Consider the following 49,789-nt stretch of genomic DNA (forward strand, 5'->3'; position numbering starts at 1 on the left):
TGGCGTGGTGGAAGATCACGTTGGGAATGTTCGCCGGATAGCCGATGGTGACGGTGGGCACCGTCCACATGACGTCGCCGATATCGTCCGATCCGCCGAAACTGGCATCGCCGCGCATCTCCGGTGTGGAAAGCGGCATGACCTTGTCCGATAGCGGTGCCACTTTAAGGTGGTTCTTCACCTGCACCGCCTTGGCAAAGGCCTGGTCGGCGGCGGACCACTGCGGCACGCCCACCGCCTCGATATTGGCGTAGAGCGCCTCGGCCAGCGGCTTGTTGCCGTAGTTCGGCGCGGCAAAACCCAGCACCTTGCGGCTGACCGTCGTGCCGGTGGCCAGTGCCGAAGCTTCCGAAATCTGGTTGCCGACTTCGTAGAGATTGCGCAGCGAGGCGAAGTCCTTGTCGCGGAAGTAGTACCAGCTGCTCGCCCGGTCCGGTACGACATTGGGCTGGCCGCCGCCGTTGGTGATGACGTCGTGCGAACGCTGCGTGAGCGGCAGGTGCTCGCGCCGGAAGTTCCACATGACATCCATCAATTCCACGCCGTCGAGCGCGCTTCGGCCCTCCCACGGCATCCCGGCGGAGTGCGCGGTCTTGCCCTTCCACTCATACTCGACCGAGATCATGCCGGTCAGGCCGAGGTCGCCCCAGCCGGTGCCGAAACCGGTGTTGACGTGCGCGAAGATCGAGGCATCGACATCCTTGAACATCCCTGCGCGCACGTAATAGGCCTTGGTCGCCAGCAGTTCCTCGGCAACGCCGGGCCAGAGCATCAGGCGGCCCTGGATACCGTGCTTCGTCATCACCTGCTTGGCGGCGAGCGCGGCGGCGACCATCAGCGGCATGCCGGAATTATGCCCCTCGCCGTGGCCGGGCGCGCCTTCGGTCAGCGGCTTCACATCGGCGACACCGGGCACCTGCGACACCCCGAGCAGTCCGTCGATATCGCTACCGAGCGCGATCTTCGGGCCGCCGCTGCCCCAGGTGGCGGTGAAGGCGGTCGGCACGCCGGCCACGCCGCGCTCCACCTTGAAGCCGTTCTTCTCCAGAATTCCTGCCAGGTATTCGCTGGTCTTCACTTCCTGGAAGCCCGGTTCGGCGAACGAGTAGATCTCGTCCACCATGATCTGGATCTGCTTGCGCTGCGCCTCGACGGCGGCGGCGACTTCCTGTTTCAGGGCGGGGTCGGCGGCGGCCTGCGCAGTGCCGGGAATCAGCGAGGCGGCAGCGAGTGCCGCGGCGATCAGAGTACGCTTGCTCATCGCGCTCACTCCGCCGGCTTCGTCAGCGTGGGGTACTTGACGCCCAGCTGGTCGAGGTAAGTCGGGTACTTGGCCGGGTTGTAGTAGTACTTCTCCATCATCGGCCGGTAGAGTTGCATGTTGCGCTCGTTGAGCCAGATCGCGGGCACATCCTTGTCGGTCAGGACCGGAGCGTAAGTATCGGTCTTCAACTGGACGTCGGTGAAGTAGGCCTTGGCGTCAGTGACCAGTTGCGGCGTCGTCACGATATCGAGCACAGTCATGGCCACGGCCTTGGCGCCCGCTTCCACGCCCTTGTGCGCAATCGGCGTCGCCATCGCGAAAGCAGAGGTGGAGTTGTGGCCGATCATGTTCGGGATGTTGGACGGGAAGCGGATGGTGATCGTCGGCACCGCCCACATGATGTCGCCGATATCGTCGGAACCGCCGCCGGTGGAGGGCTTGCGGTTCTCCGGCGTCGAGAGTTCGGTGACTTCCGACTTCAGCGGCTCGATCTTGCGGTCGTTGTAGGTCTGCGCGGCCTTGGCGAACGCCTGGTCGTCGGCGCTCCACTTGGGCATGCCGACGGCCTGGATATTGGCATAGGCAGCCTCGGCCAGCGGCTTGTTGCCGAAGTTGGGCGCGGCATAGCCCAGCGTCTGCTGCGTCATCGTGGTGCCGGTGGCGAGTGCTGCGGCCTTGGCGATGTCGTTACCGGTTTCGTAGAGCTTGCGGATATCGGCGAAAGTGCGCTCGCGGAAGAAGTACCAGATGCTGGCCTTGTCCGGCACGACGTTGGGCTGGCCGCCGCCGTTGGTGATGATCATGTGCGAGCGCTGGGTGAGCGGCAGGTGCTCGCGCCGGAAGTTCCACGCGACGTCCATGATCTCCACTGCGTCGAGCGCGCTGCGGCCCTCCCAGGGCATCCCCGCCGAATGCGCGGTCTTGCCCTTGAAGCTGTACTCTACCGAGACCATGCCGTTGTTGCCCATCTCGCCGTAGCCGGTCGAGAAGTCGGAACTGACGTGGGTGAAGATCGAGGCGTCGACGTCCTTGAACATCCCGGCGCGCACGTAATAGGCCTTGGTCGCCAGCAGTTCCTCGGCCACGCCCGGCCAGAGCATCAGGCGCCCTTCCAGCCCGTGCTTGGTCATCACCTTCTTCACCGCGATAGCGGCGGCGACCATCAGCGGCATGCCGGAGTTGTGTCCCTCGCCATGCCCCGGCGCGCCTTCCACCAGCGGCTTCAAGTACGGTAGGCCGGGCGTCTGCGAGACGCCGAGCACGTCGTCGATATCGCTGCCCAGCGCGACTTTCGGGCCGCCCTTGCCCCAGGTGGCGGTGAAGGCGGTGGGAATGCCCGCAACCCCGCGCGTCACCGTGAAGCCGTTCTTCTCGAGGATGCCGGTGAGGTATTCGCTGGTCTTCACTTCCTGGAAGCCGGGTTCGGCAAAGCTGAAGATCTGGTCGACCATGACCTGGATCTGCTTGCGCTGCGCCTCCACTTCAGCGGAAACTTCGTCCTTGAGCGCCTGGGGAGCGGCGGCCTCGGCGGGAGCGCCCGCCAATACCGTAGTGGCGAGAGCGGCAGCGAGCGCGGCGCGCTTGAAGGTCTTCATGATGCGATTATCCTCTCTTAGAACTCGACCCGCGCCGAAACGCGGAAAGTGCGCCCGATCACGTCGTAGCGGCTGCGGTTGGTCTGGGCATAGGCAGGCACGTTGTTGCCGTCGGGACCGTTGCCGACGAGCACCGGGTCCTTGTTCAGCACGTTGTTGACGATGAAAGTCAGGTGGCCGATGCCATTGTTCATAGCCGGGAACTTGAAGTCCACCGACGTGTCGAAATAGACCGCACCCTTGATCGCGTTGTCGTTGATCGTGCGGTACTGCGCGGTGCTGGTCGGACAATTGCCGTCGCACGCGATCCAGTCGTTGCCGTAGACCCCGTTGCTGAAGCCGCGCGCGACCACGTTGAAAGTGACGGGATCGATGTCGTAAAACGCGCTCAGGCGATAGACCCAGCTGGGCGAGGCATAAGTGCCGCTGCTCAGCACGCCCGCATAGTCGATCGGGAAGCTGATGCCGTCATCGACCACGTTCTCGATATAGTGGGTGGTCTGGCCGTGAAGGCGCAGATTGCCCGGGCCGACCTGGGTGGAATAGCTCGCCTCGATATCGAAGCCCTTGGTCTTCTGGCGGGCGAAGTTGATCGGGGTGAGATCGATCGTGCTGAGTTGCCCATCCACGAACCTGATGTTCGGGCAGTACGAACTGATGCCCTGCTCGTAGCACAAGTCCACCGTCTGCTGCGCGGTGATCGATCCGATCGCGTCCTTGATCTTGATCTGGTAGTAATCGAACGAAAGCGAGAAGCCCGGCAGGAACGTCGGTTCGAACACCGCGCCCAAAGTCCAGCTGTCGGCCACTTCGGGCTTGAGATTGCGATTACCGAAGGCGTTCTGCACGAATTGCAGCGATCCGGTCTGCGGCGCATTGGCCCCGGTGGGGATGATCACCGAGTTGGTGCGCGCCGTACCCGCCGCGAACAGTTCGTCGAGATTGGGCGCGCGGATGTCGTGGCTCAATGTGCCGCGCAGGCGCAGGCTGTCGATCGCCTGCCAGTTGGCGCCGACCTTCCAGGTGCCGACCCAGCCGGACGTCGAGTAGTGCGTCCCGCGCGCGGCGGCATTGACGTTCATGCCGTCGAAGATCGGCACGTCGAGTTCGAGGAAGCCCTCGTAGACGTCGTACTTGCCCTGGTTGACGCGGAAGTTGCCGTAGAGCCAGCCGGAGTTGTACTGCGGATCGACCGAGCCGTTGATCTGCTCGCGCCGCCACTCGACGCCGGTCGCGAAGGCGAGATCGCCCGCAGGCAGTGCGAAGGCCTTGCCGGAGATCGTCGCGGCGGCAACGTCCTGCTTGATGGTCTGGTAGCGCAGCGGCTGGTTTCCGTCGTTGAAGACGTAGTTCAGCGCCTCCTGCGAAGGCCCGTTGGTGCCGAGCCGGTCGATCGGCACGCAGCCATTGCCCGGATTGCTCAGCGTCGATCGGCACACGATGTTGCCGGAAGCGTCGAACACCGCATCCTGCGCCAGCGCCATGCGGGAATTGATCCAGCTGTTGGTCAGCGCCTCGCGGGCCTTGGTGACGCCCTTCTGGTAGTAGACGTCCCAGCTCATCGGCTTTTCGAACACGTCGAGCGTGCCCTTGGCCCCGATCACGCCGCGATAGACCTGGCGCTTGATGTCGCTGCCGGGGATCGGGAAGCCCGCATTGGAGGTGCCCACGGTGATCGAGGACAGCCCCTGCGCAGCCATCGCGGCGGCGACGGCAGGATACTGGCTGAGCAGATAGGCGTTGTCCGCCGCAATGCTCACGCCGGTGCTGGGCGTCTGCTGGTAGGAACTGGCGCTGATCGAACTGTTGTAGGAAAACTGGCCGAAGATCTCGATGGCGGGCGTGATCTCGAAGCCGAGCCGCTGGAACACGCTCAGGCGCTTGTCGAGCGGGACCAGCGTATTGGTGCCGAGATGGCCGTCGAGCGTGGTCTGCCAATCTCCACCGATCATCCACGGATTGCTGGCGCTGGTGGTGCCGTAGGTGAGCTGCCCGGTCTGCCCCTCTCCCAGGAAATAGGTGCCGCGCAGTGGTCCGCTGGTGATGAGGCCGCCCGCCGTGTAGCCCGATGGCCCGATCCCGCTGCCGACCAGCCGCTGCGGCTCGCCATTGGTGGCGGTGTAGGCGGGATTGTTGATCTGGAAGTAGCCGCTGTCGTTCCAGCCGCGCCGGATGCCTTCCTCGCGATCCTGCTTGAAGTAGGAGACGTTGGTGAGCAGGTGCAAACGGTCGTCCAGCAGCGAGAAGCCCGCTGTGCCGGAAAAGCGGTAATTGAAGGCATCGCCATACGTCGAGATGCCGGTATCGGCACCCAGCTTGAAGCCCTTGTAGCCGGTGTCGAGGATGAAGTTGACGACACCGCCCACCGCGTCCGAGCCGTAAGCCGCAGAGGCGCCGCCGGTGATGACTTCGACCCGCTTCACCAGGTCCTGCGGGATCGTGTTGATGTCCACTGTGCCGCCCACGGTCGATGCCACCGAGCGCTGGCCGTCGACCAGCACCAGCGTGCGTCCGACACCGAGGCCGCGCAGGCCGATCGAGTTGATGCCCGCACCGGCGTTGGACAGGCCGCCCGAGGAGTTGCCCGAGGTGCCGCTGCCGGCGATCGCGGGAAGCTGGTTCACGAAGTCGGAGATGTTCGCCGGGGCCTGCGCTGCGATATCGGCCTCGCCCAGCACAGCCACGGGCGTCGGCGCGCTGTAGCCGTCGCCAACGATGCGCGAACCGGTGACGACGATGTCCCTCAGCGGCTCTTCCTCTGCGGATGCTGCCTCCTGCGCCAGAACCGGCGCGGCAAGGAACAACGGAAAGGTCGCGCCCGCCAGAAGCAGGGTGCGAAGCGAACGCGCCGAAAAGGTTTCCATCGTCCCCGGCGCTGTCGAGGTCTGGACTGCATTGCGCATTGCGAAAACTCCCTGTGACTGAACCCTCTTCGCCACAGACGCCCTCATCCCGATGGATGGAGAAAAGGCGCACTCGTCCCCGGCGCACGAATGCACCCACCGTCATTGCGGTGCCGCTTGCAGGCGGACTGGCGAGAAACCCCTAACTCTCCGCTCCCGCACCCTCCTGCGGGAAGCCCATCGTCCGGCAGTGCCCGTCTTGTATCGGCCCCTTCGCGTATCGATGGGTTCCGATCCGAACTTCTGCCTGACGCTGTCGATACTATCCGGAAGGGTGCGTTCGATCCCAAGAAAGTTGGGCCGAATTTGGCAGGACTGTGATGGATTTCATCATGAAGTTCAGATTTCACGCAAGATTGGTGCACGCCGCCAGCCAGCAAGCGCACTTTCCGGAACGTCACACCATCGTGATTCGCGGAATGCAGTGCAGCATCCCGGCAAAGGCTTTCAAGTCTTGCGACCCTTCCTGCTCCTGCGCAGGATTTTCACGGAGATAACGGACCTCACGCAGGAATCCATCAAGAGCATGACATTCGCGCCCGATAAGTTCGGGGAAGCTGCGCCGGGTTTGCGCTAGGCTTTGCTGCATCGGCGAAATGAGGGTCCAGAGTCCCGCCGAAAGCTTGCCAAGGGGAACTATTTCGATGCCGTTCATCGCCCGCATGAAGCCCAATCTCGCCGCCGGTTCCGCCCTGATCGCCTGCATGGCCGCCCTGACCCCGGCTGCATGGGCAGCTCCGGTCGCGGCGACCACCTCTGCGGACGGGGCATTGCTGCCGGTGCAGGTCGATGCAGCGAAAGGCAAAGTGCTGCTCACCCTGCCCGCCCCGGATGCCGAGGGCGTGTCCGGCCGCTATCTCTTCACGCAGTCGATCAAGACCGCGCTCGGCTCCTCGGCGATCCGCATCGACCGGGGCATGCAGGGCGACACCAAGATCCTCGCCTTCCGTCAGATCGGCGGGAAAGTCGCGGTCGTCTTCGAGAATCCGCGCTATCGCGCCAGCGGCGATGCGGGCGTGGCGAAGGGCGCGCGCGCCAGCTTCCCGTTCAGCACCGTAGCGATGCTGGAGGTGGTCGGAGAGGCCGGGCGCGGCGGCTCCTTGACCGTCGATCTCACGCCCCTGCTGATGAGCGACACCATGGACCTGTCCGGCGCCATCGCCGAAAGCGCCAAGGGCTACAAGCTCTCGGAAAAGCTGAGCGCGGTCGACACCGCCTCGGTCAAGGTCTTCCCGAAGAACATCGAACTGGAAACGGTGCAGACCTTCACGGCCGAGAGTGCAGGCCGCGAACTCGACATCCTGGCGCCGGACGGGCGGGCTGTCAGCCTGACCGTCCACTCCTCCCTCGTCGCGCTGCCCGAACCGGGCTTCGTGCCGCGCAAGTTCGACATCCGCTCCGGCAGCCACGCCACCCAGGCCTACGATTTCGGCAGCCCGCTCGGCCAGCCGATGCTGGTGGAATACGCCAACCGTTTCCGGCTGGAGAAGACCGATCCCTCGGCGGCCCGTTCCCCGGTGAAGAAGCCGATCGTCTTCTACATCGACAGCGCCGCGCCGGAGCCGATCCGCTCGGCCCTGGCGACCGGCGTGCGCTGGTGGGCGGACGCCTTCGACGCGGCCGGCTTCATCGATGCCTTCCGGGTCGAGACGCTGCCCCCCGGCGCCGACCCGCAGGACGTGCGCTACAACGTGGTCAACTGGGTCCATCGCCAGAACCGCAGCTGGTCCTATGGCGGCGGCGTGATCGATCCGCGCACCGGCGAGATCGTCAAGGGCAACGTGGTACTGGAATCGCTGCGACTGCGGCAGGACATCACCATCTTCGAAGGCCTCGTCGGCACCGCGCAGAACGACAGCGGCGGCCCCAACGACCCGGTCCGCGCCGCCCTTGCCCGCATCAGCCAACTCGGCGCGCACGAAGTGGGCCATGCCATCGGCTTCGTGCACAACTTCAAGGCAAGCCTGCAGGACCGCGCCTCGGTGATGGATTATCCCGGTCCGAAAGTGGACATCGCCGACGGCAAGCTCGACCTTGGCGATGCTTATGCGAGTGGCATCGGCAAGTGGGACAAGTTCACGGTGGACTGGCTCTACGGTGAACCCGCGCCCGGCGTCGATGGCGACGCGGACGCCGCCGCCAAGGCCGACGCTATTCACAAGGCGGGCCTGATCTTCGGCACCGACGTCGACGGCCGCGCGCCCGATCTCGCCGTGCCCGGCGTCAACATGTGGACCGAGGGACAGGATACCCCCGCCGATCTCGCCCATACGCTGGAGGTGCGCCGCATCGCCTTGGCGGGGTTCGGCCCCGGCGTGCTGCACTCCGGCGAACCCTTGTCCAATCTGCGCCGCAAGTTCGTGCCGATCTGGCTGTTCCATCGCTATTCGATCGACGCCACCGGCAAGCTGGTGGGCGGCGTGAACTACGAATATGCGGTAGTCGGCGACGGACGCGCAGCGCCCTCGCCGGTGCCCGCTGCCCAGCAGATCGAGGCGATCGACGCCCTCGTCGGCACGCTCTCGCCGCGCGAACTGACGGTGCCCGCTGCCCTGTCCATGGCGCTGTCGAGCGGCACCAGCGCCCGCCCCGACGTGGAAGCGGCGCCGGAAGTGCTGCGCGGCGCGGGATCGGCCGTGTTCGACCCGCTCGTTGCGGCACAAGTTGCGGCGCAGATGACGCTCGACAGCCTGCTCGCTCCGGCCCGTCTTACCCGCCTGCACATCCAGCACGGCTACGATGCCGCCCAGCCCGGCGTCGGCACGCTGCTGGGCAAGCTCTCGCCGGTGATCGCCGCGCATGGCGATGCCGTGTCGCGCCGGATCGCGCAGACGACCCTGCTCGCCATAGCCGCCGCCCGCCGCGACCCGGAAACGCCCGCCGACGTCGCCGCGCTGCTCGACGGCTATCTCAAGGACAGCGCCCGCACGTTCGCCAAGGCCCGCGGCGGCAGCGAGGATGCCTTGTGGCAGGTCTCGATGGCCGCATTGCTCGGCGATCCCCAGCGCCTCGAAGCCGAGATCGGCAAGCAGAGCCGCCCCCGCCCACCGATCCCCGCCGGAATGCCGATCGGCGGCGACACTGGATGGTTCGACAACATTCTGTCCGAATAATTCCCCTCCCCACGCCCTTTTGTTTGAAATCGAGCGGATACCCGGCAATATGGTTTCGAAAATCAAAAAAGGGGGTCACAACAAGATGGACATGCAGTCCGGCAAACTGCACTGGCTCGATGCTGCGCGCGGCAGGCCCGCGCAGCACGAATTGGACGATACCGATCTGCGCCTGATGCGTGCACTCGTCTCGGACGGGCGCGCTTCGGACGTCTGTCTGGGCGAAAAGGTCCATCTTTCGAGCACGGCGGTTGCCCGCCGTCGCAAGATCCTCGAAGAATCCGGCTATATCACGCACTATTCGGCCAACCTCAACGTCCGCTCGCTGGGCTACGGGGCGCTGGTGATGGTCTCGATCGAACTGGTTTCCCAGGCCGAATCCGTGCTTCAGGATTTCGAGACGGCCGTGCTCGACAGCCCGTCGATGCAGTTCTGCGCCTTCGTCACCGGCGATACCGACTTCCTGATGATCCTCAATGTCCAGTCGCTCGAAGACTATGACATGATCTACCGCAAGGAACTCTCGGTCCTGCCGCATGTCCGGCGCATCCGCAGCAGCTTCGTGCTGCGCGAAGTGGCCAGCCGCCAGATCGCGCCGGTCATTCTTCAGAAGCCCCTGCAAACGGTGAAATAGCGGCACGCGTCCGATCGCGGGCGCGCCGCCGAACGATCTCCGGTGCCTGTCGAGGCCGGGCCGCAATGCGGCCCGGCCTCGCTGCATGGAGGCATGTCTTCACCTCTCGGCTCGTTCAGGAAGAGCGATTCTCCTGCCTCCAAACCCCGCTCCATCACCCCTTTCAGCAACGGTTCGTCGCAAGACCCGCTCGAATTACCCGCACTATGAACGGGGACGGCGGGGTCGTTCATGTGCCCGCAAGGTTAATCTGAACACCCAGGAAGTCCAAGGTGTCCCGATGCAGCAATCGCTGCTCATCTTATGAAGTTTAGAAAGCGAGCCAGAAGAGGTTCCGACCGCCGGATACATCATCTCATCGATGATGAAAACGAGCGATAATCGGACGAGAAGCTGCTATTAAGCAGGCCGTACTGCTCGATTTTGGAGGAGTAGCGCTATGAATATCATTTCAAAGACCCCCAAAGCTCTTGTAATGCTTGCATTACTTTCCGGCGTAGCTTCTGTTGGAGTCTCCGCGCAGACCCAGGAAACGCCCGATGCGGATGTTTCCGCGAGCTACAACGCCCCGGCTCCGGCAGCCGAAGCCACCGAAGGTCCCGAGCTCAAGGGCATCATCTCGGCCCGCAGCGGCGACAAGGTGCAGGTGACCACCGAAGACGGTACCAACAGCGTCGTGACCGTCAACGATGCCACGAAGATCCGCGCCAGCAAGGGCTTCCTGGGCCTTGGCAAGGGCAAGCTGGCGGCGACCTCGCTGCTCAACGGCCTGCCCGTGACCGTCAAGACCCTGCAGTCGGGCGGTGAACTGGTGGCGAGCCAGATCAATCTCCAGAACAAGGACCTGCGCACCGCGTCGATGATCCGCAGCGGTACCGCGCAAGGCTTCGCCGAGCAGACCGCAGCAACCGAAGCCCTGCGCGGCCGCATGGCCGACATCGACAAGTACAACGTCAAGGGCACGACCAACGTGAACTTCGACACCGGCAAGGCCGTGCTCTCGCCGGAAGCCAAGGCCGAACTCTGCACGGCCGCGAACAACGCCGAAGGCATGGACAACGCCCTGCTGCTCGTGGTCGGTTACACCGACTCCACCGGCAGCGAGGAAATTAACCAGGAACTCAGCGAAAAGCGCGCCAGCCGCGTGGTGAACTACCTGCAGCAGGCCTGCCACTGGAAGCCCTATCGCATGCTGACCCCCACCGGCATGTCGGAAGCCGATCCGCTGGCGGACAACAGCACGCCGGAAGGCAAGGCGCAGAACCGCCGCGTTGCAGTGAACATCCTCGTCAGCAAGGGCCTGGATGGTCTTTGAGGCCATCGGTCCTCAAGACACCCGAATGCGTTGCACGGGAGCGGCCTTGGCCGCTCCCGTTTTCGTTTGCAGCCCGTCAGCCCTGCGGCGTCGCGCGGTCGTCCAGCACGAGTTGCAGGAAGGCGAGGTCCAGCCAGCGCCCGAACTTCATGCCGACTTGCGGCAGCAGCCCGACCTGCTCGAAACCGAGCTTTTCGTGCAGCGCGATCGACCCCCGGTTCCCAGCCTCGATCCCGGCGACCATGACATGCTTGCCGATCGCCCGCGCGCGCTCGATCAGTTCCTTCAGCAGAATCCGGCCGAGCCCCCTGCCGCGCATATCGGCGCGGACATAGACCGAATGCTCCACGGTATGGCGATAGCCGTCGAAAGCGCGCCAGTCACCGAACGAGGCATAGCCGAGCACCGAGCCGTCCTCCTCGACGGCCACGAGCACCGGATAGCCCGCGCGTTCGCGATCGGCCAGCCAGGCCCGGCGATTGGCGATATCGACCGCGACTTCGTTCCAGATCGCCGTCGTATTGAGCACCGCGTCGTTGTAGATCGCCGTCACGCCCTCCAGATCGCCGTCGCGCGCGTCCCGAACCTGCATTTCCTGTCTCCTTGCCGCATCGCGCGGGGCCACGCGGCTACTATAGCGAACCGATCGAAGGCAAGTCGCTGGAACCCTCCGGGCGATCCGCCTGTTCTCCCCCAGCATCCATAAGGAGCCTTGCGATGACCATCACCATCTCGGCTTTCGCGCAGTCGCCCGATCGCGGGCAAGGCCTCGCGCGGGACATGGGCGTGCGCTGGGCGCTGGAAGAAGCAGGCCTGCCTTACGAAGTGCGCCTCGTCTCCTTTGCGGCCATGAAGGAGGCCCCGCATCTCGCCCACCAGCCCTTCGGCCAGATCCCAAGCTACGAGGAGGACGGCCTCGTCCTCTTCGAATCCGGCGCGATCGTGCTTCATATAGCGGAGCGTGGCCCCGGCCTGCTGCCGGACGAGCCTCACGCGCGGGCCCGGTCCATCGCCTGGATTTTCGCAGCGCTGAGCACCCTGGAGCCGCCGGTCATCGAATTCACGATGGCCGCGCTCTTCGAGCGGGACCGGCCCTGGTACGAGGCCCGCCAACCCCTGCTCGAAACGCGGGTCCGCGCCCGTCTGGGTCAGTTGGACAGCCGGCTCGGAAACAACGACTGGCTGGAAGGCACCTTCAGCGCCGGAGACCTCATGACGATCACCGTGCTGCGCCGCCTCGGCAGTTCAGGCCTGTTCGCGGACTATCCCCGCCTCGCCGCCTATATCGCGCGCGGCGAGGCGCGTCCCGCCTTCCAGCGGGCTTTCGCCGATCAACTCGCCGTCTTCACCCGGTCGCAGACCGCATCCGGGTGACGCCGACAGGTCAGGCGACTTCGGCCGCCCTCTGACCGGCGCTTTCGAAGTAGCCCGGCACATCGTCGGCCTCGATCGGGCGGCTGTAGTAATAGCCCTGCAAATGCGTGCATCCCGCGCTCTTGGTAGCGCCGATCAGGTGCGCGTCGCTGATGCCCTCAGCCACCACTTCGGCCCCGACATGGCGCGCCATCGTGACGGCCGCCTCCAGAACCGCCACCGAGGCCGGATCCTGCCCGAGATCCATGACGAGGCTGCGGTCGAGCTTCATGCGGTCGAACTTGAAGCTCTTCACCATCGACAGCGACGAATAGCCCGTGCCGAAATCGTCGAGCGCGATGCGGAAGCCCATGTGCCGCAGGAGGTTCAGAGTCAGCAGTGCGCGCGTGTTGCGCTCGATCGACAGCGATTCCGTCACTTCCAGGAACAGGCGCGAAGGTGCGATGCCGTAGCGCGTGCAGCAGTCGAGCAGGAAGGCGCTGAACCCGTCGTGCTGCAACTGCAGCGGCGAGAGGTTGATGCTCATGTGCAGGTCCGGCCACATGGCGAAGTCCCGCAGCGCCCGCTGGATGATCCATTCGCCGAGCCGAACCATCAGCCCGCTCCGCTCGGCCGCCGGAATGAACGTGGAAGGCGGCACTTCGCCCAGTTCCGGATGCTTCCAGCGCACCAGCGCCTCGACTTCGCGCGTGTCGTCGCGCACCGCATGGATCGGCTGGTAGACCATGCGCAGCTGCTGTTTCTCGAACGCGGTTTCGAGGTCCTTTTCCAGCGCACGATCGACGGCGCGTTCCTCCGCCATCGAGGAGACGAAGGCGGTCGCGCAGTTGCGGCCCGCCTTCTTGGAGGCATAGAGCGCCATGTCGGCATTGCGCAGGGTGTCGTCGATATCGAGATCACCCGTGCCCCGGGTCTCGACGAAACCGAGCGAGGCGGTGACCGCCACGGAATATTCGCCCAGACTGAAAGGCGCGCGAACGGTGTCCACCAGCCGGTCGGCCAGCTCGCTGCCGACACCAATGGCGGAATCGGGACCCGCAACAACAGGCATGCAGAGGGCGAATTCGTCGCCGCCGACACGCGCGATGACACCGTCCGGACCGAGCATCGAGCGCATGCGCTCCCCGATCAGGCGCACGAGTTCGTCGCCCGCCGCGTGGCCGTAGTCGTCGTTGACATGCTTGAAGCGGTCGATGTCGATCAGCATGAACACGAAGTCTTCGTCGCGCCCCGATGCCAGCTGCTTGCCGACATCTTCCTGAAAGGCGCGGCGGTTGGGCAGCCCGGTGGCCGCATCGCTGAAGGCGAGGTTCTTCACCGCCTTCGCGTTCCGGCGGAAGGTTTCGAGCGGGCCCGACAGCGCCTTGAGTTCCTTCAGGCGGAACGTCCCGATCTCAAGGTCGAGGTCGCCTTCGGCCAGTCCTTGCAGATAACCGTGCATGCGGCGGATCGCCGGCAGGATGTTGCGCAGGATATCGAAGAGCACGAGCAGAACCACCAGCATCGTCACGGCTCCGGTGACGAGGACCAGCAGTTGCCAGCGCTCGATGGACGCGATCAGCCGCTTCTGCTCGGCTTCCCGGTTGGCCCGTGCCCGCGCGACGATTTCGTCGGCGAAAGTGGCCATCGCGGCATTGCGCTTCTCGATCCGCTCGACCAGCGACTTCCCCGCCACCCCGCCGGCCTGGACTTCGAGAATCGCCGTCACATGGCGGTCGAGATCGGCGAAGGGATTGGCCCTTTCGGGAAGGTCGTAGAGCGCCACGCCGCTGCCGCGCAACTTGCCCAGTCTGTCGTCGATGGCGATGGCGGCATCGGTGAGTTCGTCGCTCGTGCTCGTCCGGTTGCTGGCCACCAGCCCGCGATTGGTCGCCATCCGCAGCTTGCCCACCGCTTCGGCGAACTGGTCCGCGTTCTCGGCGATCGCCGAGGTCCTGATCAACGCATTGCTCTGCTCGCGCAGGCCGAACGCCTCACGCTGGGTGACGACCTGCAACAGCACGCCGAGTACGGCGATCAGGCAAAGCGCGCCCACCAGCCGCGTTTCGAGAGACGCGAAAAATCGCCCCCATCCGGAATTCGTATCTGACATCTTGCACCCGAGTTTTCGCATGCCGGGATTTTCCCCTCCCCGGCTTTCGATGTGCGAGCGCTAGGAGAGATTCTCTAATAATTCCTATTCTTTTTAATTATTTAATAGCACATCTTGTCATCAAGGCGTCACAATATGCAGCCCGCACATCGCGCGCGTCGAAAAATCGCCGGACCGCCGCCGGAACCGGCCGTTTTCCCTCTATAATAAGCTCATAAAACGATTTCATTCCGGTCGGTTGCATACCGAACAGGAGATTAGAGTGACTGTAAAGACCGTCGAGGAACGGCTGGATTTCCTCGAGTTCGACGCCGCGCAGCGCCGTGTCCTCACCGCCGCGCAGCCCCTGCTTCGCAAGTGCATTCCCCCTGCCCTCGACCGCTTCTACGCCAAAGTGCGCAAGACCCCGCCGATGGTCCGCATGTTCAGCGGCGAGGCACACATCAATTCCGCGAAAGGCGCCCAGGTCGGTCACTGGATGGGCATCGCGACCGGCCGTTTCGATGCCGAATACTACGCCGCCGTCACCCGCATCGGCAAAGTCCACGCCCGCATCGGGCTGGAGCCGCGCTGGTACATCGGCGGCTATGCGCTGATCCTCGAAGAGATCATGGCCGGCGTCGAGCGCGCCACCAGCCCCTGGCGCCTGTTCACCCGCGGCGTGAACCCGGGCAAGCTGTACCGCGCGCTGATGAAGGCCGCCATGCTGGACATGGACCTTTCCATCTCGATCTACTTCGAGGAAGCCGAGGCCGAGCGGAACCAGGCGATCTCCGCGCTCGACCGTGCCATGTCGCGCCTCGCCGCCGGAGACCTAATCCACGATATCGACGATCTTCCGGCCGGGTTCCTCTCGCTCAAGGACTCGTACAACCGCAGCCTTTCCAACTTGCGGCAGACCATCGGCTCGGTGGTGAAGGCTTCGGACGCGATCTACGGCGAATCCGGCGCCATCGCCCGCGCCTCCGAGGATCTGGCCCAGCGCACCGAAAGCAGCGCGGCCAATCTCGAGGAAACCGCCGCCACCCTGCTGCGCGTCGAGGAGCGCGTGAAAGCCACTGCCGGCGGCGCGCAGGAAACACTGGGCATCGCCGGTGAAGCGCTGAGCGCAGTCACCCAGGGCCGCGACGTCGCGGGGGATGCCGTGAAGGCCATGCACATCGTGCATGAAAGCGCCCGCGGTATCGACGCGGTGATCGAGGGCGTCGACAAGATCGCCTTCCAGACCCGCGTGCTCGCCATGAACGCCGCCGTGGAAGCCGGACGGGCAGGAAGCGCCGGGCGCGGCTTCGCCGTCGTCGCCGACCTCGTGAGTTCCCTTGCCATGCGGGCCGAGGAAGAAGCCCGCAAGGCCCGCGACGGCCTGTCCGCCACCCGTTCGGAGATCGATCAGGCGGTTGCCACCGTCTCCCGCGTCGATCGGTCGCTGGAGACGATCGCCGGGGAAGTCGACCGGGTGCACTCCCTTGTCGAGACGATGGCGCGCGACAACGACGCCCAGGCCACCGCGATTTCCGAAGTCAGCTCCACCGTCGGCATGCTGGAACGCACGACCCAGCAGAACGCCGCCATGGTCGAACAGACCTCGGCCGCCGCACGCACCCTGATCTCGGACGCCACCCTGCTGGCGGATCAGGCCGGTCGCTTCCAGATCGACGAACAGCGCGCGCCCGGAAAGAAGGTCGCATAAAGACCGCAGCATTGCGTGGGGGCGATACTTGTCCCTCCCGCGCAATCATGCCGCGCAAGGCCATCGGAATCTGCGCTAGCTCCTGAGCAAGCAAGACTCACGGGAGAAGCCTTCGCCATGAAAATCGACACCACGCTGGCCGCCGTCGTCACCGGCGGCGCTTCGGGCCTCGGGCGGGCGAGTGCCAGAGCCTTGGCCGACGCGGGCGTGAAAGTCGCGGTCTTCGACATCAGCGAGGAAGCGGGCGAGGCTTTCGCCGCCGAGATCGGCGGCGTGTTCTGCAAGGTGAACATCCTCGACGAGGGCAGCGTCGAAGCCGGTTTCGCCAAGGCCCGCGCCGCCCATGGGCAGGAGCGCGTGGTCGTCCACTGCGCCGTGGTCGCAGGCGGCGGCAAGACCGTCTCGTTCGACAAGACCATCGGCGGCTTCAAGCGCATGGCGACCGAGCAGATCGCAAAGACGGCGGAAGGCGTGTTCACCGCCTCCTACCGCGTCGCCTCGATCGCCGCGCTGGGCATGGCGGGTGCCGATCCGCTGAACGAAGACGGCGAGCGCGGCTGCATCGTGTTCACCTCCTCCGCGGCCTCGCAGGACGGCCAGATCGGGCAGGTCGCCTATGGCGGCGGCAAGGGCGCGGTGAACGCCATGGTCCTGCCGATGGCCCGCGACCTCATGGACCTCGGCATTCGCGTCAACGCCATCCTCCCCGGCACGTTCGCCACGCCGCCGATGCTGCGGGTGAAGGAAATGAACGAGGCGGTCTACGAAGGACTTGGCCGCGCCGTGCCTTTCCCCAAGCGCCTCGGCAATCCGGAGGAATTCGCATCGCTGGTGCTGGAACTGGTGCGCAACACCTACTTCAACGGCCAGTGCATCCGCCTCGACGGCGGCATCCGCATGCCCCCGAAATGAAGCAACTCCGGTCTTGAGATTTGCGCCCCCTGCATCCAGAGCGCTGCGCATCTGGAGGCGCACATACAATGCAGGACGTCATCGATTTCGTGATGGAGCTGGACCGGCTCAAGGCCGTCACCCGCAAGGTGAAGCCGATCGGCCTCGACCGTTACGAGAACTCGGCCGAACATAGCTGGCAGATCGCGCTCTTCGCGGTGGCGCTGGCGCCTTATGCCTCGGGAACGCCCGATATCGGCCGGGTCATGGCGATGCTGCTCGTCCACGACATCGGCGAGATCGAGACCGGCGACGTCATGGTCTTCTTCGAGGAAGGCCTCTCCGAGCGCAAGCAGGCCGAACGCGCCGCCATCGACCGGATCTTCGGCATCCTGCCCCAAACCGAGGCCGATTATTTGCGCGGCCTCTGGATCGAATTCGAGGAAGAACGGACCGTCGAGGCCCGCTTCGCCCATGCCATCGACCGCGCCATGCCCGCTCTGCTGAACTTGCGCAACGAGGGCCAGAGCTGGCGCGAGAACGGCATCGGCCACGAACGGGTGGTGAAGCGCCTCAAGCCCCAGATCAGCCTCGGCGCTCCCGCCTTGTGGGACTATCTCGAAAAGGAACTGGAAGCGGCGAAGGCGAAAGGCTACTTCGGCGCCTGAAGGAAAGCCTCGTTTTTCCTGGCACACCTTCCGATAGCCGCCTTGACAGTCCCCCGCGCAGAGGCCCAATCGAAAACCGATGCGACGTCCCGCCTTTAACGCCCTGAAAGCCCTGGTCATCCGCCAGCGGCAACGCATGCGCGAGAGCGAATTGGCATTCATCGTGCTCGCCGTATTGGCGGGCATCGCGGCGGGCTGGCTGACAAATCTCCAGGGCTTCCTGGCCCATGCGCTGCAACAGCTGTTCTATTCGATCGAGGGCAACCGCCTGAGCGCGCTCGGCGAAATCCGCCATCCCTGGCGCCTGCTCGCACTGCCCTTCGGCGGCCTCGTGCTGATCGGCATCGCCTACCTGCTGCGCCGCCGCCGCCGCGCCCCGATCGACGTCGTCGAGGCCAATGCCCTGCACAGCGGACGCATTCCCTTCATCGACAATCTCATCATCTCTGCCCAGACGATCATCTCCAACGGCGCCGGGGCCTCGGTGGGCCTGGAGGCGGCCTATGCGCAGATGGGCGGCGGCGTCGCCTCGGTGCTCGGCCAGTGGTTCAAGCTGCGCCGCGCGGACATGCGCACCCTGGTCGGCGCCGGCGCGGGAGCCGCCGTGGGCGCCGCCTTCGGCGCACCGCTGGCAGGCGCGTTCTACGCCTTCGAGATCGTGATCGGCACCTACACGCCCTCCGCCATCGCGCCGGTCATCGCCGCCGCCCTCGGCGCGGCCTTCATCACCCGCGAACTCGGCGTGGAACCTTACCTCATCGCCGCCTCCAGCGCGCGCGATCTCACCACCGGCGATTACTTCATCTACGCCGTGCTAGGCCTGCTCTGCGCGCTCGTCGGCATTCTCATCATGCGGCTGGTGACCTTCACCGAAGTCCACGTCCAGCGCTTTACCCGCTTCGCCCGCTGGAAACCCCTTGTCGGCGGACTGCTGCTGATGCCGCTCGCCTGGGTCTCGCCGCAATCGCTCTCGGCCGGGCACGGGGCCATGCATCTCAACCTCTCGATGCAGCCCGCGATCCAGTTCCTGCTCATGGTGCTGGCACTCAAGATTGCCGCCTCGGTGATCTCCCTCAGCTTCGGCTTCCGCGGCGGCCTGTTCTTCGCCTCGCTGTTCCTCGGCTCGCTGGTCGGCCTGATCTTCGCCGCCGCCGTGCAGATGCTGCCGCTCGGCATCGAACTCGATCCCACGCAGTCCGCCCTCGTCGGCATGAGCGCGCTCGCCGTTTCCATCGTCGGCGGCCCGATGACGCTCGCCATGCTCATGCTGGAGACCACGCACGACTTCGCGCTGATGGGCGTGGTGCTGGCCGCATCGCTCGTCTCCAGCGCCTTCACGCGCGAGATGTTCGGCTATTCGTTCTCCACCTGGCGCCTGCACATCCGCGGCTCGATCATCCGCTCCCCGCGCGACATCGGCTGGATGCTCAGCCTCACGGCGGGCAGGATCATGCGCAAGGACTGGATTTCGGTACCCGCCTCGCTCGCCATCGCCGACTTCCGCGCGCGCGTGCCGCTCGGCTCCGCGAGCAAGGCGATCCTGCTCGACGAGGAGGATCACTACGCGGGAATCGTCACCACCTCCTCAGCCTATAACCCCGAACTGCCGCAAGACAGCGAGATCGCCTCGCTGGCGACGCTGAAAGGCACCACCCTCTCGCCCACCACCGACATCCGCGCGATGATCAAGGCCTTCGACGTCGCCGTGGCGGACGAACTGGCGGTGGTGGACGGCGTGGGCCAGGTCGTGGGCGTCGTCAGTGAACGCCATGCGCGTCGGCGGTACTTCGAGGAGATCGAGTCCTCGCAGCGGGAACTGTTCGGGGAAAGTTGAAGCAAGGGGAGAAGCAGGGGCCATCGCCCCTGCACCCCGTTACCGTCCAGGTCACGCGGGCCAACTCCGTAGCGCGCCCATGGCTGCGTCGGGAGACTGAATGGCTGCACCGCAAGGAGCGCACTACGGATAGGTCGTGCGCAACGACGACATTCCGAGGGTCCGGGGGATCATCCCCCGGAACTTCCCCTTGTTCGTCAGTCCCTGGCCACCGGCAACCACACGGCACTCGCCGCATCGCCGCCATACGTCACCGTCTCGGTCGCCTTCACATAGTCGCTTGGCTTGGCTTCCATGATCGAGGGCACCCACGACTGCGGGTTGCGGTCGTAGAGCGGGAACAGGCTGGACTGCACCTGCACCATGATCTTGTGCCCCGGCAGGAAGACGTGGTCGACGTTCGGCAGCGACCACTGGAAGGTGTAGCCCTTGCCCGGTTCGAGCGGCTGCGGCTTGTCGAAGCCGTGGACGTAGCGGCCGCGGAAGATCTCGATGCCCACGCCCAGCTGATAGCCCGCCAGTTCTGGATTGCCTGAGTTTTCCTGCGGATAGACGTCGATCAGCTTGACCACGTAGTCGCTGTCCTGCCCGCTGGTGGAGGCGTGGAGTTCGACCTTGGGGGCGCCCATGATGTGAACCGGCTTGTCGAGCACGCCGGTGGTGTAGCTGAGCACGTCCGGGCGGCCATCCACGAAGCGCTGGTCGTGGACGAGCCAGGTCTTCCACTCCTCGCCCTGCATATGGACCGGGCGCGGCAGCATCGGCACGGGCTTGGCCGGGTCGGATACGTAGCTGTCGCTGCCCGCAGCGGGCTTGCTCCACGAAAGGCCGTAGTTCCCTGCGAGGTAAAGCGGCGTGTAATCACCCGCGGGCCATTTCTGCGAGACTTCCCAGCCCGCCTTCGGCCCCTTGGCCCCGGTGGCATAAGTCAGCACCGGCGGCGTATCGCACGCCGGGGCATTGGTCTTGAGATGGCAGTCGAAGAACGGCTTCATGTATCGCTGGCGGAACTGGCCGCCGGTATCGCCTTCCCACTTGAGCGGGCCAAGCTCGCGCGCCTCGTAGTTGACCTGCGAGTGGCGCCAGGGGCCGATCACCAGCGACACCATGTCATTCGGCGTACCGCTGGCCTTCAGCGCCTGATAGACCGCCGGAGCGCCGTAGCTGTCCTCCTGGTCCCACTGGCCGACCAGCAGCATCGTCGGAACCGTCAGCTTGCGCTGCGCCAGCAGCTTGTCGACCGCCTGGCCCTGCCACCAGGCATCGTAGCTCGGATGCTCCAGTATCTTGCGGACGACCGGCAAATCCGTGAGGCCATAAGCCTTGGCATAGTCCATCGCCGAGCCGGCATCGAGATAGGCCTGGTATTCGTCGCCCGTCCCCTTGGGAACCGAGCCGCCGCCCTTCTTGACCGTCTGGCCGAGGTCGTAGTCGAACCCGAACATGCGGAAGGCGCCGTTGTGGAACCAGTCGTCGCCCATCCAGCCGTCGACCATCGGGCTCTGCGGCAAGGCGGCCTTGAGCGCGGGGTGCGGATCGATCAGCGCCATGAGCGAGGTGAAGCCGAGGTAGGACGAGCCGGTGATGCCGACCTTGCCGTTGCTTTCCTTCACGTTCTTCACCAGCCAGTCGATGGTGTCGTAGGCGTCGGTGGCGTGATCGACCTTGGTCTTGTTGAGCGGGCCGCGCAGCGGGCGGTTCATCACGTAGTCGCCTTCGGACCCGTCCAGCCCGCGCACGTCTTGATAGACGCGGATATAGCCGTCGTTGACGAAGTCCGCGTCCATGACCGGCAGGATTTCCTCGATCTTCTGGCTGCGGTTGCGGCTGGTCATGCCCCCGGCGTTGTAGGGCGTGCGGCTGAGCAGGATCGGGCCGTCATGCGTGCCCTTGCGCATGACGATGACGGTGTAGAGCTTCTTGCCGTCGCGCATCGGGATCATCACCTCGCGGCGGATATAGTCCGCCTGCGGGCGCACCCAGTCGTACGAGGCGACCTGCTCGTTCATCATCGTGTCTGTCGGTGGAGCCGCCGAAAGCTGCGAGGCGGCGGCGAAGGCGAGCGGCGCACAGGCGAGACTCGCAGCGATTCGAAAGGCGTTGACCCGAATGTTTCTGTTCATGGCTGCGCTTGGTGGCCCGTGCATTTCGAGCGGTCAAGCGCGGAAGAACGCAGTGGTGGCGAATGGGATGCCGGCCGCCAATCGGCACGACAATTCGTTTGGATTCAACCTTCACGGCAATGTCGTTCGTCGGATTACGTCTGCCGTTTGCAGATCGACCATCGCCCTGACTGTCTCGCAGGCGAAATAGGCCGCGTGCTAACTTATCCGCAATAGCGCCAAGCAGGAGAGGACGGTGGAGCAGACAGAGGCCGAGGAACTGGCCGAAGCCCTCGAAATGTGGGCCTCGCTTGCCGATTCCGGAAACGACCTTCCCGCCCCCGGCCAGTCCATGCTCCAGGCCGCCGCCGTCATTCGCCGCCAGGCGGCGATGATCACTTCCCTGCGGCGAGACTTGCAACAGGCCAGATCGGTCGAACGCGTTCTCGACTGAGTGTAAAAACGAACGGGCAGGAGAGCCGATGCTCCCCTGCCCGCGCGCTATTTCCGAAAAGAGGCGGATCAGGCCGCCTGCTTCTGCCTTTCGGTCGCTTCCAGATTGAGCAGGTCCGCCAGCTCGAAAGCGAGTTCGATCGACTGCGCACCGTTGAGACGCGGGTCGCAGTGGGTGTGGTAACGGTCCTTCAGCGCCTCGTCGGTGATGGCGATGGCGCCGCCGGTGCATTCGGTCACATCCTGGCCGGTCATCTCGATATGGATACCGCCCGCGTGGGTGCCCTCGGCGCGGTGCACGGCGAAGAAGCCGCGCACTTCGGCAAGGATACGCTCGTAGGGACGGGTCTTGAAGCCGGTTTCGGTCTTGATGACGTTGCCGTGCATCGGGTCGCACGACCACACGACCGGATGACCTTCCGCCTTCACCGCGCGCACCAGCTTGGGCAGGCCCGCTTCGACCTTGTCATAGCCATAGCGGCCGATGAGGGTCATGCGGCCGGGCTCGCGGCCCGGATTCAGCGTGTCGAGCATACGCAGCAGCGCATCGGGCTCAAGGCTGGGTCCGCACTTCATGCCGATCGGGTTGCCGACGCCGCGCAAGTACTCGACATGGGCCGAGCCTTCGAAACGCGTGCGGTCGCCGATCCACAGCATGTGTGCCGAGCAGTCGTACCAGTCGCCGGTCAGCGAATCGCGACGCGTCAGCGCTTCCTCGTAAGGGAGCAGCAGCGCTTCGTGGCTGGTGTAGAAGTCGGTGCCCTGAAGCTGCGGAACCGAAGTCGGGTCCACGCCGCAGGCGGCCATGAAGTCGAGCGCCTCGCCGATGCGGTCGGCCATCTGCGTGAACTTCTCGCCCCAGGGGCTGCGATTGATGTGCTCCATCGTCCACTGGTGGACCTGGCGCAGGTTCGCATAGCCGCCGTGCGCGAAGGCGCGCAGCAGGTTCAGCGTGGCCGAGGACTGCGTGTAGGCGCGCAGCATGCGCTCCGGATCGTTGCGACGCGCATCGGCGTTGCCCTCGATGCCGTTGATGATGTCGCCGAAGTAGCTCGGCATCTCGACGCCGCCCACCAACTCGGTCGGTGCCGAGCGCGGCTTGGCGAACTGGCCCGCCATGCGGCCCAGCTTCACCACCGGCTGCTTGCTGGCGAACGTCAGCACGACCGCCATCTGCAGCAGCACGCGGAAGGTGTCGCGAATGTTGTCGGCGCTGAATTCGGCGAAGCTTTCCGCGCAGTCACCGCCCTGGAGCAGGAAACCGCGACCGGCGGCGACTTCGGCGAGATCCGCCTTCAGAGCACGCGCCTCGCCCGCAAAGACCAGCGGCGGAAACTTCGCAAGCGTGGCCTCTACCTCGCCCAGCTTCTCCGCATCGCCGTAAACCGGAAGATGGCGGGCTTCCTGAGCCTTCCAGCTTTCCGGGGTCCAATTGCTAGCCACGTTACGTACTCCTGGCGGTTCCTTCGCCTTCTCTCCCCAAGCCGAGTGCACAGGGCCAAACCGGCAAGAACCGCAAAACAAGGGGCGCCCTTTAGCGCCCCCGGGTAATTTTTGCAAAGCCGGTTTAGCCGATCAGCGTGATCGATTGCGCCCCGGCGTAGTTTTCCTTGACCCAGCGGCGCGCGACCGCCTCACTTCGCCGCGACCGCGCCCACCGCCTTGCCTTCCGGCATGACCTCAAGCCGCCAAGAATTGTTCTTGCCGAGATAGCGGGCGGCGAGCGCCTGCATCTGCTGCGGCGTGGCGGCCGTGTAGTCGTAGAGGATCGTGCGGACGGTGCCGATCCGCGAAGGATCGTAAGTCGCACCTTCGAGCTGCCCCATGAAGAACGAGGTGCTCGAAGCCGCGCGCGTCACCTGCTGGCGCATCGGTTCGGTAACGAGCGCGAGTTCCTGCGCCGTCGGCGGATTGTGGATCAGGTCCTGCGCGATCTCGTCCGCGGTCTGGAAGAACACGGTGGTCGACTTGGGATCGAGCTGCGCGACAGCCGTGATCGAACCGCCCGCCGCCATGTCCACCGGCCACTGCGAATAGACGTAAGGCGCATAGGCGACGCCCAGCTTCTCTCGCACCGCATCGAGCAGGCGGTTGGTGAAGAGCTGCGTCAGAATTTCCAGCTGGCGCGATTCGCGGATGCCCATCGAGCCGCCGCCGGTCGGCCACGAGATTACCGCCGCCGCCTGATCCGGGTCGCCGTGGTGCTGGAGCACGATCGGCGTATCCGAAGGCTTGGGCACGGTGACGTCCGTCACATTGGCCGTGGAAGGCGCGGGCGTGCGGGCCTTGAGCGCGCCGAAGGTCTTCTCCAGCGCGGTGATGGTCGAGGCCTTGTCGAAATCGCCGTAGATCTGCACTTCGACCGGGCCGCTGGCCAGAGCCTTGCTCCAGACCTTCTTGAAACCGGCCGCCGTGGTCTTTTCGATCGCCTCGGGCGTCGGCGTCGCGAAACGGGGGTCCTTGCCGCGCTGGTAGAATTCCAGGTCGCGGGTCAGCACGCCCTGGGGCGAGGTGGCGTAAGTGGCGTACTGGATCTTCGCGGCGGCCTTGGCGCGGACCAGCGGCTGCGGATCCCAGCGCGGCAGGTCGAGCTTGGCGGCGAAGAGATAGAGTTGGTCGGCCAGATCCTGCGGGCGGGTTTCCGCCTGGAACTGGAAGGTGGCGTCCTGGACCTCGAAATCGAAACCCATCTTGCGGCCAGTCGAAATGCGGTCGAGGTCTTCCTGACCCAGCGTGGCCAGACCCGAACCGACCAGCGCAAACTCGCCGAGCGCGATATAGGGCGCATCCTGCGGCGCGATCGAGCGCTTGCCGCCGCCGAAGCGGACCTTGACGGTGACCCGGCCCGGCTCTTCCTGAACCGGCCACAGCATGGCCTTCACGCCGTTCGCGAAGGTAAGCTGCTCGATGTCGAGCAAGCCGGTCGGGGTCTGCGCGGTGGCCTTGTGAGGCACGCCGATCGCGGGCAGCTTCGCGAACGAGACCGGCTTCTCGTTACCGGCGGTGCGGATCGAGGCGTCGGGCGTGATCGGCTGGAGCAGCGCGCTGCGCAGCGTCTCGTCGGTGGCGCCGCCCTGCTTCTGCGTGGTGAACAGCGCGCGCGTCACCGTGCCGCTGAACAGCTGCTGCGTGTGCTTGAGCACGTCCGACGGCGTAAACAGGTGCTTCGATTCGCGGAAGATGCGCAGCACGTCGTTGGGGGCGGCGACCGTCTCGCGGATATCGAGCGCGTTGACCATGTCGTCAGCCAGCTTCGAACCCGGCAGGATGCGCTGCTGCTCCACGGGAACCTGGAATGCCACGTCGAGTTCGGCGACCTCGCGGTCGATCTCGGCCTGCGTGGGCGGCTTGGTCATGGCATCGGCGATCACCCCGCGCACATCGCGCAGCGCCGCCTCCCAGTCCTCGCCCAGCGGTGTGACCGAAACGAACGTGGCATCGGCCGAACGCGAGACGTCGTCCTGATTGACCGAGGCCGAGAGGAAGCTGCCGCCTGCCCGCGCCTTCGATTCGAGACGGCGGTTGATGACCGCTTGCGCGATCGAATCGACCATCAGACCCTGATTGTAGACCACGTTGTCCGTCACCTGACGCCAGGGGCGCAGGATCGCGTACATCAGCGAAGGCGGCAGGTCCGGCTCGACCAGCACCTTGGTCTCGCCGATAGGGTTCTTCGGATCGGCGCCCTGCGGCGCGGCCGGATCGCCGAAGCTCGGCGCCGCGCTCAGCTTGCCGCTGGCCTTCCAGTCGGAAAACCACTTCTTCACATAGCTTTCCAGCGTCGCCGGATCGGCGTCACCCGCCACGATCACGGCGACGTTGTCCGGGCGATACCACCGCGAATAGAACGCGCGAACCGAATCCGGCGTCGCCGAAGTCAGAGTTTCCACCGTGCCGATCGGCTCGCGCACGGACAGCGGCTGTCCGGCGTAGAGCGTCTTCTGCATGGCATCCTGCACGCGCTTGGCGGCGCCGCCGCGCTCGCGCATTTCGGCCAGCACAATCGGCAGGTCGGACTTGAGGTTGGAGGCCGAAAGCGTCGGCGCCGTCACCATGCCGCTCATCAGCTTGAACGTCTCGTCCAGCGAAGTCGGCGTCGCATTGGGCAAGTCGAGCTTGAACACGGTCTGCGTGGTCGAGGTGATCGCATTGGTATCGCTGCCGAAGGTCGCGCCCAGGCGCTGGAAGGCGGCGATGGCGGTGCCCTCGGGAATATACTTGGACTGACGGAACAGCATGTGTTCCAGTAAGTGCGCGTAGCCGCGCTCCGAATCGGTCTCGTAGAGCGAACCGGCATCGACGCGGATGCGGATCGAGACCTGCCCCGGCGGCACGCCGTTGCGGCGCACCGCATATTTCAGGCCATTGGAAAGTTCGCCGAAATGCCACTCCGGATCGCGCGGAATGTCGCTGCCGCGATAGAGCCAGGGATCCCGGTCGCCGGGCAGCGTTTCCGCCGCCGGTGCCTGGCCCGGAACTGGGGCGTTCGGCACTTGCGCGAGAACGGACTGAACCGGAAGGGGAGCCAGCAGCAGGAAGCAGGCAAGCGAGCGGGCGGCGCGCGAAGATTTCGTCATCGGGAGGGGTATAGGTTCCGGTTCGATTAAGGGCCAGTGAATAGCGTGGCGTATGAAGTCGCGGCATAAAAGAGCCGGATCGCAGCCTTGTTCCCGCGCCGCGCAAAGTCAATTGCAGCTTGTGGACTTGACCCTATCCCCGCAACACCTAAATCGCGTGGATCATGTACATCGAAACCGAAGCCACGCCCAACCCCGCCACGCTCAAGTTCCTGCCCGGACGGCAGGTCATGGCAGCCGGCACCCGCGAATTCACCTCGCCCGAGGAGGCGGAAGCCTCGCCGCTGGCACAGGCCCTGTTCGACCTTGGCGACGTAACCGGCGTGTTCTTCGGCCAAGGCTTCGTCTCGGTGACGGCCGCGCCCGGTTCCGAATGGTCGGACCTCAAGCCCCAGGTCGTCTCGATCCTGCTCGACCATTTCGTGTCGGAAGCCCCGCTTTTCGCGGGCGGCGACGCCAGCGGCTTCTCGGTCCCGGCCGAGGATGACGCCGATTATGGCGAAGACCCCGCCGACGCCGACATCGTCGAGCAGATCAAGGACCTGATCGAAACCCGCGTGCGTCCGGCCGTGGCCAACGACGGCGGCGACATCGTCTATCGCGGCTTCCGCGACGGCGTGGTCTACCTCGCCATGCAGGGCGCCTGCTCGGGCTGCCCCTCGTCCAGCGCGACGCTGAAGCAGGGCATCGAGAGCCTGCTGAAGCACTACGTTCCCGAAGTCACCGAAGTCCGCGCTGCCTGACCGCCGCATGACGGAGAAGGCAGGAGAGCCGTTCGACGGCCGGATACTGGTGATCGATAGCGCGACCGAGGCCTGCTCGGTCGCGCTTTTCGATGGAAAGACGCTTCTTGCAGGCGACTTCCGCATGCTCGGGCGCGGCCATGCCGAAGCGCTCGTGCCGATGATCGCAGCCTTGCCCGATCACGGCCGCGCGGCGCGCATCGTCGTGGCGCTCGGCCCCGGCAGCTTCACCGGCGTGCGTGTCGGCCTTGCCGCCGCGCGGGCGCTGGCGCTGGCCTGGGGGTCCGAAGTCTTCGGCTATTCGACGCTCGCCATGGTCGCCGCCATCGCCCGCGACCAGACCGGAGCGGCTCCCGTCGGCGTGGCGATGACCGGCGGCCACGGCGAATGGTTCGTCGAGAGCTTTGCCAGGGACGGCAGCGTGATCCGCCCCCTCGCCTCCCTGCGCCCGGAAGACGCCGCTACGAACATGACCGAAGAGGTCATTGCCGGCACCCAGGCCGAAGCGCTCGTCGGTCGCCGGGGACATGGCACGGCCCTGGCGGCCTGGCCCGACGCCCGCGCCTTCCCGCTGCTCCCGGAACATGTCCTGCAGACCGATACCCGCCCGCTCTACGGCCGTGCGCCCGACGCACGCCTGCCCGGCGGCCTGCCTGCGCCGCAAAGTTGATCCGGTAAATGACCGACGACCTCGACAGGATCATGGCCGTCATGGCCCGTGCATTCGACCCGGCCTGGGGCGAAGCCTGGAACCGCCGCCAAGTCGACGATGCCCTGACACTCGGGAACTGCCACTACTTCCTTATTTCCGCCCAAGGAAAACCCGTCGGGCCGGAAGAGGAAGCGGCAGGCTTTTCTCTGTCCCGCACCGGCTACGAAGAAGAGGAACTGCTGCTTCTTGCCGTCATGCCCGAATATCGCCGCCTGGGACTGGGGCGCTCGCTGCTCGATGCCCTCAAACAGAGCGCATCGCAACGCGGCGCAAAACGCCTTCTGCTTGAAATGAGAAGAGGAAATCCGGCAGAGCGGCTCTATTCCAGCACGGGCTTCTATCAGATCGGCGAACGCAAGGATTATTACCGCCTTCTGCACGGCGAAAGACTCGACGCCCTGACCTTTGCTTGCGACATCGATTGATCTCTACGCCGAGTATTGGAAAATCATTTTCTGATACAAGTGTCACAATTAGGGACGACTTTTTATAGACCTTGTATTCCCGTACGAAATGGTTCAGAGCGACTATGCAGAGCTTAAATGGCTCGCGGGTTCCAGAAATGGAAATAATAAAGAGGTCGTATACAATGGAAAACATTCAGGCTGACGCCAAAGAGACGCTGATCACGCTCACGTCCGACATCGTCGCTGCTCATGTCAGCAACAACAATGTCAACGTCGAGGACCTGCCTTCGCTCATCACCAATGTCTACGGCGCCCTCGCCGGACTTGGCGGCGCACCGGTCGTCGAAGAAGAAAAGCCGGAACCCGCCGTTTCGGTTCGCGCTTCGGTGAAGCCCGACTACATCGTCTGCCTTGAGGACGGCAAGAAGCTGAAGATGCTGAAGCGCCACCTCATGACGCACTACAACATGACCCCGGAAGAGTATCGCGCGCGCTGGAACCTGCCCGCCGACTATCCGATGGTCGCTCCCAACTATGCCGAAAAGCGTCGCGAACTCGCGAAGAAGATCGGTCTGGGCCGCAAGCCCAACGCCAAGCGCGGCCGCAAGCCCAAGGCTGCCCCCGCCGCAGCCTGACGGCATGAAAAGACCGGATCCGCGAACGACGCCGATTTCCACAGTGGAAATCTCCGGTGACGTTCTCCGGTTGTGATTGAAGGCACGGCAGCCTATCTAGGTTGCCGTGCCTTTTCATTGATACGGGTCAAACGTGAATCAACCAATCGACCTCGAAGCCCTCTGCGCCGAACGCGGCCTTCGGATCACCGAGCAACGCCGCATCATCGCCCGAGTGCTCTCCGAGAGCACCGACCATCCCGACGTGGAAAAGCTCCACGAACGCGCCACCGCGCTGGATCCGGGCATCTCGATCGCCACGGTCTACCGCACCGTGCGCCTGTTCGAAGAAGCCGGCATCCTTGACCGTCACGACTTCGGCGACGGCCGCGCCCGCTACGAAGCGGCACCGGAAGCGCATCACGACCACATGATCGACGTCGAATCCGGCCAGGTCATCGAATTCGTCGATCCCGAGCTGGAATCGCTGCAACGGCAGATCGCCGAAAAGCTCGGCTTCCGCCTCGTCGACCACCGCATGGAACTCTTCGGCGTGCGGATCGATCGCGAGGACGGCGAAACCCGCAAGTGATCGCTTCCCAGTGACTTCACTTCAGTGAGTTCGGAAACTCCGACCACGGCAATACAACCGAAAAGGCGGATCGCGCTCTGGGGCTGGCCCCTGATCGCGATCCGCCTTTTGGCGTTGCTGGTCCTGCTCTTCGTCTGCGTCTCCGCCTACTACCTGCTGGCGCCCTTCACGGCCCGCAACCCGGTGCCGAGACAGTTCCTGAAGCTGGTCGGCGCGATCTCCGGCCTTCGCGTCGCAACCGAAGGCGCCCGGCCCGCTCAGAACACCTTCTTTCTCGCCAACCATCTGAGCTGGCTAGACATTCCCGCGCTCTCCGGCGCCGCCGGCACGGCCTTCATAGCCCATGACGGACTGGCAGGCTTCGGTCCCATGCGCTGGCTCTGCGCCCTCAACGATACCGTTTTCATCGCGCGCCACCGCCGCAGCACCGTCGCCGCGCAAGTCGAACAGGTTCGCAAGGCCCTGAGCGAAACCGGCGCACTGGCAATCTTTCCGGAAGGCACGACCTCGAACGGAAAGGAACTGCTGCCATTCAAGTCTTCGCTGCTCTCCGCGATCGGGACGGAGGACAGCAGCCTTGCCGTACAGCCGGTGTGGCTCGATTACGGAAAGGAAGCCGCTGAAATCGCCTGGGTCGGCGAGGAGCCAGGAGTGGACAACGCCCTGCGCATCCTGGCCCGCGTGAAGCCGCTGCGCATGACGCTGCACTTCCTGCCGCCGCTTGCCGGTGAAGACCGGCGCGATCGCAAGGCCATGGCGCGGGGCGCTCAACAGGCGATCGAAGAGGCGAGTAGAAAAGAATAAGCAGGGGATCAAAGACCCCCTGCACCCCCAATACTGTCGAGGTCATGCGAACCAACAGCGTGGCGCGCCCATGGTTGCGTCGGGAGACTTATTGGCTGCGCCGCAAGGAGCGCACTACGGATAGGTAGCGCGCGAGATAGACATTCCGAGGGTCTGGGGGATCATCCCCCAGGACTTCCTCTTTCCCTTGAATCAACGCGTAGCGTTGTAAGCGAGCTGCGCCTCGTCCAACTGGAACCCGACCAGCACTTCGAAGCTCGAACGCGCCACTGCGGCCTTCACGGCCGGATCCGATAGCGGATCGACGGCGGCATCGGCATCGCCCGCCTTGCGCTTGCGGGTGATCTTCTCGCGAATGTCAGCTGGCAACGTGGCGGCGGCGCGGTCGATGAAGGCCGAGCCGACGGCGTGGAACTGCGCGCGGTCCTGGCCGTCCGCGAAGTTCAGCGTAACGTGACCGACGCGCTTGGAGATCACGGCCGACCCGCCCTGGAGCACCGAGACGAAGTAAGGCAGCGTCACCTGGCGTGCGCCCTGCTTGTCGTTGCGGCGGGCGAGCACATCGAACTCCACTTTCGCGGTAACCTTGTCGCCGGCCTGTTCGTTGCAGGTCGTACGCACGTTGGTCATCGCCGCTTCGAGGTCGATATTGGCGGCGGTGCGGTCGTTCGCCACGCGGAACAGCGTCATGTCGCCGGTATAGTCGGGGATTCCGACGGCCGGGCAAGCCGAACGCACGGAAGTGATGCCCACGCCCGAATCGACCACGATCTCACCCTTCTTTGCGCAGCCGCTCAGCGCGGTCACCGCGGCGGCGGAGCAGAGGACAGTGGCAGTCAGGCGGCGTGCATTCATCGTGAGGTTCCTCGAAGACGTCGGCTTGCCCTAGCGGCGCAAGCGGCAAAGCGCTAGAGGCCCATTCATGAACGCGCCCTTTCCGTCTCCGAACTCGCCCCGCTCCGGCAAGCCCTTGCGCCTCCTAATCGCGGCCCCGCGCGGCTTCTGCGCCGGCGTCGACCGCGCCATCGAGATCGTCGAGCGCGCGCTCGAGATCTACGGCGCTCCGGTCTATGTGCGGCACGAGATCGTGCACAACAAGTTCGTGGTCGATAGCCTGAAGGACAAGGGCGCGGTCTTCGTGGAGAGCGTGGACCAGGTGCCGGACGGCGTGCCGGTGATCTTCTCGGCCCACGGCGTGCCCAAGGCCGTCCCGGCCAAGGCCACCGCGCGCGGTCTGGAATGGCTGGATGCGACTTGCCCGCTGGTCAGCAAGGTGCACCGCCAGGCCGAGCGCCAGATCGCGGACGGGCGCCACATCCTCTTCATCGGCCATGCCGGACATCCGGAAGTGATCGGCACTTTCGGGCAGGTTCCAGAAGGCAACATGACCCTGATCGAGACGGTCGAAGACGTCGCCTCGGTCGAAGTCCCCGCCGACAGCGAACTCGCCTATCTGTCGCAGACCACGCTCTCGGTGGACGATACCGCCGCGATCATCGAGGCTATCCTGACGCGTTTCCCGCAAGTCGTCGCTCCGAAGCAGGAAGACATCTGCTACGCCACCTCCAACCGCCAGGGCGCCGTGAAGCAGATCGCGCCCGACTGCGATCTGGTGCTGGTGATCGGCTCGCCCAAGAGCTCGAATTCGCTGCGCCTCGTCGAAGTGGCCGAGCGCGCCGGGTCGCGCGGACAGATGATCCAGCGCGCAACCGATATCGATCCGGAATGGCTGGCGGATATCGAAACCCTGGGGCTTACCGCCGGGGCTTCGGCGCCCGAGGAACTGGTCAACGAAGTGATCGCGCGGATCAAGGAACTGCGCGAAGTCGAATCCGAGGAACGGGTGACCGCCGAGGAAACCATCACCTTCAAACTGCCGCGCCAGCTCGCCCGCTAAGGAAGATCCGACCTCATGGCAGTCTATACCCGGCTCGGCGCGGAGGAAATGTCCGCGATCATCGAGACCTTCGACGTCGGCACCCTGGTTTCGGCCAAGGGCATCGCCGAGGGCGTGTCCAACAGCAACTGGCTGATCGAAACCCAGCAGGGCAATGACGCCCGCCGCTTCATCCTGACCGTCTACGAGAGCCGGACGGATATCTCCGACCTGCCCTTCTTCCTTGACCTGCTCGACCACCTCGCCGCACGCGACTGCCCGGTGCCGCGCACCATGCACGACCGCGACGGAGCGAGCCACCGCTTCATCGGCGAGGGCGAAAACCGCAAGGCGCTGGCGCTGATCGAGTTCCTGCCCGGCGTTTCCGTCTCCGAACCGACCCCGGCGCAGGCCCGTGCCGTCGGCGCAGCACTGGCGCAGATCCACCTTGCCTCGGCCGATTTCGGACGGTCGCGCGCCAACTCGCTCGACCTGCCCGCATGGCAGCAGCTGCTGGGCGACTGCACCCGCGAGGGGCTGGAATCGATCGATCCCGACCTCGGCGCCCTCGTCGAACGCGAGCTGGCCGAGCTGGCCGGGCAGTGGCCTTCCGACCTGCCCAGCGGCGTGATCCATGCCGATCTCTTCACCGACAACGTGCTGATGCTGGGCAGCAAGGTTACCGGCCTGATCGACTTCTATTTCGCCTGCACCGATCTCCTGGCCTACGACGTCGTCGTCACCCACACCGCCTGGTGCTTCAGCAACGACGGCACGCAGTTCCTGCCCGAACTGTCGCGCGCGCTGATCGAAGGCTACGAAGCCGTGCGCCCGCTTTCCGACGCCGAACGCGCCGCCCTGCCGCTGCTGGCGCGCGGCGCCGCGATCCGCTTCCTCGCCACCCGCGCCTACGACTGGCTCAACACGCCGGAAGACGCGCTCGTCACGCCGAAGGACCCGATGGCTTTCGCCCGCCGCCTCGAATTCTATGCCGATCCGGCCAATTCCGGGATATTCGCCGCATGAAGCAGGTTCAGATCTTCACCGACGGCGCCTGCAAGGGCAATCCCGGTCCCGGCGGCTGGGGCGTGCTGCTGCGCATGGGCGTCCACGAGAAGGAAATGTCCGGCGGCGAACCGGACACCACCAACAACCGCATGGAAATGACCGCCGTCATTAAGGGGCTCAACGCCCTGACCGAACCTTGCGAGATCACGCTCCAGACCGACAGCAAATACGTGATCGACGGCATCACCAAGTGGGTCCACGGCTGGAAGAAGAAGGGCTGGGTCAACGCCAGCAAGCAGCCCGTGCGCAATGCCGACCTCTGGCATGAACTGATCGAGGCGGTCGCCCGCCACAAGGTCAACTGGGAATGGGTGCGCGGCCACTCCGGCCATGTCGAGAACGAGCGCGTGGACAAGCTCGCCAGCGACGCGGCGGTCGCCGCAAGCAAGTAGCGGGAGCGCACCCTGCCCGCTTCCGAACCCCGCCTTCCGCCCCTTTCGGTCATGCGGGACCGCCTGCGCGAGGAAGCCCGCGCCCTCGTGACGCCCGGCCCGCGCATGGCCGACGAATGGGCCTGCGTCGCCTCGGTCCTGCTGGCGATCCTCTTCGCCCACCTGATCGGCGCCAGGTTCGTGGCCTGGGCGGCTTTCACCGCCTTCGTCCTGCTCAAGAGCGAGACCGCCGAAACCCTGCTGCGCGGCGTGCTGCGCATCGCCGGAACCGCCATCGGCTCGCTGCTGGCGCTGGCCATCGTGCCCTATGCCGCCCACTCGCTGCCGCTCGCCATGGCCAGCGCCGCGCTGGTCGGCGCGGTCGGTCTCTACGGCATGATCACCGCCCGGCGCGCCTACGCCTGGCTGCTGTTCGGCCTGACGTTCGAGATGATCCTGCTCGACAAGCTGGAACACCCCGACCTCGACACCATCCACTTCGCCCAGACCCGCCTGCTCGAAGTCCTCGCAGGCACTGCGGCCTGTGTGATCGTCAGCCTCACCGCCGCAACCCTCTCCGGCAAGAAGTGGCTTGCCGGACGCAAGCCCACGCCGGAGCGGATGAAATGGCACCCCCATGCCGCCCGCCACGCCGTGCAGGCCGGGATCGCCATCGCCGTGCTCCCGGTGCTCCACGCCCTGTTCCAACTGCCGCAGATGGCCCAGGCCGCCGTCACCGTGATGGCGGTGATGATCGTGCCGGTGAACGGGATCGGGGCGAGCGGCTTCGTCCCCGTGACCCGCCGCCTGTTCCAGCGCACGCTCGGCTGCCTCGCGGGCGGAGGACTTTCGCTGGCGATCCTGCTCCTCGCCCAAGGCAGCGCGCCGGTACTGATCGCGGGAACCTGCCTCGGCATCGTCATCGGCAGGCATATCGAGAACGGGCTACCGAACGTGACTTACCTCGGGCTTCAGTTCACGCTCGCGGTACTGGTCGTTCTGGTGCCGGACTCCTACGCCGACGCGGAGATCATGCCCGCCGTGCACCGGCTCATCAGCATCTTCGTCGGGATGGCCGTGCTGGAGCCGGTGCTGCTGGTCTGGCACTTCTTCGCGCCGGGACGGAAAGTGAGCGGGGCAGGTCCGCAGGCTGAGAATAACGAGTGAAGGAAAGTATAAGCAGGGGATCAAAGACCCCCTGCACCCCCATGAACGTCTAGGTCACGCGGACCAACCGCGTCGCGCGCCCATGACTGCGTCGGGAGACTTATGGGCTGCGCCGCAAGGAGCGCACTACCGATAGGCGGGGCGCAGCGTAGCCATTCCGAGGGTCTGGGGGATCATCCCCCAGGACTTCTACTTTTCAAACCTTCCCGGCCCAAACGGCCGAGGATCGACCTCCCCGACACCCTGCCCCAACAACAGCCCCGCCCCCAGCGCCGCCGCAGCAGGCGCCGTCTGGATGCCGAAACCACCCTGCCCCGCGAACCAGAAGAACGCGCCGTCCTCGGGGGCAAAACCATAGACCGGCAGCCGATCCGGCGCGAACGAGCGCAGGCCCGCCCAGCGGTGCTCCACGCGCAGGACCGGGCGGTCCACCACCTGCTCGAACCTGTCGATCGCGAGCGCCACGTCGATTTCCTCCGGCGCAGCGTCGCAGGGAGAACTGGGCGTCTCGTCGTGCGGACTGAGCCAGAGGCGGCCGCTTTCCGGCTTGAAGTAGAAGCGGCTCGCAACATCGAGAACCAGAGGCAGCGTATCCGGCGCGGCAGGCTCGATCGCGACCTGGGCGATCGTGCGCCGATAGGGCGCGATGCCGAGCGGGCGGATGCCTGCCTTGCCTGCCACCGTATCGGCCCAAGCCCCTGCCGCATTCACCAGCACGTCGCAACCGACACGGCGCCCGTCGGCCAGCGTAAGCGACCAGCCGCCCGGCTCGCGCTCGACCGCAGCAAGGCCGGCGCGGCACCACAGCTCCACCCCCGCCTTGCGGGCGGCGGCGAGGTAGTGCTGGTGGAGTGCGGCGACGTCGATGTCGCACGTGCTCGGCTCCAGCACGCCGCAGGTCCACTCGGGCTTGAGATCGGGGATGCGTGCGGCGATCTCGGCGCGATCCAGTGTCGCAATCTCGATACCGACGCCCCCGTAAGTCTCGGCGAAGGCGGCGATCTCGCGCTCTTGTCCGGTCTTGCCGATCGTCAGCGCCCCGCGCGGTGTCAGCACGCCGAGGCGGTGCAGTTCGGGGCCGGAGGCGGTGGTCAGCGGCTTGACCTGCGGACCGCCGTAGCTCTCGGTCCAGAACGCCGCCGAGCGGCCAGTGGCGTGATAGCCGGGGCGCTCCTCGGCCTCGATCACCAGTACCCGCGCCTGCTCTCCAATCCGGGCAGCCAGCGAGGCGCCTGCCATCCCGGCGCCCACTATGACGATATCGAACCTGCTATCCATAGGGCCTTAGCCCCTAACGGGCGCCGTCCGGTTCAGGAAGTCCCGAATGGCCGCGAGGGTGCGATCACGGACCGGATCGCTCTCGCGCAGGAGTTCGTGGCGCGCTTCTTGACCGAAAGCCAGGAGTTCGGCCTGCGGCAGCCTGCATGCGGCGCGCCGGATCGCGGGCCAGGAGACGAGGCCGTCATAGCGCGTCGCCAGCAGCAACACCGGCACCTGCACCGCTTCGAGCACGCCCTTGGCGTCGAGCAGGCGAATCGAGGCCAGTGCGCGCTCGATCCAGCCCCAGCTTGCCGGTCCCATGGCGATGCCGGGGCGGCGGCTGCGCCACCAGTCCTCGTCGGCATAGCGAGCCTTGTCGTGTGTGAGCAGCCGCGAGCGGGCCTGCGGCAGGAGTTCGGGCTTCTCGCTATGCTTCCACGCCGGACGACGCGGATCGCCGAGCCGGACGATCCCCCGCGCGATCGCGTGGAGCAGGCTCGGCGGTATGCGAGCCGGATGGATGCCCAGCATCGGCGCGGAAAGCACCAGCGCGTCCGGCCTGACCTTCCCTTGCGCAACGGCGCGCAGGGCGAGATGGCCGCCCATCGAATGGCCGACCAGGACATGCGGCCCCGGACGCTCCGCCGTCCAGTCACGCCAGAATGCGGCGAGATCCTCGATCCAGAGGTCGAAGTCGGGAACATGGCCGGTGGTGGTATCGAAGCCGAAACGGCCGCTGAGCGCCTGCCCGCGCCAGTCGATCGAACTGACTGCCCAGCCTTCGAGATTCCATTGTTCCAGCGTTTCCAGCCACTTCTCGTAGCAGTCGCCGCGCCCGGGCAGGAACAGGATGGAGCCTCTTGCCTCGGCCTGTGCCGATCCGGGCCAGTCGATCCGGCGCAAGGGCTCAGGCCCGCTCGGACCGGTCCAGAAACTCTCGACGACGCCTTCGGGGATCGCCCGCCGCGCTTTCGCCGCCTCGTGCGCGATCTCGCTCAGAGTCGGCGCGCGGTCGCCGGGTTCGGGCTTGTTCTCGGTCGCTTGAATGGTCACGTGGCTGACGTAGCCTTCGATTGTGTGGTTACTGTTTGGTAAGCGATATCCGCTAGATGAGGCCCCGGCCAAGGGGGAACTCACGAATGCCGAGCGGAGCTTTTTCGTATGCATTGCTGCTGGCATTGGCAATCGCCCTGCTCGTTGCCGCCTTCACCGATCTGAAGCGCCGGGAGATCGACAATACGCTCAATCTCGGAATCGCGCTGGCCGCGCCGCTGTGGTGGTTGTCGCTGGGATTCGGTTGGAGCGACGTGGCCTGGCAGCTCGGACTGGCCCTGCTGACTTTCGTCATCGCCTGCGTGCTCTTCGCGCTGCGCCAGATGGGCGGCGGCGACGTCAAGCTGCTTGCGGCGCTGGCTCTGTGGTTTGCGCCGGGCAGCTTCGGGCAGGTGATCGTGCTCATGGCAATGATCGGCGGCGGCGCCTCGATCGCGATGGCCGCCTTCAACATGGAACGCGTTTCCGGCGAGAAGCTGCGCGACGCGCTCGGCTGGGTCGTCGCGCTCGGCTGGGTCTGGGCCGCGGCCTCGGTGGTCTATGCCCTGGCGACGCATCAGCCGGTGATCTCCTCCGCGCGTCTCGATGTCGTCCACCGCGCCCTGCCGCAGGCCTGGATGCTGGCCTTGGCGACGCTCGCCGTGGTGATCGTGTTCCTGCTCGGCTTCCGCCACATCATGCGCCGCCAGAAATCGCGCCTGCCGATCCCTTACGGCGTCGCCATTTCGGCCGCCGCCCTATGGGTCATGGGCGAGCAGGCGCTTTCCAGCCCGATCGTTGGGTGAACCCGATTTTAACCAATTTACGCGATTGAACACATACTTGCTCCGGAGATCCCGAACAGGGGAGTTCGGTCTCGGAGCTTTTCAGCCCAGTTTTTTTTGGGGGTCGCTTAGACATGGATAGGAAGAAGCTGGTGCTGCTGGTTGCCGCGCTGCTGATCGCAGTCGTCACGGCAATGGGTGCCCGCTCGATGTTCGCCGGATCCGCCGCGCCGCAGGCGCAGGCCGTGGCGACCGCCCAGCCGACCGGGCCGAAGGTCCTCGTCGCCCAGCGCGCATTGCCGGTGGGTACGATCATCACCGCCGACGCCGTGTCCTATCAGGACTGGCCCAAGGAACTGGTGAAGGACGCCTACTTCATCGATGGACAGGCCGACATGCAGAAGCTGCTCGGCACCGTCGTCCGCTTCCAGATCACAGCCGGCCAGCCGGTGACGCAAGGCGCGCTCGTCGCACCGGGCGACCGCGGCTTCCTCGCCGCCGCGCTCGGACCGGGCATGCGCGCCGTGACGATCCCCGTCTCCGCCAAGACCGGTGTGGGCGGCTTCGTCTTCCCCGGTGACCACGTCGATCTCGTGCTGACCCAGCAGGTCAGCGGCAGCGACGGCGGCCAGGCCCTGCGCGCCTCGGAGACGATCCTGCGCAACTTGCGCGTGCTCGCCACCGACCAGGCCACCGATAACGAAGTGGTGGACGGCAAGACCGTGGTCCACGCCTTCAGCACCGTCACTCTCGAAGTCACCCCGCGCATCGCCGAGAAAGTCGCCGTGGCGCAGGAAATCGGCACGCTCAGCCTCTCGCTGCGCGCCATTGCCGACAGCCAGGGCGAGTTCGAGCGCATCCTCGCCAGCGGCGACGTGAAAGTGCCCGAAGGCGCGACGCGCGCGCAGGAAGAGCTGCTCATGCGCAATGCCCTGAACCGCCCGATCGAAGGCAGCTCCACGTACATGACCGGCGGCGACGTCTCGCGCTTCCAGCGTTCCAGCCGCCCGGCGACGGGACCGGAAGTGGCCGCCCGCACCGCCGTAGCAAGCGCGCCGCAAGGCCCCTCCGCCGCCGCCGCGCCCGTCCGCACCGGACCGGTCGTGCGCGTCACGCGCGGCAAGGAGACCACCGAAGAATCCGTGGGCACCCATTGATGACCGCCCGCTCGCAGACGCCGAACATTGGCCGCATCCATTCGCCGAAGGTCCATCCGATGCAAACGCGCCTTCTCAAGTCTTTGCTGATCGCCGCCTGCGCGCTGGCCCCGCTGGCGGTCACCGCCCCGGCCATTGCGCAGTCCGTCGTCCATCCGGCGCAGGATCTCTCGCTCTCGATCGGCAACGGCCAGCTCATCAGTGTGCCCGGTGCCATGGCCGACGTCTTCGTCGCCAACGACGCGGTGGCCGACGTGCAGGTCAAGTCCGCACGCCAGCTCTACGTCTTCGGCAAGGCGGGCGGCACCACCACGGTCTATGCCAGCAATGCGGCGGGCGCGGTGATCTGGTCCGCGACCGTTCGCGTCGGCTCGAACCTCGACAGCGTGGACGCCATGCTGCGCCTCGCCATGCCCGAAGCGAAGATCGGCGTCTCGACGATGGGCTCCGGCACCTTCCTGCTGACCGGAACCGTCAAGACCCCCGAAGACGCCGCCGAAGCCGAGCGTCTGGTGAAAGCCTATGCCGGCAAGGACGCGAACGTCATCAGCCGGTTGCGTCAGGCCACGCCGCTTCAGGTCAACCTGCAAGTGCGCATCGCCGAAGTCAGCCGCTCGCTGGTGAAGTCGCTGGCGGTCAACATGTCGACGATCGACAGCACCGGCGGATTCAAGTTTGGTCTCGGACAGGGAACGGTAGCAAACCACTGGCCGGGCCAACCGATGGGCGTGGGTGGCCCGGTGGCCACCCGACTCCCCGATGGCACCGAGATTCCCGGCAGCAACGTCGCGACCGCCACGGCGGGCAGCACGCTTGCCGCTGCCGGAAAACTGTTCGGCGTCAACATCCTCGGCTCGCTGGACGCAGGCGAGACGATCGGTCTCGTCACCACGCTCGCCCAGCCCAATCTCACCGCGCTCTCGGGTGAAACCGCCGAGTTCCTCGCAGGCGGCGAATATCCGATCCCGATCGCCCAGGCCCTCGGCACGACCTCGATCGAGTTCAAGAAATACGGCATCAGCCTCAGCTATTCGCCCACCGTGCTGGCAAGCGGCCGCATCTCGATGCGCGTACGCCCCGAGGTCTCCGAACTTTCGAGTCAGGGCGCGGTCAATTTCAACGGCTACGAAGTGCCTGCGCTCACCGTGCGTCGCACCGAAACGACCGTGGAACTCGGCTCCGGCCAGAGCTTCATGATCGCCGGGCTGCTGAGCAACAATTCGCAGAACACCATCCAGAAGCTGCCCGGCGCGGGCGACCTGCCGATCCTCGGCTCGCTGTTCCGCTCGACCAGCTACCGACGCGGCGAGACCGAACTGGTCATCGTCGTCACGCCGTATCTCGTCAATCCGGTGGACGCCTCCAAGATCGCCCTGCCGACCGACGGCTTCAATGCCCCGAACGATCTCCAGCGCGTGCTCGGCAACATGGAAAGCGACGGCGTCAGCGCCAAGAAGCGGCCCGAAGCCACCACGGAAGGAACCGCCAGCGGGCCGAGCGTCGGCGATGCCGCGACCGGCAAGCCTGCGAAACGCTCCGCCGCCGATACCAGTCCTCGCCCCGGCTTCAGCCTGTGAGAAAGATGCTTCCGATGCCCCACACCCACCCCCGTCTCGCCGCCGGATCGCTGGCGCTCTCGCTCGGCCTGCTGCTGGCCGGATGCGGCGGAATGCCGACCAACCGCTCGATGAACAGCGTGCACCAGCCGGTAGTCGAGCGCGTCAACTACACCCTCGACGTGCGGACTGACGGCAGCGGCCTCGGCTCGGGTGAGCAGGGCCGCCTTGCCGGCTGGTTCGAAGCCATGGGCCTCAAGTACGGCGACCGCGTCTTCGTGGAGGATCCCTCAGGAAATCCCGCCGTGCGCAGCGCCGTCGAGGCCGTGGCCGGGCGCTACGGCCTGACGCTGGTCGACGGCGCACCCGTGACGGACGGCTATGTCGATAGCGGCAACGCGCGCGTCGTCGTCGCGCGCTCGAAAGCCTCGGTCCCCGGCTGCCCGGACTGGTCCGCCCACAGCGATTTCAATCCGAACAACGGCCTGACCAGCAATTACGGCTGCGCCACCAATGCCAATCTCGCGGCAATGGTCGCCAATCCGGAGGACCTGGTCCACGGTGCCGAGTCCACCGGCGAGACCACGGTGATGACCGCTTCGAAAGCCATCGACGCCTACCGCAACGCCGAAGCTACCGGCGGCAATACCGTCAAAGCGACCTCCAGCAAGGCAAACTGAGCCATGAACGCACCCTGGAAATCCGGCGGCCCCGGCGGCCGCGACCAGTTCGCCGCCTATACGTGCGACGAAGCCTCGCTGGATGTGCTGCGCCCGATCGCGCTCGAAATGGGCTGGCAACCGGAGAAGTGCAACAAGGGCGGACTGCGCAATGCCGTCCAGTCGCTGTCGATCTCCGCCAGCCCGAACATCCTGCTCGTCGATCTGTCGGAAAGCGGCGATCCGCTGAACGACATCAACGCCCTTGCCGAAGTCTGCGAGCCGGGCACGGTCGTCATCGCCGTCGGCCAGGTCAACGACGTGCGGCTCTACCGTGACCTGCTGGCCAGCGGCATCCACGACTACCTGCTGAAGCCGCTCTCGCCCGGCACCGTGCGCGACACGCTGGCCCAGGCACAGGCCGTGTTCGCCGCGCCGCGCACTCCGGAAGGCGGTTCGGCCAAGTCGCACCTCGCCACCGCGGTGATCGGCACGCGCGGCGGTGTCGGCGCCTCGACGCTGGCGACCTCGCTCGCCTGGCTTTTCAGCGCCGACGACAAGCTGCCGACCGCCCTGCTCGACCTCGACATCCATTTCGGCACGGGCGCGCTCTGCCTCGACCTCGAACCGGGCCGCGGCCTGACCGACGCCATCGAGAACCCCAGCCGCATCGACGGCCTGTTCATCGAACGCGCGATGATCCGCGCCAACGACAATCTCGCGATCCTCTCCGCCGAGGCCCCCATCGGTACGCCGCTGATGACCGATGGCTCAGCCTTCCTCCAACTGGAGGAAGAGTTCCGGCAGGCCTTCGAGATGACCGTGATCGACATGCCGCGCAACATGCTGATCAATTTCCCGCAGCTCGTGGCCAACGTGAACGTGGTGGTGCTCGTCGTCGAACTGACGCTGGCCTCGGCGCGTGACGCGATCCGCATGCTGTCCTGGCTCAAGACCCATGCCGCCCATGCCCGCGTTATCGTGGTCGCCAACAAGGTGCAGCCGAGCCTCGCCGAAATCACCAAGGCCGATTTCGAGGCCTCGATCGAGGCATCCCTGCAACTCTCAATCCCCTACGACCTCAAGGCCGCGTCGATGGCCGCGAAGCTCGGCCAGACTTTTGCCGACACCAACCGCAGCAACCGCGCAGGCGCGGCGATGCGCGATCTCTCGCGCCTGATCCTTGAGGAAACCGCCGGTCCCGCAAGCAGCGCCGCCATCAAGCCCTCGCTGCTCGGCAAACTCGATCTCAAGGCCTTCATGGGCAAGGCCGCGAAGAAGGAAGCCGCGCCCCGCTGAGGGCGCGCATGGGACCTCGGGAGTCGGCGGCGATGAACATGATGCAGCTTCTGCTGGTGGCGGTCGGCCTGCTGAGCGTGGTGGCGCTGATCTGGACCGCCTTTGCCGGCCCCTCGCCCGCCAAGGAATCGACGCGGCGCCTGAAATCCGTCCGCTATCGCCATTCGCAGAGCACGACCGATCGGGTCGAGGCACAGATGCGCAAGGCGGTCGCCGCGCGTCGCCCCAAAGTGCACAAGATCGCCGGTTCGGGATCGCGCATCGATGCGCTGGCGCTGCGGCTCCACCGTTCGGGCGTGAGCTGGTCGCTGAACCAGTATCTTTATGTCTCGGTCGGTGTGGGCACCGCCGTCTTCCTGCTGACGCTGCTTAAGACCGGCGCCCTGCTGCTCGCGCTCGCCTTCGCCCTGTTCGTCGGTCTCGGCATCCCGCATTTCGTGCTGAACAAGATGATCTCCCGCCGCACCAATGCTTTCAACGGCAAGTTTCCCGACGCGATCGAACTGCTGGTGCGCGGCCTGCGCTCCGGCCTGCCGGTGACGGAGACACTGGGCGTCGTCGCCAAGGAAGTGCCCGGCCCGGTCGGCGAGGAATTCAAGCTCGTCACCGAGCGTATCAAGATCGGCAAGACCATGGAGGACGCCCTCCAGGAAACCGCCGACCGCCTCGACATTCCAGAATTCAACTTCTTCTGCATCACCTTGGCCATCCAACGCGAGACCGGCGGCAATCTGGCGGAGACGCTGGCCAACCTCTCGGACGTGCTGCGCAAGCGCTCGCAGATGAAGCTCAAGATCCGCGCGATGAGTTCGGAATCGAAAGCCTCGGCCTATATCGTCGGCGCCCTGCCCTTCATCGTCTTCTTCATGATCTGGTGGATCAACCCCGGTTACATCGGCAAGTTCTTCACCGACGACCGCCTGACCGTGGCCGGCCTCGGCGGCGCGATCTGGATGGGCATCGGCGCCTTCATCATGGCCAAGATGGTCAGCTTCGAGATCTGAGCGAGAGACATGCCAGACCAACCCGCCGGCCCTACCCTTCTCGGTTTCGACGTCATCTTCGTCGGCACGCTGCTGGCAATGGTCGCCGCGGCCGCCGTGATGCTGGCGATCTACGCCGCCGTGACGGTGCGCGACCCGATGGCCAAGCGCGTGAAGGCACTGAACCAGCGCCGCGAAGCGCTCAAGGCCGGGATCGCCGCCGCCCCGCGCAAGCGCCAGAGCGTCGTGCGCCGCAACGAGACGACCGACCGCATGGGCGCCTTCCTCGGTGCGCTGAAAGTGCTCCAGGACAGCCAGCTGCGCGTCATCGAGCAGAAGCTGGCGCAGGCGGGCATCCGCAACAAGGAATGGGCGGTCGCGGTCGTCTTCGCCCGCCTTGTCGCGCCGATCGTGCTGGGCGGTACGGCAGCGCTGGTGATCTACGGGATCGATTATTTCCCGCAGTGGAGCAGCTTCAAGAAGTTCATGGGCTTCGCCGCGATGCTTATCGCCGGCTACAAGGGGCCGGACATCTTCATCAAGAACATGATCACCAAGCGCACCGATGCGATCCGCAAGGGCCTGCCCGACGCGCTGGACCTGCTAGTGATCTGCGCCGAAGCGGGCCTGACCGTCGATGCCGCCTTCGACCGTGTCGCCCGCGAACTGGGGCGCGCCTATCCGGAACTGGGCGAGGAATTCTCGTTCACCTCGATCGAACTGTCGTTTCTTACCGAGCGCCGTCAGGCCTTCGAGAACCTAGCCTATCGCGTCGATCTCGATGCCATGCGCGGCGTCGTGACCACGATGATCCAGACCGAGCGCTACGGCACCCCGCTCGCTTCGGCGCTGCGCGTGCTCTCGGCGGAATTCCGTAACGAGCGGATGATGCGCGCCGAGGAAAAGGCCGCGCGCCTACCCGCAATCATGACCGTGCCGCTGATCCTATTCATCCTGCCGACGCTGTTCGTGGTCATTCTCGGCCCGGCGGCCTGCTCGATCGCCGACGCCTTCTCCAACGGTGGGCCGGGGGCGGCGAAGTAGGCCATCTCGCACTTCGCCGCCTTCCCCCAATTCGTCATTGCGAGGGTAGCGAAGCAATCCAGAGTCGGTCTCAAGCCGCTCTGGATTGCTTCGCTACCCTCGCAATGACGAAGATCTATTGCCGAGGAACGTAGACCACCACGCCATCCGGCCCGCGATAGACGCGCTGCCAGCGCCGCGAGCGCGCCAGCTCCCCGGCCAGCGGCGCATTGTGCTCCTCCTGGATCACGAAAGCCGCAGGATGCCACTTGGCGATGACATCGACGAGCGGCACGTAGCCGTTCTCGATCCCGCCGTTGTACTGCCACTCCTCCCGCGCATAGCGGTAGTAGCGACCATCGTAGGCGACGCGCCAGTGCGGCCATCCGGCATCGATGACCGCGCCGCCGAAGGGAAAATCGGCATAGACGGTGCCGCGAACGCCCTGCTTCTTGAGATAGGCCACCGCACCGAGCGGAATGTTCGCCGCGAAATGGGTCGGCACCAAGAACGGCATCGCCACGCCGACGGCAACCACGGCGGCGATCGTCAGCCTGCGGGTGTCACCGCTTTCGGCGTTCTCGCTATCGCCGATGCGACTGGCCGCGCGCGCAATGACCGGCACCATGGCGACCGCCCAGAACAGCACGAAACGATAGGCCGTCACCGTCAGGACGAACAGAGCCAGCGCCACCAGAAGCTCGCCAGGATCGAAGCGTCGTCCCTTCCTCAAGAGCAAGAGCAACGCGGCGAGAGCCGTCATCACCACCGGCACCGCGTTGAGCCAGTTCCCCTCGATCCACAGCGGCCGCCATTCGCTGGCGCCGATGGCGAGGCTCATCTCGGCATTGGTCGCGGAAATCGCGAGAACCGAGAAGCCGTCCGGCGTCGCGAACATCGCAGCCATCGCCACGAGCGTAAGGACTGCCGAGGCGACAGGCAGCGGTCGGCGGCGATCGCGCGCCCATGCAAGGATCCCCGCCGCCGTATGCAAACCCAGCGCCAGAACCCCGACACTGACCGAGGGATGAAGGTTCTGCCAGAGCACCAACAACGGCGCGCCGAGCGCGATCGTCGTCGCAGTCCGCAAGTTCAGGCGTTGCAGCGCGAGCAGCAGTCCGAAGCACAGCGCCGCATAGCTCTGGGGGCGAATGCTGGCGGTCGGTAGAGCGGCGGCGAAAGCGAGGACAAGCGCCAGAGCCACCGCCGACCGCGAGGCACCGCGCCAGCGGCAGGCCGCCGCGACGGCCCAGAACCCGCCGAGCCAGCACAGCGCATCGTAGACCCGCAGCGCGCCCCAGCCGCCATGCGCGCGTACGAACGCCATGCTCGCCTGCGCCAGCCAGCCGACCGACGGAAGCGGCTCCCCCAGATGCAGCGCTGCAAAAGGCTCGCGCCAGACCGGGCCGCCCCGCTCGAGAATGATCTCGCCGAGCTTGAGCTGCCAGAAGATATCGACGTCCCAGACGCTGCGCAGCAGCAGCGCGGCCAGCATCGCCGCAGGCACGAGCGCCAGTAACCAGGGGAGCACGCGCCCGCCGGTTCTCGTTTCAGCGCCTTCGATCCGTCCGCTCACTCTATCCCCCGGAGCTCATGCGGAACAGTCCGCCTTGCGATCCTGCTTCCGCAGCGCGGAGGACTCTTCAAGCCCCCCGCGCTCGAAACCCGCGCGGAAACGGGGATAAACGCGCCGAAATCGGCAGCCGATCAGTAGCCCATCAGGCTGAGCACTTCCTTGCGGCTGCGCTCGTCGTGCAGGAACGTGCCCATCATCCGGCTCGTGGTCATGCCCACGCCCGGCGTGCGCACCCCGCGCGCCGTCATGCAGGCATGGCTCGCCTCGATCACCACGGCCACGCCCTGCGGCTGGAGATGGTCCCAGATGCACTGCGCCACTTCGGCGGTCAGGCGCTCCTGGATCTGGAGGCGGCGCGCGAAGCCATGCAGCACGCGTGCCAGCTTCGAGATACCGACGACGTGATTCTTCGGCAGATAGGCGATCGCCGCCTTGCCGATGATCGGCGCCATGTGATGTTCGCAGTGCGACTGGAACGGAATGTCCTTCAGCAGCACGACTTCGTCGTAGCCGCCCACTTCCTCGAACACGCGGCTGAGGTGGATGGCCGGATCCTCGCCATAGCCCTGGCAATATTCCTTCCACGCCCGCGCCACGCGCTTGGGCGTGTCGAGCAGCCCTTCGCGCGAAGGGTCGTCACCGGCCCATTCGATCAGCGTGCGAATCGCATCCTGAACGTGTTCGGGGACGGCCGGCTTGCCCAGCGGGTTGTCCTCGTCGGGACCGTCTAGGCTGCTCATCCCTGCTTACTCCTTCGCAATCTGTCCATGAGGCGCAGCCGCATGAGCTGCCCCTTGCGGCGGAAGAGACCGCGCCGCTCGATCGGCTCGAACATCTCTCCGGGACGTTCCGGATCGAGCAGAGCACTTTCACCGAGCGCTCTTTCAGCTTCGGTAAGATGTTTCAAGGGCAAGGGTTCGAGATGTTTGCCCGAAGGCACAAGGCTTTCGATCGCCCCGAGCATGGAACCGTGACGATCCAGCGCCGCGACGATGGTTTCCTCGGCCACGCCGCAATGCTCGGCAAGCAGGCGGTGACGCAGGCCGGTGATCGCCGGAGTGACATGACCGTTCGCCGGCCGCGCCGCGTCGATGAAGACATCGCACTCGGAATCGAGCCCCATCGAACGGTTGTTCATATTGGCCGAACCGACCCGCAGGATTTCGTCGTCGACGATCATCAGCTTGGCATGGACGTAGATCGGCGTCCCGTCCGCAGCCACCGGGTAGAAGATGCGGAAACGCCCGGCATGATCGGCATTGTTCAGCGTCCGCACGAGTTCGACCCGCGCGGTGTCCATCGCGATCTGCTCCAGCCAGCCATCGGCGGTCAGCGGATTGATGATGACGAATTCGGGCGGATCGTCCTCCAGCAAACGCTCGCAGATCGCCTCGGCTATCGCCCGCGACGCGAAATACTGCGTCTCCGCATAAATGAAGCGCTTTGCGCGCCGGATCTGCTCGACGAACAGTTCCTCGATCTCGCTGACCTGCGGGCAGTCGCCATATTCCGCGCGGGTACGGGCGATGCCGATCTCGACGTTCTCGAACTCGGCCCGCAGACCGTCCGGCCAGGGGCTGAAGTCCTGCGGCGCGCATGGCACCAGTTCCGCGCCGCCCGCCACTTTCCAGCGCTCGCGCCCGAGATCGCCCAGCGCCGCCGCGACTTCGCCTTCCATCACCATCGTTACGTCGTGCCACGGACCATAGAGCCTGCCGGTAGGCCGCCGCCTGCGCGGATCCTTGGGCAAGTGGTCGGGCGTGTCCCAGCGGTCGGAGGTCATGTCGATCCCGCCGCAGGCCGCAAAGACATCGTCGATCACCACGATCTTCTGGTGATGGCTGCATCCCACCGGATGGGCGGCATCGAACTTGAAGTCGATTCGCTTGCGCAAGGCCCAGCGCACGAGATCGACCAGCATCGTGCCCCGACGCAGCGACTTCATCAGCGAGAGATTCCACTTCAGCAGCAGAATCTCCAGCCGCGGATTGTTCTGCACCAGGTAGACGATGAAGGACCCCAGCCGCGCCGGAAACCGCTTGCGCCGTCCCCGCTGCCACCAGCGGCGCCCTTCCGAAAGCAGGATGCGCGAATCGAAATCCCAGCCGATCATGAAGATGCGCTGCTGCGCGTCCTCCATGATGCCCCGCATCAGTTCGAAATAGTCCGCCGCGTCGATCACCACGTAGGCGCGCTTCGCCATGGCGTAGCGCCAGACCGATGGCGACACCCCGTGTTCGCCGTTAGCCGATTCCTTTATCATTACCTGCCTTGCTGGATCACCCGTTGCAGCGGATCAAGCGCTCAGATGAACGAGGGTTCCCTCCCCCATTTGTCCGACAGAAGGCACAGCCTGCCGCCTTCAGAATCGGAAACTGGCGGAATTCCGCCATTTCATCGCAAAAAACTGCCATTTTGGCGGTTGATCCGGCACCATTCAGCGGCCATTCCGTTTCGCGTGTGCAACATGCACCGTTAGCCCGCTCCTTCTTGTCGCATGAGATGCGGAGCGGGATTTTTCCGACTTTCGGGTCGGAACAAATTGTCCGGGTCGTGACTTTTCCGGACCACCATTCACGCTCCCGCATGTGCGACTGCATGTCGGGAGCTCCCGAGCCGGGGCCGCCCTGTCGGTTTCCGCATCGAGAAGGAGTACGCCATGAAGAAATCTCTCATCGCCGCAGCGATCGCCGCCGCGAGCCTGTCCCCGGTTGCCGTCATGGCGCAGGACACCGCCGCAGCCGCAGCCGCCAACCCGACGGTGGGCGCCAAGGTCTATGGCCCCGATGGTTCCGAAGTCGGCACCGTGGAAGCGGTGCAGAGCGGTGTCGTCACCGTCAACACCGGTGCCGCACGCGCTGGCCTGCCGGTCGCTTCCTTCGCCACGCGTGAGAAGGGTCTCACGATCGGCATGAACAAGGCCGACCTCGAAGCCGCCGTGAACGGTGCCAAGGCCGAGAGCAGCGCCGAACTCGCGACGGCCTTCGCCGCCGACAAGCCGATCAAGAGCAGCGACGGCGTCGTTCTCGGCACCGTCAGCAAGGTCGAGGGCGAAGACGTCTTCGTCACGCTGAGCAACGGCTCGGTGGCGCAGCTCAAGAAGTCCTACTTCGGTCTCGGCGCCGACAAGTCGCTGACGCTCGGCATGACCGCCACGGCGTTCAACTCGCAGCTTCAGGCCAGCGCAGGCGGCCAGCCGGGCGCCGACGCCCAGGCAGCCCCCTCGGCCACCGCCGGTGCCGCCGAGACGCCCAGCGGCCAGTAAGCGGCTGTAAGGCCACGAATCGAAGGGCCGGGAGCGCAGCCGCGTTTCCGGCCCTTTTCTTTCAGGCCCGGCCCTTTTCTTTCAAGCCATGCAAACCTGACACACACGAAAAACCCCGCCGGAGCATCACGCTCTGCGGGGTTTTTCGTGTGTCTTGCAAGTGGTGCGCCCGGAACGATTCGAACGTCCGACCCTCAGATTCGTAGTCTGATGCTCTATCCAGCTGAGCTACGGGCGCAAATTTCATTTTCCAACCAAAGCCCAACCCCCCGAAGGAGAATGGTGCGCCCGGAACGATTCGAACGTCCGACCCTCAGATTCGTAGTCTGATGCTC

42 protein-coding genes and 1 tRNA gene are annotated in these 49,789 nt (G+C 65.5%); 27 read left to right on the forward strand and 16 right to left on the reverse strand.

Going from position 1 to position 49,789, the window contains the following annotated elements; all coding sequences use genetic code 11:
- The 4 genes from V7066_RS08420 to V7066_RS08435 all read right to left on the reverse strand — a co-directional run.
- On the reverse strand, nucleotides 1–1,261 hold a 1,261-nt coding region (locus V7066_RS08420), incomplete at its 3' end, for an amidohydrolase (protein ID WP_442947315.1).
- Between the two features lie 5 nt (nucleotides 1,262–1,266).
- Entirely contained in the window at nucleotides 1,267–2,859 is a 1,593-nt protein-coding gene (locus V7066_RS08425) for an amidohydrolase (protein WP_334182612.1), read from the reverse strand.
- A 17-nt stretch (nucleotides 2,860–2,876) separates the two neighbouring features.
- Nucleotides 2,877–5,762: a TonB-dependent receptor plug domain-containing protein gene (locus V7066_RS08430; RefSeq protein ID WP_334182613.1), complete on the reverse strand. Its 2,886-nt coding sequence runs from the start codon at nucleotides 5,760–5,762 to the stop codon at nucleotides 2,877–2,879.
- A gap of 397 nt (nucleotides 5,763–6,159) precedes the next feature.
- On the reverse strand, nucleotides 6,160–6,417 hold the full coding sequence (locus V7066_RS08435; RefSeq protein WP_334182614.1) for a hypothetical protein: 258 nt from the start codon (nucleotides 6,415–6,417) through the stop codon (nucleotides 6,160–6,162).
- Between V7066_RS08435 and V7066_RS08440 the strand changes: the two genes are divergently transcribed.
- From V7066_RS08440 to V7066_RS08450, 3 genes are all read left to right on the forward strand, one after another.
- A complete protein-coding gene (locus V7066_RS08440) occupies nucleotides 6,407–8,875 on the forward strand; it encodes a zinc-dependent metalloprotease (RefSeq protein WP_334182615.1) in 2,469 nt (822 codons plus the stop codon). The genes V7066_RS08435 and V7066_RS08440 overlap by 11 nt on opposite strands.
- A gap of 49 nt (nucleotides 8,876–8,924) precedes the next feature.
- On the forward strand, nucleotides 8,925–9,509 hold the full coding sequence (locus tag V7066_RS08445; RefSeq protein WP_334182616.1) for an Lrp/AsnC family transcriptional regulator: 585 nt from the start codon (nucleotides 8,925–8,927) through the stop codon (nucleotides 9,507–9,509).
- A 439-nt stretch (nucleotides 9,510–9,948) separates the two neighbouring features.
- On the forward strand, nucleotides 9,949–10,824 hold the full coding sequence (locus tag V7066_RS08450) for an OmpA family protein (protein ID WP_334182617.1): 876 nt from the start codon (nucleotides 9,949–9,951) through the stop codon (nucleotides 10,822–10,824).
- Between the two features lie 76 nt (nucleotides 10,825–10,900).
- Here the strand turns inward: V7066_RS08450 and V7066_RS08455 are convergent, their stop codons facing one another.
- On the reverse strand, nucleotides 10,901–11,416 hold the full coding sequence (locus V7066_RS08455) for a GNAT family N-acetyltransferase (RefSeq protein WP_334182618.1): 516 nt from the start codon (nucleotides 11,414–11,416) through the stop codon (nucleotides 10,901–10,903).
- A 125-nt stretch (nucleotides 11,417–11,541) separates the two neighbouring features.
- Between V7066_RS08455 and V7066_RS08460 the strand changes: the two genes are divergently transcribed.
- Nucleotides 11,542–12,198 (forward strand): glutathione S-transferase family protein, encoded by a 657-nt coding sequence (locus V7066_RS08460; protein ID WP_334182619.1) that lies wholly within the window; start codon nucleotides 11,542–11,544, stop codon nucleotides 12,196–12,198.
- Between the two features lie 10 nt (nucleotides 12,199–12,208).
- Here the strand turns inward: V7066_RS08460 and V7066_RS08465 are convergent, their stop codons facing one another.
- Nucleotides 12,209–14,290 (reverse strand): putative bifunctional diguanylate cyclase/phosphodiesterase, encoded by a 2,082-nt coding sequence (locus V7066_RS08465; protein WP_334182620.1) that lies wholly within the window; start codon nucleotides 14,288–14,290, stop codon nucleotides 12,209–12,211.
- Between the two features lie 262 nt (nucleotides 14,291–14,552).
- Between V7066_RS08465 and V7066_RS08470 the strand changes: the two genes are divergently transcribed.
- From V7066_RS08470 to V7066_RS08485, 4 genes are all read left to right on the forward strand, one after another.
- Nucleotides 14,553–15,980 (forward strand): globin-coupled sensor protein, encoded by a 1,428-nt coding sequence (locus V7066_RS08470; protein WP_334182621.1) that lies wholly within the window; start codon nucleotides 14,553–14,555, stop codon nucleotides 15,978–15,980.
- Between the two features lie 117 nt (nucleotides 15,981–16,097).
- Nucleotides 16,098–16,892 (forward strand): SDR family oxidoreductase, encoded by a 795-nt coding sequence (locus V7066_RS08475; protein ID WP_334182622.1) that lies wholly within the window; start codon nucleotides 16,098–16,100, stop codon nucleotides 16,890–16,892.
- 68 nt (nucleotides 16,893–16,960) lie between these two features.
- Nucleotides 16,961–17,539 carry an HD domain-containing protein gene (locus V7066_RS08480; protein ID WP_334182623.1) on the forward strand — a complete coding sequence of 193 codons (579 nt, stop codon included), beginning with the start codon at nucleotides 16,961–16,963 and terminating at the stop codon, nucleotides 17,537–17,539.
- Between the two features lie 79 nt (nucleotides 17,540–17,618).
- Nucleotides 17,619–19,373, forward strand: a complete 1,755-nt coding sequence (locus tag V7066_RS08485) for a chloride channel protein (RefSeq protein WP_334182624.1) — start codon at nucleotides 17,619–17,621, stop codon at nucleotides 19,371–19,373.
- 197 nt (nucleotides 19,374–19,570) lie between these two features.
- On the opposite strand, the gene V7066_RS08490 is transcribed toward V7066_RS08485, so the two are convergent.
- Nucleotides 19,571–21,496: a CocE/NonD family hydrolase gene (locus V7066_RS08490; protein ID WP_334182625.1), complete on the reverse strand. Its 1,926-nt coding sequence runs from the start codon at nucleotides 21,494–21,496 to the stop codon at nucleotides 19,571–19,573.
- Between the two features lie 235 nt (nucleotides 21,497–21,731).
- On the opposite strand from V7066_RS08490, the gene V7066_RS08495 reads away from it, so the two are divergent.
- Nucleotides 21,732–21,929 (forward strand): hypothetical protein, encoded by a 198-nt coding sequence (locus V7066_RS08495; protein WP_334182626.1) that lies wholly within the window; start codon nucleotides 21,732–21,734, stop codon nucleotides 21,927–21,929.
- 68 nt (nucleotides 21,930–21,997) lie between these two features.
- On the opposite strand, the gene V7066_RS08500 is transcribed toward V7066_RS08495, so the two are convergent.
- Together V7066_RS08500 and V7066_RS08505 are read right to left on the reverse strand one after the other, a co-directional pair.
- Entirely contained in the window at nucleotides 21,998–23,371 is a 1,374-nt protein-coding gene (locus V7066_RS08500; protein WP_334182627.1) for a class II 3-deoxy-7-phosphoheptulonate synthase, read from the reverse strand.
- Nucleotides 23,372–23,562: 191 nt separating this feature from the next.
- Nucleotides 23,563–26,505 carry a M16 family metallopeptidase gene (locus V7066_RS08505; protein WP_334182628.1) on the reverse strand — a complete coding sequence of 981 codons (2,943 nt, stop codon included), beginning with the start codon at nucleotides 26,503–26,505 and terminating at the stop codon, nucleotides 23,563–23,565.
- 164 nt (nucleotides 26,506–26,669) lie between these two features.
- Here V7066_RS08505 and V7066_RS08510 point away from each other — a divergent pair, with 164 nt between their 5' ends.
- From V7066_RS08510 to V7066_RS08535, 6 genes are all read left to right on the forward strand, one after another.
- Nucleotides 26,670–27,248 (forward strand): NifU family protein, encoded by a 579-nt coding sequence (locus V7066_RS08510; protein ID WP_334182629.1) that lies wholly within the window; start codon nucleotides 26,670–26,672, stop codon nucleotides 27,246–27,248.
- Between the two features lie 7 nt (nucleotides 27,249–27,255).
- The gene (gene tsaB / locus V7066_RS08515) at nucleotides 27,256–27,918 is read left to right on the forward strand and encodes a tRNA (adenosine(37)-N6)-threonylcarbamoyltransferase complex dimerization subunit type 1 TsaB (RefSeq protein ID WP_334182630.1); all 663 of its coding nucleotides are present in this window, start codon (nucleotides 27,256–27,258) and stop codon (nucleotides 27,916–27,918) included.
- 8 nt (nucleotides 27,919–27,926) lie between these two features.
- Nucleotides 27,927–28,385, forward strand: a complete 459-nt coding sequence (locus V7066_RS08520; protein ID WP_334182631.1) for a GNAT family N-acetyltransferase — start codon at nucleotides 27,927–27,929, stop codon at nucleotides 28,383–28,385.
- Nucleotides 28,386–28,549: 164 nt separating this feature from the next.
- Nucleotides 28,550–29,002, forward strand: coding sequence for a MucR family transcriptional regulator (locus V7066_RS08525; protein WP_334182632.1), 453 nt, complete (start codon nucleotides 28,550–28,552; stop codon nucleotides 29,000–29,002).
- 133 nt (nucleotides 29,003–29,135) lie between these two features.
- Entirely contained in the window at nucleotides 29,136–29,573 is a 438-nt protein-coding gene (locus tag V7066_RS08530; protein ID WP_147215419.1) for a Fur family transcriptional regulator, read from the forward strand.
- Between the two features lie 24 nt (nucleotides 29,574–29,597).
- Nucleotides 29,598–30,377 carry a lysophospholipid acyltransferase family protein gene (locus V7066_RS08535; protein WP_334182633.1) on the forward strand — a complete coding sequence of 260 codons (780 nt, stop codon included), beginning with the start codon at nucleotides 29,598–29,600 and terminating at the stop codon, nucleotides 30,375–30,377.
- Nucleotides 30,378–30,569: 192 nt separating this feature from the next.
- Here the strand turns inward: V7066_RS08535 and V7066_RS08540 are convergent, their stop codons facing one another.
- Nucleotides 30,570–31,232 (reverse strand): hypothetical protein, encoded by a 663-nt coding sequence (locus V7066_RS08540; protein WP_334182634.1) that lies wholly within the window; start codon nucleotides 31,230–31,232, stop codon nucleotides 30,570–30,572.
- A 67-nt stretch (nucleotides 31,233–31,299) separates the two neighbouring features.
- Between V7066_RS08540 and ispH the strand changes: the two genes are divergently transcribed.
- Genes ispH through V7066_RS08560 form a run of 4 tightly spaced genes read left to right on the forward strand, consistent with a single transcriptional unit; the run spans nucleotide 31,300 to nucleotide 34,859 of the window.
- Nucleotides 31,300–32,274 carry a 4-hydroxy-3-methylbut-2-enyl diphosphate reductase gene (ispH, locus tag V7066_RS08545; protein ID WP_334182635.1) on the forward strand — a complete coding sequence of 325 codons (975 nt, stop codon included), beginning with the start codon at nucleotides 31,300–31,302 and terminating at the stop codon, nucleotides 32,272–32,274.
- Between the two features lie 15 nt (nucleotides 32,275–32,289).
- Nucleotides 32,290–33,279 carry a homoserine kinase gene (gene thrB, locus V7066_RS08550; protein WP_334182636.1) on the forward strand — a complete coding sequence of 330 codons (990 nt, stop codon included), beginning with the start codon at nucleotides 32,290–32,292 and terminating at the stop codon, nucleotides 33,277–33,279.
- Nucleotides 33,276–33,713: a ribonuclease HI gene (rnhA, locus tag V7066_RS08555; protein ID WP_334182637.1), complete on the forward strand. Its 438-nt coding sequence runs from the start codon at nucleotides 33,276–33,278 to the stop codon at nucleotides 33,711–33,713. The genes thrB and rnhA overlap by 4 nt, the downstream gene beginning before the upstream one ends.
- Nucleotides 33,714–33,764: 51 nt before the next feature.
- Nucleotides 33,765–34,859 carry an FUSC family protein gene (locus tag V7066_RS08560; RefSeq protein ID WP_334182638.1) on the forward strand — a complete coding sequence of 365 codons (1,095 nt, stop codon included), beginning with the start codon at nucleotides 33,765–33,767 and terminating at the stop codon, nucleotides 34,857–34,859.
- Nucleotides 34,860–35,048: 189 nt separating this feature from the next.
- Here the strand turns inward: V7066_RS08560 and V7066_RS08565 are convergent, their stop codons facing one another.
- The gene (locus V7066_RS08565) at nucleotides 35,049–36,137 is read right to left on the reverse strand and encodes an NAD(P)/FAD-dependent oxidoreductase (RefSeq protein ID WP_334182639.1); all 1,089 of its coding nucleotides are present in this window, start codon (nucleotides 36,135–36,137) and stop codon (nucleotides 35,049–35,051) included.
- Between the two features lie 6 nt (nucleotides 36,138–36,143).
- Nucleotides 36,144–37,109 carry an alpha/beta fold hydrolase gene (locus tag V7066_RS08570; RefSeq protein WP_442947316.1) on the reverse strand — a complete coding sequence of 322 codons (966 nt, stop codon included), beginning with the start codon at nucleotides 37,107–37,109 and terminating at the stop codon, nucleotides 36,144–36,146.
- A gap of 149 nt (nucleotides 37,110–37,258) precedes the next feature.
- Here V7066_RS08570 and V7066_RS08575 point away from each other — a divergent pair, with 149 nt between their 5' ends.
- The 7 genes from V7066_RS08575 (at nucleotide 37,259) to V7066_RS08605 (ending at nucleotide 44,634) form a co-directional block, all read left to right on the forward strand.
- On the forward strand, nucleotides 37,259–37,957 hold the full coding sequence (locus tag V7066_RS08575) for an A24 family peptidase (RefSeq protein WP_334182640.1): 699 nt from the start codon (nucleotides 37,259–37,261) through the stop codon (nucleotides 37,955–37,957).
- Between the two features lie 113 nt (nucleotides 37,958–38,070).
- Entirely contained in the window at nucleotides 38,071–39,093 is a 1,023-nt protein-coding gene (cpaB, locus tag V7066_RS08580; RefSeq protein ID WP_334182641.1) for a Flp pilus assembly protein CpaB, read from the forward strand.
- A 59-nt stretch (nucleotides 39,094–39,152) separates the two neighbouring features.
- On the forward strand, nucleotides 39,153–40,670 hold the full coding sequence (locus V7066_RS08585; protein WP_334182642.1) for a type II and III secretion system protein family protein: 1,518 nt from the start codon (nucleotides 39,153–39,155) through the stop codon (nucleotides 40,668–40,670).
- Between the two features lie 14 nt (nucleotides 40,671–40,684).
- Nucleotides 40,685–41,329 (forward strand): CpaD family pilus assembly protein, encoded by a 645-nt coding sequence (locus tag V7066_RS08590; RefSeq protein WP_334182643.1) that lies wholly within the window; start codon nucleotides 40,685–40,687, stop codon nucleotides 41,327–41,329.
- Between the two features lie 3 nt (nucleotides 41,330–41,332).
- Entirely contained in the window at nucleotides 41,333–42,607 is a 1,275-nt protein-coding gene (locus tag V7066_RS08595; protein ID WP_334182644.1) for a pilus assembly protein CpaE, read from the forward strand.
- A gap of 32 nt (nucleotides 42,608–42,639) precedes the next feature.
- Nucleotides 42,640–43,611, forward strand: a complete 972-nt coding sequence (locus V7066_RS08600; RefSeq protein WP_334182645.1) for a type II secretion system F family protein — start codon at nucleotides 42,640–42,642, stop codon at nucleotides 43,609–43,611.
- A 9-nt stretch (nucleotides 43,612–43,620) separates the two neighbouring features.
- On the forward strand, nucleotides 43,621–44,634 hold the full coding sequence (locus V7066_RS08605; protein ID WP_334182646.1) for a type II secretion system F family protein: 1,014 nt from the start codon (nucleotides 43,621–43,623) through the stop codon (nucleotides 44,632–44,634).
- Nucleotides 44,635–44,749: 115 nt separating this feature from the next.
- Here the strand turns inward: V7066_RS08605 and V7066_RS08610 are convergent, their stop codons facing one another.
- The 3 genes from V7066_RS08610 to V7066_RS08620 all read right to left on the reverse strand — a co-directional run bounded on the left by V7066_RS08610 (nucleotide 44,750) and on the right by V7066_RS08620 (nucleotide 48,452).
- On the reverse strand, nucleotides 44,750–46,189 hold the full coding sequence (locus V7066_RS08610) for a hypothetical protein (protein ID WP_334182647.1): 1,440 nt from the start codon (nucleotides 46,187–46,189) through the stop codon (nucleotides 44,750–44,752).
- A 131-nt stretch (nucleotides 46,190–46,320) separates the two neighbouring features.
- Nucleotides 46,321–46,929 carry a GTP cyclohydrolase I FolE gene (gene folE / locus V7066_RS08615; RefSeq protein WP_334182648.1) on the reverse strand — a complete coding sequence of 203 codons (609 nt, stop codon included), beginning with the start codon at nucleotides 46,927–46,929 and terminating at the stop codon, nucleotides 46,321–46,323.
- Nucleotides 46,926–48,452, reverse strand: coding sequence for a phospholipase D-like domain-containing protein (locus V7066_RS08620; protein WP_334182649.1), 1,527 nt, complete (start codon nucleotides 48,450–48,452; stop codon nucleotides 46,926–46,928). The genes folE and V7066_RS08620 overlap by 4 nt, the downstream gene beginning before the upstream one ends.
- A 396-nt stretch (nucleotides 48,453–48,848) precedes the next feature.
- On the opposite strand from V7066_RS08620, the gene V7066_RS08625 reads away from it, so the two are divergent.
- Nucleotides 48,849–49,454, forward strand: coding sequence for a hypothetical protein (locus V7066_RS08625; protein WP_334182650.1), 606 nt, complete (start codon nucleotides 48,849–48,851; stop codon nucleotides 49,452–49,454).
- Between the two features lie 161 nt (nucleotides 49,455–49,615).
- Here the strand turns inward: V7066_RS08625 and V7066_RS08630 are convergent.
- Nucleotides 49,616–49,692: transfer RNA gene (locus tag V7066_RS08630), tRNA-Arg, on the reverse strand.
- Between the last annotated feature and the right edge of the window lie 97 nt (nucleotides 49,693–49,789).

This window comes from Novosphingobium sp. (assembly GCF_036820275.1).
In the GTDB taxonomy this organism is placed as follows: domain Bacteria; phylum Pseudomonadota; class Alphaproteobacteria; order Sphingomonadales; family Sphingomonadaceae; genus Novosphingobium.

Coding starts and splice junctions, on each gene's coding strand:
- V7066_RS08485 (WP_334182624.1), top strand. CDS start 17,619: ATGCGACGTCCCGCCTTTAACGCCCTGAAAGCCCTGGTCATCCGCCAG.
- V7066_RS08510 (WP_334182629.1), top strand. CDS start 26,670: ATGTACATCGAAACCGAAGCCACGCCCAACCCCGCCACGCTCAAGTTC.
- V7066_RS08480 (WP_334182623.1), top strand. CDS start 16,961: ATGCAGGACGTCATCGATTTCGTGATGGAGCTGGACCGGCTCAAGGCC.
- ispH (WP_334182635.1), top strand. CDS start 31,300: ATGAACGCGCCCTTTCCGTCTCCGAACTCGCCCCGCTCCGGCAAGCCC.
- V7066_RS08560 (WP_334182638.1), top strand. CDS start 33,765: ATGCGGGACCGCCTGCGCGAGGAAGCCCGCGCCCTCGTGACGCCCGGC.
- V7066_RS08475 (WP_334182622.1), top strand. CDS start 16,098: ATGAAAATCGACACCACGCTGGCCGCCGTCGTCACCGGCGGCGCTTCG.
- rnhA (WP_334182637.1), top strand. CDS start 33,276: ATGAAGCAGGTTCAGATCTTCACCGACGGCGCCTGCAAGGGCAATCCC.
- V7066_RS08605 (WP_334182646.1), top strand. CDS start 43,621: ATGCCAGACCAACCCGCCGGCCCTACCCTTCTCGGTTTCGACGTCATC.
- tsaB (WP_334182630.1), top strand. CDS start 27,256: ATGACGGAGAAGGCAGGAGAGCCGTTCGACGGCCGGATACTGGTGATC.
- V7066_RS08455 (WP_334182618.1), bottom strand. CDS start 11,416: ATGCAGGTTCGGGACGCGCGCGACGGCGATCTGGAGGGCGTGACGGCG.
- V7066_RS08565 (WP_334182639.1), bottom strand. CDS start 36,137: ATGGATAGCAGGTTCGATATCGTCATAGTGGGCGCCGGGATGGCAGGC.
- V7066_RS08465 (WP_334182620.1), bottom strand. CDS start 14,290: ATGTCAGATACGAATTCCGGATGGGGGCGATTTTTCGCGTCTCTCGAA.
- V7066_RS08460 (WP_334182619.1), top strand. CDS start 11,542: ATGACCATCACCATCTCGGCTTTCGCGCAGTCGCCCGATCGCGGGCAA.
- V7066_RS08425 (WP_334182612.1), bottom strand. CDS start 2,859: ATGAAGACCTTCAAGCGCGCCGCGCTCGCTGCCGCTCTCGCCACTACG.
- V7066_RS08435 (WP_334182614.1), bottom strand. CDS start 6,417: ATGAACGGCATCGAAATAGTTCCCCTTGGCAAGCTTTCGGCGGGACTC.
- V7066_RS08450 (WP_334182617.1), top strand. CDS start 9,949: ATGAATATCATTTCAAAGACCCCCAAAGCTCTTGTAATGCTTGCATTA.
- V7066_RS08625 (WP_334182650.1), top strand. CDS start 48,849: ATGAAGAAATCTCTCATCGCCGCAGCGATCGCCGCCGCGAGCCTGTCC.
- V7066_RS08525 (WP_334182632.1), top strand. CDS start 28,550: ATGGAAAACATTCAGGCTGACGCCAAAGAGACGCTGATCACGCTCACG.
- thrB (WP_334182636.1), top strand. CDS start 32,290: ATGGCAGTCTATACCCGGCTCGGCGCGGAGGAAATGTCCGCGATCATC.
- V7066_RS08595 (WP_334182644.1), top strand. CDS start 41,333: ATGAACGCACCCTGGAAATCCGGCGGCCCCGGCGGCCGCGACCAGTTC.
- cpaB (WP_334182641.1), top strand. CDS start 38,071: ATGGATAGGAAGAAGCTGGTGCTGCTGGTTGCCGCGCTGCTGATCGCA.
- V7066_RS08620 (WP_334182649.1), bottom strand. CDS start 48,452: ATGATAAAGGAATCGGCTAACGGCGAACACGGGGTGTCGCCATCGGTC.
- V7066_RS08575 (WP_334182640.1), top strand. CDS start 37,259: ATGCCGAGCGGAGCTTTTTCGTATGCATTGCTGCTGGCATTGGCAATC.
- folE (WP_334182648.1), bottom strand. CDS start 46,929: ATGAGCAGCCTAGACGGTCCCGACGAGGACAACCCGCTGGGCAAGCCG.
- V7066_RS08505 (WP_334182628.1), bottom strand. CDS start 26,505: ATGACGAAATCTTCGCGCGCCGCCCGCTCGCTTGCCTGCTTCCTGCTG.
- V7066_RS08600 (WP_334182645.1), top strand. CDS start 42,640: ATGAACATGATGCAGCTTCTGCTGGTGGCGGTCGGCCTGCTGAGCGTG.
- V7066_RS08540 (WP_334182634.1), bottom strand. CDS start 31,232: ATGAATGCACGCCGCCTGACTGCCACTGTCCTCTGCTCCGCCGCCGCG.
- V7066_RS08490 (WP_334182625.1), bottom strand. CDS start 21,496: ATGAACAGAAACATTCGGGTCAACGCCTTTCGAATCGCTGCGAGTCTC.
- V7066_RS08440 (WP_334182615.1), top strand. CDS start 6,407: ATGCCGTTCATCGCCCGCATGAAGCCCAATCTCGCCGCCGGTTCCGCC.
- V7066_RS08590 (WP_334182643.1), top strand. CDS start 40,685: ATGCCCCACACCCACCCCCGTCTCGCCGCCGGATCGCTGGCGCTCTCG.
- V7066_RS08585 (WP_334182642.1), top strand. CDS start 39,153: ATGCAAACGCGCCTTCTCAAGTCTTTGCTGATCGCCGCCTGCGCGCTG.
- V7066_RS08430 (WP_334182613.1), bottom strand. CDS start 5,762: ATGCGCAATGCAGTCCAGACCTCGACAGCGCCGGGGACGATGGAAACC.
- V7066_RS08520 (WP_334182631.1), top strand. CDS start 27,927: ATGACCGACGACCTCGACAGGATCATGGCCGTCATGGCCCGTGCATTC.
- V7066_RS08445 (WP_334182616.1), top strand. CDS start 8,925: ATGGTTTCGAAAATCAAAAAAGGGGGTCACAACAAGATGGACATGCAG.